This is a genomic window from Methylobacterium sp. GC_Met_3 (assembly GCF_026540775.1).
Lineage (GTDB): Bacteria > Pseudomonadota > Alphaproteobacteria > Rhizobiales > Beijerinckiaceae > Methylobacterium.
Window position 1 is genome coordinate 1 of sequence record NZ_JALNUL010000037.1, and the last position, 42,339, is coordinate 42,339.

The 42,339-nt window shown below is 64.9% G+C and carries 28 protein-coding genes; 14 read left to right on the forward strand and 14 right to left on the reverse strand.

Going from position 1 to position 42,339, the window contains the following annotated elements:
- Nucleotides 1–33: 33 nt before the first annotated feature.
- Together OXS27_RS25445 and OXS27_RS32700 are read right to left on the reverse strand one after the other, a co-directional pair.
- On the reverse strand, nucleotides 34–828 hold the full coding sequence (locus tag OXS27_RS25445) for a hypothetical protein (protein ID WP_267359704.1): 795 nt from the start codon (nucleotides 826–828) through the stop codon (nucleotides 34–36).
- Between the two features lie 411 nt (nucleotides 829–1,239).
- Nucleotides 1,240–2,451, reverse strand: coding sequence for a M23 family metallopeptidase (locus OXS27_RS32700; protein WP_267359706.1), 1,212 nt, complete (start codon nucleotides 2,449–2,451; stop codon nucleotides 1,240–1,242).
- 371 nt (nucleotides 2,452–2,822) lie between these two features.
- Between OXS27_RS32700 and OXS27_RS25455 the strand changes: the two genes are divergently transcribed.
- Entirely contained in the window at nucleotides 2,823–4,142 is a 1,320-nt protein-coding gene (locus OXS27_RS25455; RefSeq protein ID WP_267359708.1) for a tetratricopeptide repeat protein, read from the forward strand.
- Nucleotides 4,143–4,292: 150 nt separating this feature from the next.
- Here OXS27_RS25455 and OXS27_RS25460 read toward each other — a convergent pair whose 3' ends face one another.
- Nucleotides 4,293–4,751, reverse strand: coding sequence for a hypothetical protein (locus OXS27_RS25460; protein ID WP_267359710.1), 459 nt, complete (start codon nucleotides 4,749–4,751; stop codon nucleotides 4,293–4,295).
- Nucleotides 4,752–4,952: 201 nt separating this feature from the next.
- Nucleotides 4,953–5,462 carry a hypothetical protein gene (locus tag OXS27_RS25465; RefSeq protein WP_267359712.1) on the reverse strand — a complete coding sequence of 170 codons (510 nt, stop codon included), beginning with the start codon at nucleotides 5,460–5,462 and terminating at the stop codon, nucleotides 4,953–4,955.
- Between the two features lie 474 nt (nucleotides 5,463–5,936).
- On the opposite strand from OXS27_RS25465, the gene OXS27_RS25470 reads away from it, so the two are divergent.
- A complete protein-coding gene (locus OXS27_RS25470) occupies nucleotides 5,937–6,221 on the forward strand; it encodes a PAAR domain-containing protein (RefSeq protein ID WP_267359714.1) in 285 nt (94 codons plus the stop codon).
- A 42-nt stretch (nucleotides 6,222–6,263) separates the two neighbouring features.
- Here OXS27_RS25470 and OXS27_RS32705 read toward each other — a convergent pair whose 3' ends face one another.
- From OXS27_RS32705 to tssI, 10 genes are all read right to left on the reverse strand, one after another.
- Nucleotides 6,264–7,901 (reverse strand): transglycosylase SLT domain-containing protein, encoded by a 1,638-nt coding sequence (locus tag OXS27_RS32705; RefSeq protein ID WP_346733013.1) that lies wholly within the window; start codon nucleotides 7,899–7,901, stop codon nucleotides 6,264–6,266.
- A 3-nt stretch (nucleotides 7,902–7,904) separates the two neighbouring features.
- Complete coding sequence (locus OXS27_RS25480) at nucleotides 7,905–9,839, reverse strand: serine/threonine protein kinase (RefSeq protein ID WP_267359716.1); 1,935 nt, start codon at nucleotides 9,837–9,839, stop codon at nucleotides 7,905–7,907.
- Nucleotides 9,839–10,657 carry a PP2C family serine/threonine-protein phosphatase gene (locus OXS27_RS25485; protein WP_267359718.1) on the reverse strand — a complete coding sequence of 273 codons (819 nt, stop codon included), beginning with the start codon at nucleotides 10,655–10,657 and terminating at the stop codon, nucleotides 9,839–9,841. Before OXS27_RS25485 ends, OXS27_RS25480 begins: the two co-directional genes overlap by 1 nt.
- A gap of 10 nt (nucleotides 10,658–10,667) precedes the next feature.
- Nucleotides 10,668–11,357: a type VI secretion system-associated protein TagF gene (tagF, locus tag OXS27_RS25490; RefSeq protein WP_267359720.1), complete on the reverse strand. Its 690-nt coding sequence runs from the start codon at nucleotides 11,355–11,357 to the stop codon at nucleotides 10,668–10,670.
- Between the two features lies 1 nt (nucleotide 11,358).
- Entirely contained in the window at nucleotides 11,359–14,982 is a 3,624-nt protein-coding gene (gene tssM / locus OXS27_RS25495) for a type VI secretion system membrane subunit TssM (protein WP_267359722.1), read from the reverse strand.
- Nucleotides 14,983–15,072: 90 nt separating this feature from the next.
- Nucleotides 15,073–16,536: a type VI secretion system protein TssL, long form gene (gene tssL, locus OXS27_RS25500; protein WP_267359724.1), complete on the reverse strand. Its 1,464-nt coding sequence runs from the start codon at nucleotides 16,534–16,536 to the stop codon at nucleotides 15,073–15,075.
- Between the two features lie 118 nt (nucleotides 16,537–16,654).
- A complete protein-coding gene (tssK, locus tag OXS27_RS25505) occupies nucleotides 16,655–17,992 on the reverse strand; it encodes a type VI secretion system baseplate subunit TssK (RefSeq protein WP_267359726.1) in 1,338 nt (445 codons plus the stop codon).
- A gap of 461 nt (nucleotides 17,993–18,453) precedes the next feature.
- Nucleotides 18,454–19,812: a type VI secretion system-associated FHA domain protein TagH gene (gene tagH, locus OXS27_RS25510; protein ID WP_267359728.1), complete on the reverse strand. Its 1,359-nt coding sequence runs from the start codon at nucleotides 19,810–19,812 to the stop codon at nucleotides 18,454–18,456.
- A 190-nt stretch (nucleotides 19,813–20,002) separates the two neighbouring features.
- Nucleotides 20,003–20,557 carry a hypothetical protein gene (locus OXS27_RS25515; RefSeq protein WP_267359730.1) on the reverse strand — a complete coding sequence of 185 codons (555 nt, stop codon included), beginning with the start codon at nucleotides 20,555–20,557 and terminating at the stop codon, nucleotides 20,003–20,005.
- A 27-nt stretch (nucleotides 20,558–20,584) separates the two neighbouring features.
- Complete coding sequence (gene tssI, locus OXS27_RS25520; protein ID WP_267359732.1) at nucleotides 20,585–22,426, reverse strand: type VI secretion system tip protein TssI/VgrG; 1,842 nt, start codon at nucleotides 22,424–22,426, stop codon at nucleotides 20,585–20,587.
- Nucleotides 22,427–22,529: 103 nt separating this feature from the next.
- On the opposite strand from tssI, the gene OXS27_RS25525 reads away from it, so the two are divergent.
- The 12 genes from OXS27_RS25525 to OXS27_RS25580 all read left to right on the forward strand — a co-directional run bounded on the left by OXS27_RS25525 (nucleotide 22,530) and on the right by OXS27_RS25580 (nucleotide 41,837).
- A complete protein-coding gene (locus OXS27_RS25525) occupies nucleotides 22,530–23,081 on the forward strand; it encodes an OmpA family protein (protein ID WP_267359734.1) in 552 nt (183 codons plus the stop codon).
- Nucleotides 23,082–23,094: 13 nt separating this feature from the next.
- Entirely contained in the window at nucleotides 23,095–24,438 is a 1,344-nt protein-coding gene (locus tag OXS27_RS25530; protein ID WP_267359736.1) for a type VI secretion system ImpA family N-terminal domain-containing protein, read from the forward strand.
- A gap of 328 nt (nucleotides 24,439–24,766) precedes the next feature.
- Nucleotides 24,767–25,285, forward strand: coding sequence for a type VI secretion system contractile sheath small subunit (gene tssB / locus OXS27_RS25535; protein ID WP_267359738.1), 519 nt, complete (start codon nucleotides 24,767–24,769; stop codon nucleotides 25,283–25,285).
- Between the two features lie 49 nt (nucleotides 25,286–25,334).
- Nucleotides 25,335–26,846 carry a type VI secretion system contractile sheath large subunit gene (gene tssC, locus OXS27_RS25540; protein WP_267359740.1) on the forward strand — a complete coding sequence of 504 codons (1,512 nt, stop codon included), beginning with the start codon at nucleotides 25,335–25,337 and terminating at the stop codon, nucleotides 26,844–26,846.
- Nucleotides 26,847–27,025: 179 nt separating this feature from the next.
- On the forward strand, nucleotides 27,026–27,508 hold the full coding sequence (locus tag OXS27_RS25545) for a type VI secretion system tube protein Hcp (RefSeq protein ID WP_267359742.1): 483 nt from the start codon (nucleotides 27,026–27,028) through the stop codon (nucleotides 27,506–27,508).
- Nucleotides 27,509–27,675: 167 nt separating this feature from the next.
- Entirely contained in the window at nucleotides 27,676–28,182 is a 507-nt protein-coding gene (gene tssE, locus OXS27_RS25550; RefSeq protein ID WP_267359744.1) for a type VI secretion system baseplate subunit TssE, read from the forward strand.
- Between the two features lie 34 nt (nucleotides 28,183–28,216).
- The gene (tssF, locus tag OXS27_RS25555; protein WP_267359746.1) at nucleotides 28,217–30,163 is read left to right on the forward strand and encodes a type VI secretion system baseplate subunit TssF; all 1,947 of its coding nucleotides are present in this window, start codon (nucleotides 28,217–28,219) and stop codon (nucleotides 30,161–30,163) included.
- Nucleotides 30,160–31,185, forward strand: a complete 1,026-nt coding sequence (tssG, locus tag OXS27_RS25560) for a type VI secretion system baseplate subunit TssG (protein ID WP_267359748.1) — start codon at nucleotides 30,160–30,162, stop codon at nucleotides 31,183–31,185. Before tssF ends, tssG begins: the two co-directional genes overlap by 4 nt.
- Nucleotides 31,182–33,860, forward strand: coding sequence for a type VI secretion system ATPase TssH (gene tssH / locus OXS27_RS25565; RefSeq protein ID WP_267359750.1), 2,679 nt, complete (start codon nucleotides 31,182–31,184; stop codon nucleotides 33,858–33,860). Before tssG ends, tssH begins: the two co-directional genes overlap by 4 nt.
- A 761-nt stretch (nucleotides 33,861–34,621) precedes the next feature.
- Entirely contained in the window at nucleotides 34,622–36,349 is a 1,728-nt protein-coding gene (locus OXS27_RS25570) for a ShlB/FhaC/HecB family hemolysin secretion/activation protein (RefSeq protein WP_267359752.1), read from the forward strand.
- Between the two features lie 42 nt (nucleotides 36,350–36,391).
- Nucleotides 36,392–39,856 (forward strand): filamentous hemagglutinin N-terminal domain-containing protein, encoded by a 3,465-nt coding sequence (locus OXS27_RS25575; RefSeq protein ID WP_267359754.1) that lies wholly within the window; start codon nucleotides 36,392–36,394, stop codon nucleotides 39,854–39,856.
- A 106-nt stretch (nucleotides 39,857–39,962) separates the two neighbouring features.
- Entirely contained in the window at nucleotides 39,963–41,837 is a 1,875-nt protein-coding gene (locus tag OXS27_RS25580) for a caspase family protein (RefSeq protein WP_267359757.1), read from the forward strand.
- Nucleotides 41,838–42,339 lie beyond the last annotated feature (502 nt).

The following is a 42,339-nucleotide window of genomic DNA, read 5'->3' on the forward strand; positions in this document are numbered from 1 at the left end:
GCTAGAGGCGGTCGCCAAAAATCAACCACATCGTCAGATCGAACTAGCAATTGAGCCAAAACCCATGGCCCGCGCGCGCGCGCGCACCAACGCCTTCTGGTCCTCCCGCAATTGATCAAGGAGCGGACGAGCTGCCGAGTAGACTCGCATCCCTGCCCCGATGCCGAAAGCATCCTTTGGGTCTTGGCCTGCACGGACCATCGCGGCTTGCTGCACGCTAATCTCCATCAAAGCCTGCTCAACCGGGTACCAGTAGGGCTCCTGTTCTCGCGTGAGCCGCAAGGATAAACGCATTCGACGGATCTCAACAGCCGTCAACATCCCTTCGACATGCGGTTGCAAAGCGGGCGGCGCGGCCTGGATGGGCAGCGAGACTCGAGGCGCAGGGATCGAAGGACGGGAGGATGGCTTTGGATCAGGCCGGCGCACTTGCAAGGGCTCAGACGTATTGAACTCACCAGTTGAACCATTCACGGATGCGTTCGTCTGATGGCTCGACGAGCCCAACTTCGGCGTGACGTCAGGTCTCGTCTCGGCGGGGGGCGGGGAGTCGGTAAGACCTGGATTCGGTGCAAGCGATAGGGCCAGAGCATTCGGCTGCAAACGATGCCCCACAGTTGCAGTTAGCGGAGCGGCTTCGAATGGCTTGGTCGCGGCCATGCCTTCCATCAGCAAGCCTTGCTGTGCATTCGAGACGGACCTGCGCTCGTCGGGCGACACGCTGACGATCACGAAGGAGCCCACAGCTACGGCCGCCACAAATAGTAACGCGCCACCGATTGCCGCCGGGATCTGTCCTGGAGTCATCCCCATCACCCTGAAGCTCACAGATCGTCCGGGATCCTCTGAGTCGCCAGCTGAGGCTCCGCCGCTGACCTATCATCGTGAAAGATTGTCTTCGTGACTAGTGTATCCAACGTCAACAGACGATAATGGGGCGTGATCGCTGTATCCGCGGCCCGCATGTATGACGTTCGCGTCCGGGACGGATCACGGATTTCCTCGCAAGCACCGCGGCCGCTGACAGTCCTCGCCGCACAGACGAAGCACTCAAATCAAGCAGCGACGCCTTCCATCGCGCAATCGCGTCCGAAATCATCCCTTAGGCTTTGGTCCTGTGATGAGGTTTGACATTCCCAAAAAGTTCCCCGGATTGGGGCGAGGTTGGACACACTTGGATACGGCGATGGCATGGATGTGGGTCGACGTTCCCAGCTTCGGTAGATCGCTGCAAGCGTCTCAATCCGCCGGCTCGGCTGTGTCGACCTCGGGAGGCGAGTTCGTGCGTTCGGGGACTCTGAGCATCGTCTCGCCTGCAGTCAGGAAGCGGAGCGGATCGAGCGGATTGCCGGACAGACGGGTCTCATAGTGGAGGTGGGGACCTGTCGAGCGGCCGGTCGAGCCGACCGACCCAACGATCGCGCCGGCGGCCACATCCTGGCCTACGCTGACGCTGCTGTTTGAAAGGTGAGCGTAACGGGTGACCAGTCCGTGCCCGTGGTCGAGTTCGACCAATGTGCCGTAGCCGCCGGTCACGCCGGCGGTGACGACCCGGCCGCTCGCCGTGGCGTGCACGGCCGTGCCGACCGGACTGCGGAAGTCCATGCCCGCATGCATCCGGCGCTCACCGGTAAACGGGTCCGCGCGCAGGCCGAAATTGCTGGATTTGCTGACGTCTCCGGTGATCGGGGCCCGCAGCGGTACGGTCTCGGAAAGCGCCTGCCAACGTCCGGCTTCCACGAGCGCAGCGTCGGCGCCGCTCAGCGCACGCCCGAACGATGATGCGGGCGGGCTCGGATCAACGCGCGGCCTGGGATTTTCGGGCTCTGCGGCAATGGGCAATTGCAACGCCTCGAACGCCGAGCGCACGCGCTGGATCCGCTCGCGTGCCAGAACGCGAAAGCGCCCCACCGTCTCGAGCTGGTGCGCATCCAGCCGACCGAGGCGGGCCTCGATCGCGTCGAACTGCTCGCGCAGCGTCCCGTCCGCAAACATGCGCTCTGTGGCCGCCCCCTTCCGGAGGGGCTGTGGCGGAACCGGCTCTTCGGTTCGGCCAGGCACGCCGGCCGGGGTGGGCGCCGTGCCGGCGAGCGCCCGGTCCAGTGTGGATGCGAGCGCGGCGTCGCGGTTCTCCAATTCGACCTGACGCGTGATGATGTCCGTCAGACGTTCCGCCAAGCCGTCCTGTTCCAGAGCTTGGCTGCTCGCGGCGCCGACCAACCTGCGTGTCAGGGCCCGGACTTTACTCTCGGTTTCCGCCTGACGCACGACGGCCTCGTCGGTCAGCCGGTTGATCGTGGAGACCTGCATCACCGCATAGCCGGTGCTGGCGAGCCCCCAGATGACGCAGACCGCGAGCAGGGCCCAGGGGCGCGGCTTCCGGGGCCGATCAGCGGGTTGTGCAGCGCGTGCCAGCGGACGCCTCTGGCTTCGGCTCAAGGTCACGCCCACGCCCCCACGTCACGTCTCCTGGCAAAGTAGTCTCGCACACAGCACGGAGCCGGACGCTCTGCGATGACGATCGCCAATTTGTCCATAACAATGCGACTAAACATGGATTGACTGTGCCCCAGCGGCATTGAGCGCGCACTGCGGTGTCCGGTCGGTCGTGGGTGCGCGGATATGGGTTCAGCCACAGCAGACGGGCTACACCGGCATTCCGCAACGGGGGATCGACAGATGTCGCCATCCGGGCAGGGCGCCTCGCCGAACCGGTTCGAGGTATACCATCATCTTGACCTCCGCCTGTAGGCAAATGAAATTCGCGCGCGAGTTTGTCCGCGCCCCGATATTCGCACGGGCGCTTGGATCGGAGGCCGCATATGGACAGCGTCGGATCCGGGGGAGCGGGTGGCGAACTCAGCGTTGAGGAAGCGCTGGAGATCGCGGCCCGCGCCCACCGCGCCGGCGATGCTCCGGTAGCCGAAGCGCTCTATCAGCGCATCCTTCAGATCGCGCCCGATCACGCGGCCGCCCTTCACCTCTACGGGGTGCTCAATCATCAGACGAACCGGCCCCGCGAGGCCATTCGACTGATTCGCCACTCGATCGAGCTCGAGCCGGAAGATCCCAGCGCGCATATCAACCTCGGCAACATCCTCTTCGAACTCGATCGGCCCGACCTCGCGATCAAGGCGTACACCACGGCGATCATGCTCCGGCCGGACGAAATCGATGCGCGCAACAACCTGGGCGTGGCCCTGCGCGTGCTGCGCCGTCCTGAGGAGGCCGAGGCGATCTATCGTGAGGCCCTTGCGATCGGGCAGGACCACCGCGACGTGTGGAACAACCTCGGTCGCCTCCTCGCCAGCCTGGGGCGGATTGACGAGGCGATTGCCGCTCACACGCGGGCGCTGGAACTCGAACCTGCCAATGCGGGGACCCGCCGATTTCTCGTGGCGGCTTACGCGGCGACGCGCGAGCACGACCGAGCTCTGGCCCTCCTGCGGGACTGGCTGCGGGAGGAACCGGATGACCCATCCGCTCAACACCTCTTGGCTGCGATCTCGGGGGAGAAGATCCCCGCCCGTGCCAGCGACCGATACGTGACTGCCTTGTTCGACGGATTCGCGGCGAGTTTCGATCACAAGCTGGCGCTCCTCGACTATCGGGCGCCCGCCCTGGTCGCGGCAGCCGTCGACGCCGTGCATGATCGGCACGCCGATCTCGATGTCCTCGACGCCGGCTGCGGGACCGGCCTGTGCGGGCCGGCGCTCCAGGCGCACGCACGCCACCTGACAGGCGTCGACCTGTCCGGGCGGATGCTCGACAAAGCGCGACAGCGCGGCTGCTACGATCGCCTGGAGGTGGACGAGCTGACGCGCCACCTCGCCGACCGGCCGGACGCCTACGACCTGATCGTCTCGGCCGACACGCTCTGCTATTTCGGCCCCCTCGAACCAGTGCTTTCCGCCGCGGCCGGAGCGCTCCGAGCCGGCGGATGGGTGATCTTCAGCGTCGAGGAAGGCGAGGGCGACGGGTTCGTGCTCAATCCGCACGGGCGCTACAGTCACGCGCGGAATTACGTGGCGCGCTGCCTCGCGGCGGTTGGATTATCAGTCCCGGGCATCCAGCAGGAGAGCTTGCGCATGGAGCGCGGCGAGCCAGTCCGGGGCCTGATCGTTACGGCGCGCAAAGCCTGATCGACGTCTCCCTGAGGCGGGTCGCTCGTCCACGGCGGTCAATGTGAGGCTCGGGCATCACAGGCAGGTTCGCTCCACCCGCCTTCCTTCGCCCCTGCGCTGGTTCGGGCCGTCAGGCCGGTAACGTCTGGTTTGGCAACGAGGGCCACATCACGACGCCACCGTCGCGACTGCCGCTTTCGACTTGCGTGCCAAGTCGGCGAGACCGTGCGCGGCCCTGCCGGTCGGAGGCATCGCTGTGCGAGCGGAGGATTGATAGAACCGATCAGGCTGCTTTTTCGCTTCTGCGAGCGCATAGCGCAGCATGACCGCCGCCGATTGCTGGTTCGGCGCGATCTTCCGTTCGATCATTGCCTCAATCATGCGCGACTGCATGGCGGCATGACTGGCCGTTTCCCTGATCGCCGAGAGAAAATCGAACTTGTCGCCGATCGGCTTGCTGACCACATCGCGCGAGCAGACGAGGAGGCCGATGATGGCGCCGACGGCCGCCCCCGATAGGGGGCCGATCACGGGCACCGGGCTGCCGACCATACCGCCGAGGATCGCGGAGCCGGCCACGCAGGCCTTGTCATGAAGCGGCGATTTGGTCGTCGTGACACCAGCCAAAGCGGATCCTTACATGAGGCCAAGTTCCACGAGCAGCTCGGTCAGAGACTGCGTTCTGCCACGGCAGAGACGCGCTGAGCGATAGGCTGATAGGACGAGGTCCGACGGAGGGACACCCGGAGCTGCACGGTCGGCCAACGTGCGATCTCTGGCCTTTCGGATGTCGAATGGCGCCGGATTTGATTTCGCAGCTTGTTCATCTTAAGCTTGGCTGCGCTCTGCGCCTGTCTTCGTGTCTCGATGATTCAACAATATCACCGTCGCATCCTGTTTCAGGATTTCTTTTGATACGAGCAGATCGATCTTTATGTTTAAGGGAGGTTCGACGTAGATTTGCATTGCAGGTATAGAAAGATCTCGCGGTCCGTGCGCGACAGGGCCGATGTAATATCGAAATCCCTTTTTTAGACTGAAGCTCGTGACAAAACGAACGGCATTGTCCCAATCCACGATGTTGTACCTTAACTCGGCGTCTACGACAGAAACCGGCTTCGTCGCCGAGAAGTAGCCTGTCCCCCATTCGCTACTCGTCCCACCCCAGCAGCGATACATCATGAGGCCGCCCTGCGGTGCTGTTCGTGGCTCAGGATCTTCCCCAAAGCCCTTGGCTTTCCAACCCTCGAGAGCCGTCCTCGTCACTGCCATGGCTTGCGTGACCCGCCGCGCGTGAAGTCCGATGATGTTTCCAGAGCCGAATTCTACATGAAGCAAGACGAATTGATCAAGTCGCTATCTTAAGCAAAGCTGTGTTGTGATCGGTCGCTTTATTTCTTACGGCCTTATCAGGTTCGAAAGCCGTCTTGCGTTTTCTCGCATGCCGCGCTGCGGGCGCAGTTCTCGTTGGATACGGCGATGCGGTGGAAGTGCCCGAGAGGCAGTGGAAGGTGGCCTCGATACGCCCATGCCTGCCCGACGTAACCGGAGGGCTACCGCTTGTGAGGCCATGCACCGGTCGGCGCGCCGCCGATCTAGGCCGACCGCCGTCCGCAGCCACGCCGCCGTATCCGGTTCGATGGCTGCGACCTCACCGCCGCCGCGCTCGTCGGTGGGCGCCAGCAGGCGGTCGTCAGCAGGCGGGCGTCGGGCCGGCCATGGTCACATCCGAGGAGACCTGCGCTTCGCCCGGTGTTCTGATACAGTGCTGTCTGGCTGATCCCCCAAGATCCGGACAGGTGCTGAATGGGAATGCCCGCCGCCCGCATTACGGATATGCACACCTGCCCGATGGTCACTGTGGTGGTTCCCCATGTCGGCGGCCCCATTGCGGCGCCCTGCTGCCCGACGGTCCTCATCGGCAACCTGCTGGCCGCGCGGGTCGGCGATACCGCAGTCTGTACGGGGCCGCCGGACACGATCGTTCAGGGTTCGCCGACCGTGCTGATCGGGGGCCAGATGGCCGCGCGCATCGGGGATATGACCGCGCATGGCGGCGTCATCGTCGCTGGTTTGCCGACGGTGCTGATAGGCTGAAGCGCCCGCCGCGCCGAAGCCGGGACCGCGCGCCAGGCCGGCCTATTGCCCGGCGGAAGCCGGCAGGATCCGCGGCTCCGGCGTGTTCGGAACCCTCACGGCCTTGACGCTGCTGTAGCGGTCGAGGCGCAGGGAGATCATGGTCTCGAACTTGCTGCGGACCTCCGACACCGACAGGCTCTTGCCGCCGCCGCTGCTATAGAAGATCGGCCGGTTGGCCGCCGCGGGCTTCGGCAGAAGCGCCGCCGCCACCGTGTCGGGCTTGTGTGTGACCTCGTCGATCATCCGCTCCGCCCCATCGGGCCCGAGGAAATGGACGAGATAGACTTCGCCGCCGGTGAGATTGCGACCGATCCGGCGCGCAATGCGCAGGCTGTCGCGCTTTAGCATCTCCGCGGCAAGTACGGCCGACAGATACGGGTCGCGCCGCATGTCGAGGATGCGGGTGCGCTGCGCCGCGGTCATATCGCCCGTCGCGAGGACGGCCGCTTCCTGAGCGAGGCCGTAGCGTGGTCCGAACTCGCGCACCACGCCGATCCAAGTCTTCTCGATAAACTGATACAAGCCCGAAGCCGACGACGTCTGCGCCTGGACCTCGGTCTTGAAGCTCGATTCCTTATCGGCGATCGCCATCAGGAGAACGGGGTCGACGCTCGTCGCCCGGGAGGCGCGGACGATCTTCTCCACGAGGTAGCGCCTGATCCGCATTGGGCCGAAGGCCAGGAGTTCGTCCGGATTGCGCGAGTTGTTTCCTTCGAGCTCTTGGGCCAGCGCCGAGTACGCTGCCAGCTCCGGCCGGTTGCCGGCGCTCAGCCGGACGGCGCCGATGTCGCCTTCGACCAGGGATTTGCCGGCGCCCGCCGAAAGCTTCACGGCCGGCGGCGTCAGGGATTGCGCATCGGGGGGGGCCCCCGGACCCTTCTGGCCAGCCCGCGGTGCGACGCGGATCGATGAAGCAAGGGGCGAGGTCGGATCGGCATCGACGTCGGTGACGTCGTAGAGCTGCGCCGCCAGGTCGGCGCTGACGATAATGACCGGCTTGTCCTCGCCCAACGTGAGCGTGGCGGTGGCCTGCTCGATTTCCTCGTCAGGCTCGGGCGCCTGCGGCACGATCAGCCAGCCGACTCCGACCCCGACCATCATCAGCGCGGCGATCGCGACGAGGCCGAGATACGGCCGATGACCAGCCGGAGCATGGGACGCGATCGCACACAGCGATTCCCAAAGGGTCTCGGGACCGGTCTCATCGCGTCGCACCGCAGGGCGCCCGCCCGCCCGGTGGCCGTGGACGAAGGTAGCGATCTCCGGAAACCAGCGTGCGTCCGTGACCGGATCAGCCGCAGCCTTGAGGCGCCCGATCCCCGCCTCGATATCCGCCGCTGTGCGCGGGTCGACCTTCAGGCGGCGACGCAGCACGCCCGCCCCCGCTCCCGTCCGCGCGACGAGGTCGATAGCCTCGAACCACACCACCAGGGAGGGGCGCGGCTTGACGAACGGCGTGCCTTGGCAGGGAAAGATTTTCAGGCCGCAGGACCGGCAGGAATAGGCCCTGTTGCGGCTCTCGCGCAGGAAGCCCTGGCGGTCGCCGCAGGCGGCACAGGGCGCTCCGGCGAAGCGCAGCCGCATGACTTCGTCGAGGCAGGCTTCCTCGGTCAGTGTGGGCTCAGCCGGAGCGCGCATGGCTCAGTTCCCGACCTTGATTTGATGGACCGCGAGGCCGAAGCCAGGGTCAAGATCTATCGCGCGCGCGAGGGTGTCGATCGTCCGCACCGGGCTGTCTGCCGGTCCGGCTCCATCGATCGGTCCGAGTCCCCCGGCCGCGACCACGAGTTGTGTGCGGGCCGCTCCCGAGGCCGGGATGTCAAGCCTGACCGCGAAGGTTGCCCGGCGGCCGGTCCGCTTCAGGTAGCGTGCAAGGTCGTGCACGGTACCATCCCCCTCGACTAGGAGGACGGTGACGTTCTGAGTCTCTCCAAGGTCGACGTTACCACGCAGTTCCTCGCCGCTGCGAAGCCGATCCTTGTCCAGCCGCAGCTTCGGTACGCTCGCGGTCTTGGCGCGCGCCTGTCGGGCGAGCAGATCCACCAGCCCGCATTGACCGGGTTCGATCTGCCGCAACTGGATTTTGGCCTCGAAGCCCAATGCCTTCTTGAACGCCGCGTCGAAGTCAGCAAACGGCCGCGTCGTGGTCCCGTAACCCTCGACGACCGCTTCCTTGGCGCTCACGGAGGTCGGGCTGAGGAAGAAGCACGCGCCGCCGCGATAATTATGGATGTAGGCAGCAACCCGCTCCATAGTCGGGCCCACCGGAGGCTGTTCCGGGGGAGGCGGATCGATCGTTGGCTCCTGTGTCGCGTCGGGATTGGGCAGGGGTATCGGCGTCGGCTCGGGCCCGGTCCGGGGCGAACGCTGCGGCGCAGGCGGAGCCGGGGGAGCGGAAGGCTCCGGCTGCCGCGGCTCCGGATCGGGCCGCGGGGCAGCAGGCGGCATGCGGGTCGTATCCGCTTGGGGGTCAGATGGGGCCGGACCGGGTCCCGGTACGGTTTCTGGTACGCGGCCCGGCACGGGTCTATGTGTGGGTCTTGGCGCGGGTCTGGGCGTCTCCTCAAGGGGCGGCCCTGCATCCGGCATCGACGGCTTCCGCTCGGGCCAGAGCAGGGCCATGGCCGCGAGACCGATCACCAGGGCGGCAGCCGTGCCACCGATCGCGAGACCGAGGCGCCCACGCTTCGATGTCCGCGGATTGTTTGGCCGCGGGTCCCGCGTAGGCGTCTGCGCGATCCATCCCTCGACCTCGGCCATGCTCTGGGGACGCAGGCGCGGGTCAGGCTGCAGCATGCGCTCAAGCAGCGGGACGAGTTGCGGGGCGACGCCGGTGAGGTCCGGGATCGACGTGCGCTTCGCGATGAAGTCGGTCTGACCACCGACCATGTCGAGGGGGCGCCCGCGGCTTGCCTCCGCCAGCACGAGGCCGAGGCTGTAGATGTCGGATCGCGGCGTGATCTCGCCCCCCTGCAGGCCACATTGCTCGGGCGAGACGTAGGCGTACTTGCCGGCGAAGCCGTCGCCGATCACTGTCCGCGTCTCGGCCAGCCGTGCGATTCCGAAATCGATAAGCTTGGCGCGCGCCGGATCGCCGGCCGGGATGATGATGTTGTCGGGCGTCACGTCGCGATGGACGATCCCGGCCTCATGCGCCGCCCCAAGCCCGCCGGCAAGACGCCGCCGGAGTGTATCGACGGCCTCAAAAGCGAGCGGTCCCTGCTTGAGCCGCTCGGCCAGCGACTCGCCAGTGACATACTCCATGGCGAGGAAGGGCAGGCCGAGCCGGCGGTCGATCGCGAACACGAAGTAGCGCACCACCGCGCCGTGGTGGACGTGATGAAGTGCCGACGCCTCCTTGCGGAACAGCGTCAGGGCCGTGTCGTTCTCCTCGAAATCCGCGCGCAGGACCTTGATGGCGACAGTGTCGCCGGTCTCGATCGCATGCCCGCGAAAGACCTCGCCCATGCCGCCGGTCGCGATGGGCGCGTCAATCTCATAGAGGTCGCTCAGCCGCGTCCCGGGGCCGACCCGGGTGGTCCTGCCAGCGTCTATGACGGTGCGCTCTTCGCGCATCAGGCGCCTCCTGTGGCGGGCTGTGCCGTCACCACGACCGTGATGTCGGCGTCGCCGATCGCGGCCGCCGCCGTGTCGGTGCGGGCACCGCACCTTATGACGACGACGGTGACGTTGTCGGATGCGCCCCGCTCAAGCGTAAGTCCGAGCAGAGCATCACAGGCGCCCCGCGGCTCCGCCGTGTCAGCCACCATCAGGATGTCGCGATCCGCGACGTGACCCGTGAGCCCGTCGGAACAGATCACGAAGACATCGCCCGGGAGCACCGAGCCCTGCTCCAGATCCACGGCCGGACGCTCGTGGACGCCGACCGCCCGGGTCAGCACATGCCGCCGGGGCCACGCCGCCAGCTCGGCGGCATTGAGGATACCGCGTTCGAATAGGTCGCGACCCTCGGTGTGATCGCGGGTGAGCTGCTCAATGGCTCCGGCCCGGATGCGGTAGATGCGGCTGTCGCCAGCCCACACACAGGCGAAGTCCCGTCCGAAGAGCAGGAGCACCGCGACGGTGGAACCGATGATGCAGTCCCGGGCCTGCCCCAAGGCTCGTAAGGCAGCGTTGGCACGCAGGACCCGGTCTTCCAGGCGCGCCATCAGATCTGCGGCCGAGACGGCCGCCCCGATCGTCGCGAGGGCCTGCACCACGGTATCGCTTGCGAGCGCTCCATCCGCATGGCCGCCCATCCCATCCGCCACGGCGAAGACGCCGATCTCTGGCGCGACGAGGAAGCGGTCCTCGTTGTCGGACCGCACGCGGCCCGGATGGCTGACGCCGCAGCTCTCGATGCGCAGCAGGTCGACCGGAAGAGGGTCGGACACCGGACCGGAATCAGGCGGCATCGGCATCGAATTGCCCCGTGAGCAGGCCGGTGAACAGGTGAGGATCGAGCAGCCCAGTGCAGGTGAGCGCCAGGGCGGGAAAGTCTGAGCCGCCGACCGTCCACCAGTAGCTCATGCCGGCATGCAGTCCGGCATGGGCCAGCGGTCGCTGACGATCGAAGCTGGCCGCGACATCGTAGTCGTCGATCGGCCGGACCAGGGCCGTGCCACGCAGCCTCCGCGTTCCGGCTGTCGGCGTCGGCAGGCTCGACGGGACGGCCTCCGGCAGGGTGGCGAGCCTGTCCAGGAGGGTCTCGAAGGTGGCGTCGCGCGACAGGGTCGACAGAAGGAAGGTCTCGGCCAGACCGAACCAGCCGTCGAACGGCTCGATCTCCGGCGGCGGCAGAGCGTCGCGATTGCCCGTCCGGCAGAAAAGGGTAAGCGGGAAGTAGCGCCCGATCCCATCGGCCGAGGGCATGATGGCGCCGAGAAGTGGCTCGCCCGCGATGCCCGGGCCGAGCCAGAACCGCCAGATCGGCGCCCGAAGGTAGGCTTCGGTCCAACCGGCGCGCAATCCATGCCGGCTCGCTGAGACGCCCCCCTCGATCCAGGGCTCCCAGACATTGAGCACAACGCGCGGCACCGACACCGCGATGAAATCGCGTTTGGCCGGGAGCTTTCCGAACAGGCCGCAGGGCATGCTACATCCCCGTCGGACAGCGGAACTCGCGCAGGGCAGGCAGCGCGAGGGGATTCTGCACGGTATTGACCTCGAATTTGTATGAGATCTGGCGGCTGCTGGCTGTCAGGGTGGCCACGACGGCGTCGCCCTGCTTGAGCACCGAGCCTGAGTCGAGGAGTCGGAACAGCGACCACGCGCCGGTCTTCTCGATCACGGTGCTGGGCCCGTTCGAGTTTCCGAAGAAGCTTGGCGGTCCCTCGATCTGGAGCGCCGTCCTGCCCGGCACCGCCGGACCCGGCCATTGCACGACGGTGGGTGCCGCGACCCCGCCCTGCATGGCGACCACGCTGCCGTTTACGTCGAGCTTGGTCTGGGCGGCGTCGCCGGCCTGAGTCAGGGGCGTCACCGACATCGTGATGGCCGGCATGGTTCCGCCCGTCGAAAAGAACGCCTCGCGGATTTCGGCGGCCCGCTGGAATTCCTTCAGCGTCGCGGCCGAGAAGCCCCGCGCGACCTGATCGTCGCCCCGCCATGTCCATTGCGGACGCGAGCGGTCCGTGCGGCTGGCGAGGTACTGCGTGAAGAACTTGTCGAATTCGCCGTTCGGACCGAACAGCTTGGCGAAGTCGGCGAGCGGAACCTCCCGATCGCTACCCCGGACGAACGGGTAGCGGTTGGTCGCGATCTGGGCGCAGTCGCGGATGACCTCGTCGGCCAGCGCTCGGCCGATCTGCGACACGGCCGCGCCTGCCGCGCTGCCCTCGAATTCCACCGCGATCTGCCGGATCATGACCTCGAACGGAGCCGGAAAGCGGGCCGAGAGGGCCTTGAGCGAGGCTGCCTGCGTGACGAGCGTGTTGTTCGCCGCCGCCGCTTGGTTCGGGTTCGTTGCCTCGAGCGCGGCGTTCTTGATCTCGTTCAGCACGGCGATGAGCGCGTCGATGGTGCGCCGGCCCGGATCGCCCTCCGTCAGGATCTGAAACGGCCGGAAGGCCGTCTCGATATTCGCGCCTGGCGCCTGATTGGCCGGACCGCCGAAACGGTCGACCGAACCTACGCCGCCCGCGGCAATCGCCGAGCCGACTGCGGCGCGTCCGAGCGCGACGGCGGCGTCGCCCGTGCCCATCGGCATCGCGGAGCCGACGCGCTGCTCGATGGACTTCGCCACGGCGCCGGCTGCCGCTTTGGCGTGGTCCGCGGCCCGTGCCGGCCGCTCGCGCGTCAGTCGGGTCTCGTCGCGGATCGATTCGAGGATCTGCCGGAGCGGCGAGGTCGGCGCCGCGATCGCCTGGAGGGCCACGTAGCGCGGCTTGTCCGCGGCCAGCGGCCGGATCTTCAGCCGGCGTAGGGCGCCGGTCCAGTTCTGCTGAAATTCGCGTGCGTAGATCTTCAGGAGGTCGCCGAAGAGAGACGTATACTGGGAGCGCACCGATTGCTGTTCGCCGGACGCGCCGAGCACCCAGCGGTCGCGCTCGGCGATGTCCTGAGCGTCGCCGAACCGGTCGATGAACGCATCGAGGAAGCCGTCATAGGTGAAGAAGAACGGCACGCGCACGCTGTCGAGATCGGCCCCGCCGGCCGCCTCAAAGACGAGGCTGGCGTCGGATCCCGCAGCCTTCGCCGCCGTCCAGTCCCTGGACGCGGCCGCCCGTGCTTCGGACTTCAGGACCTCGTAGGTGCGCTCTGCGACGCTGAGCCGGGCGAGCGTGCGCTGGCTGTCATCGACGAGCGCCTGATTGACCGTGACCAGGGGCGTGCTGCCGTCGTCGAGGTCCAGCATCGCCTGGAGATGATCCTCGAGAAGCTGCCGGCCGCGTGCGAAGCCGGCACCCGGATAGAGGTTCTCGGCCCAGTCACGCCGGAACCAGCTCACGACGAGGCTTCTGTCGAGCGGCACCTCGGCGCGGCCCCCCAACATCAGGTAGACCTTCAACGCCTCGTAGATGAAGCTGGGATGGGCGCGGTTCGCCTCGAGCTGCTCCTCAAGGCGGAAGATCAGGCGCGGCCGGAACAACCGCTCGAGACCTGCCCGGTAGCTCGTCTCGGCGGCGGATCGCAGCCGCGGGCGCTGACTGAGCCCGAAGGTCGCCAGGATGGGCTCACCCTCGCCCCTGCTCACATAGCCTGTCGGCAGGTACCGCAGCGCGTTGAGCAGCGGGAGAACCTTCGAGAAATTGCGGTCCGCCACGACGGGCTCGCGAAGGATCTCCGCGGCATCGGCGCGGTACTTGCTCGTCAATCCGTTGGTCAGGCTGATGAGCTGGTTGTTGCGCAGGAAGCTCGTCCACCAGAGGCCGACGAGCAGGGCGGCACCGAGTGCCAGTCCGGCATAGGCGCCGAGCCTCGTGAGGTTCGCCCGGCGCGTCGCGGCCCGGTTGGTCGTGACCCAGCCCGCCTCGCCGATCACGACCTTTCGGAGGAGATCGGTGAGGAAGTAGCTCCGCCCCCGGCCGGAATAGGAGACCGCACCGACATCCTGCGAACCGAAGCTGCGCGAGAGCGCGCCGATCAGCTGGTCAATCGGTGTTCCCTCTTGGGTGCCGGACGTGAAGTAGAAACCGCGCAGAGTCGCATTGATATGGTAGCGGCTCGGTTCGAAGACCCGACCGCAGAAGTCGACGACCCGCGCTCGGATCGCCGCCACCTGGCTCGGGAAACCGAACAGGACGACGCGGGCCGTCGGCGCCACCTCGTTTTGAAGGCGGTCGGGCATCCATTCGTTGAGACGCTCGATCAGGGCGTCGAATTCGGTCGGTACGTCGCCGACCATGTTGCGGGTCTTGTCGGCGGTCTGGAAGGTATGACCCCAGACCATCTCCCGCTCGGCTTCGGAGAGCTGGCCGAAGAACTCCGTGAAACCGGCGATCAGGTCCATCTTGGTGAAGATGACGTAGACCGGAAAATCGACCTTCAGCTGTTCGTGCAGCTCGATGAGGCGCGCGCGCACCGCGGCGGCGTGAGCCTCGCTGGCGGCATCGCCGCCGGTGAGCAGATCTTCGATGCTGATTGCGACGAGGACGCCGTTGATCGGCTGGCGCGGACGCGCACGGCGGAGCAGCGCGAGGAAAGCGAACCAACTCGATCGATCCCCCTTCGGGGAGGTGTCCTGCGTGGTGTAGCGGCCGGCCGTATCGATCAGCACGGCGTCCTCGGTGAACCACCAGTCGCAATAGCGCGTCCCGCCGAGGCCGGCCACGGCCTCCGGGGTCCGGCCCTTGGCGAGGGGAAACTTGAGGCCCGATCGCACGAGGGCCGTGGTCTTGCCCGCTCCGGGGGGGCCGATGATGACATACCAGGGCAGGTCGTAGAGGTAGCCGCTCTTGCCGCCGCGCGCCTTCTTCAAGGTCGCGAGCGCGTCGGTCATGCGCTCTTGGAGAACCGTTCCGTCGCTGGCCTCGGCGTCGGCACCGGCGATCTCGGTCTGGAGGACGCGCGTCGCCTTGCGACGCTGATACCAAGTCCAGCCGATCGCGGCGGCTACGCCTCCGAGAACGAGGCAGCAGAGGAGGAGGCGCGGCCAAGCCGCTTCGAGCGGGCGCGCGTCGGCGAACGCGAGAAGGGGCCCGCCCCACCAGATCAGCCCCGACAGGCAGAGGCCTCCGACGATCAGCGCCGCGCGCCATATCCACGCTTGCAACGTCATCGCCCCGCGGCCTCGATGCGATCCGACATGGTCTCACCTCCCTGGGCGGGGAGCCGGGCTTGGTGTGCAGACTCGTCCCTCACGTTGCCCTCAGCGCTCGCGGGGGATGACGATATCGACGCGCCGATTGCGGGCCCGTCCCTCCGGCGTCTTGTTGCTGGCGATCGGTACGTCGGCGCCCTTGCCTTCGATCGCGACCCGGTCGGGTTTCGACAAACCGGTCTTGAGGATGTCGGCGACGGCCTTCGCCCGGGCCTCCGACAGCACGAAGTTCGACGGGAACAGAACCGTCTTGATCGGGATCGCATCCGTATGGCCCACGACCTTGACGGGACCCGTGGTCTTCTCCAGCAGGCTCGCAAGGCGCTTCAGGAGGCTGACGAAGTCCGGCTTGACCCGCGCATCCGCTGGCCGGAACAGCGCCGAGGCCAGACGCAGGACGATCTGGTTGCCGGACTCGATCACCGAGACCGCGCTGTCGTTGATCTCGGCCTTCAGCGCGTCCTGGAATTTGCCGGCTTGGCTCTCGGCCGGCGGGGGCGGGGGCGGAGGCGGAGGCGCGTAGACGCGCCGCTGTATGCTTACCTCAGACAGGGGATGGAGTTGGGCGAGTTCCGTCGCTGTCGCTTCGGCGTTCCCGACGAGGAGCGTGCGAAGGAGCAGGAACAGGCCCAGGAGCAGCGCCCCGATCAGAGAGCCGGCGGCCCAGAGCGGAACGTGCAGGCGCCGCGCTTCGGGCGGGATTGCCTGCCCCTGCCAGCGCGGCGAGACTTCACGGTCCGCGGTACGGGTGCGGCGAAGCAGTTCGTAGAGTTCGCGTTGAATACGCTGGAGATTCGCCGCTCCGCCTCCACCGGTCCGATGCACGCCCTGGAAGCCGATCCCCAGGCAGGCGTGGATCAGTTCGAGCAGGTGGTAATTCCCGATCGGATCGAGCTTAGCCCGGTCGAGTTGCTCGAAAAAACGCACCCCGCCGACGCGTTCGCCGAAGAACCGGCTCAGCATGCTGTACTGGGTCCAGACGTGGCGCTCGTCGGTGGGAATATTTTGGACGATGTCGTCAGCCGTGGCGCAGACGATGTATTTCGCGGCGCGCACCTGTTCCGCATCAACCCCGGCCCCGCGGGTGTCCTTTTCGAGATCCTCGATGCTGGCGGCGACCTGCTCCATCAGGTTCGAGAACGAAGCCGTCGAAAGTTGCACGCGCAGCCGGCCCAGCAGCAGCAGGAGGGGGGCAGCCGCACGCAGGAGCGGATTGGCGTTCGGGGCGACGACGACGTCCCGCTTCATCACGAGCGCGCGGGCGCGCTCGGCGGGTGCCGCGGCCGGTTGGCGTGCCGACAGGTCCGAGGTCGCCCAATCATCGGTCTCGGATGCCGGGCGTTCACGACCCGTGGGCGGATGGAACGGGGCCGGATACGGGGCAGGTTGGTGGGGCGCGGGTTGGTAGGATCGCGCCTCCGCGGGCGCGGGTGACGCATCGGGCATCCGTCCGCGTCCGCCAGGATCCGGCAGGATGATCGTCCGGTCGTTTCGGCCGAAGGGGTCGCTCATGACGACCGAGCTCCCTCCGAGATCCCCTCAGAGTCGTGCATCATCGCGGCACGATCGGGCACGGCCCCGAACCCGTGTTCTGACGCGCTTGGAACTCCGGCAATCCGGCCGAGCGCGATCATCGCCGGACATCCAGCACCGCCCACAGCTCCAGTTCGAGCTGCGGCCAGTCCCCGGAGAAATGCATTCCGATCGAGCTCGCCACCGAGAACTCAGGCCACAGCGGTGATTGCCGATCGAGCAGGAAGTACACGTGATCGGAGATCGCACGGATCTGCGGCGGCGGCGTCGGGAGATGCACGAGTGGCACGCCGGGCAGATTGGCATGCACGATCTCGTTCATCTGCGTGTTCGGTCCGACCTTGAAGAGCTGCGGGAACTCGGACTGGATCTCGGTGAGCGGTCGGCGCGCGGCGACCTCAAGGACGAGGCTCGCATTCCGGAACAGGTTGCGGTCCCGGATGATGGAGACGAAGGCGTTCGCAGCCCGCTCCACGATCGGCATCCGGATGGCGCGGCGGCCGAGCTGCGCTGAGAGGAAGTCCTGGATGTCGCGCAGGATGGGCTTGAAGACGTTCTCGAGATCGTCGTGGTCGTATGCCGGGTAGGTGCGGGCGCGTCGGTCGGCCGTGGTGAAGGTAGCGAGCTCGCCTGCGAGATGCAGGAACTCTTCGTAGAGGCGCTCGGGATGGACGAACCGGGAGGCCGCGAAATGCTGCAGGACCGGGATGTGCCGGTTGAGCAGCTGCAGGATGAAATAGTCCGCGCTCTGCAAGCCGCCGCCCGCCGTCGGGTCGGCCGCGTAGCGGGCAAGTTCCTCCAGCTTGTTCTCGACCCAGCCGATGACGCGCTCGATCCAGCCATGCACCACCGGATGGCTGGAGCTGGTGAGCACGGGCGGCGCGAACGTGTCGTCGAAGACGATGGCGCGGTCACGCACCTCGACGATCCGGGCGATCGCCAGCCCGACATATCCGGGCTTGGCGGTCTTCCGAAGCTCGTAGGCGAGGCGGGGCTGCGCAACCTCGATGTCCTCCTCGATGCGGAGCGCGGAGGTTGTGTCGATCAGACGGATATTGGCGGGGACGAACCGGCTGGCGCTCTCGGCCTCGGCGGACTCGACCTCGCGGGTATTCGGGGCGCCGACGGGTAAGGTCAGCCAAACGATGTACTTGCCGGCGCTCTCCGGCACCTCAATGGGCGGCGGCGGCGGCAGCTCGGCCGGGATATCGAACGGCGTCCCGTCCGGCATGATGCCTGCGGCGCGACGCACGGCGAACTTGCTCTGCTGCGCGAGGTCGCGGTCGATCTCCAGGGACGAGAACCCCCAGGGGTAAGGCGTGACATGGCGGGTCCGGCTTTCGATGAGACCCTCGAAATACCGGTCATTCTGCTGAAGGTGATGCGGCCGAAGGAACAGCCCCTCGGTCCAGACTACCTTGTTGCGCCAGGACATTGCCGCCCACTCTCTCAACGCCGTCCGCTGACCCGCCGCGCGCGAGACCGCTCTGGTTTGTTAATCGCGCCGACCGCCGAGTTTGCCGGCATAATGGCTTTTCTCTCCCCGGCCAATGCTATAATCCCGTGGAGACAATCAATCTTCACCTTGTCCCGGGTGTTCGGCCAGTCTGCAAGCCGGTTGGAACGTGCATCAGCGAGCTGACGAGTTGAGCGCGTCGCAGAATTCCACACATTGGATCTACCATTCAACGGCCGCGTGGCTCGGCAAGCCGAGGGGGTTACGACATCGCAAAACGCCGACGCGCGCAATTCGTGGACGATCGCTGAGGTCGAGACTTGTGCAACTGTCACGCATAACGGGGACATGGCCGGTCCGCCCCTGCGATCGGGCGCAGCTCCAAGCTCTTGTTGTGGGTGCTCGCGCGGCGAACCGGTATTCCTTCGGCGTAGGACGCCCTAACGGCCCTTGTCGTAGCAATCCGCGAAAATCACCATGAATGCGTCCACCATGCCGTCATCGTGGAGCGACGCGAGGGCGTCCCAACGCGTCGTGTAGATGTCCCAAAGACGAGCCTTGCGTGAGCCGAGAAGGCCGCCGAGGCCGCGGTCCTTCTCATCCGAAGCCTCGATCCCCTCGGGACTCAGCTCCTCCGACAGAAGGCGGAGCGCGTTCTGCATGGCGGCGTAGGTCTTGACCTGATGGGTCTTCAGGTCGCGAAAACTCGCCTCCATCGCGCGCCGCGCCTCAAGGTAGCCGCTCGACGGGCGGCCCAGCATGATGCGCAGGGCGTCATCGACGGTCGGGGAGAATTTCAGCGGGTTGTTGTCGAGCGCCTGGATTGTCGTCTGGTTCGCGGCTTTGACGACGCGCTTCGACTCGGTTCTGGCAGCCAGAAGCTGCTTCACGTTCTCGACGCTGAGACGGAGGATGGCGCCGCACTCTTCGGCCAGGTCGCCCGCATCCTGCCAGGCCAGAATCTCCGGCGGGACGCCGAGGCCCGCCGCGAAACGACGGATGAACCTGTCGGCATCTTGGGACGATCTTGCCGGCGCGTCCGGCTCCGCCGGCGCGCCGCCACGCTTGCCTATCTCTGCCCCAGGCGATGCGCTGCCCGCCTCGGTCTTGTGCCACGGATCGATCGCTGGCGGGAGTGCCGGGACCGCGGCGTCGAAGGGTGCGGTGGCGTGCGGGGGGCTGTCCAGCCTGTCGAAGGTCGGGGTCGGAAACGGCAGCTCGGGTCGGCGGCGCGGGTTTGGCAGAGGCGCGGGCCCTGCACCGGGACTCTCGTTGCCCTGTTCTGGCCACCCGGGCCTGGGCGAACCGGCCGGCCCGGGCAGGTCGACCAGCCAGTCCACGAAATCAGGCTGAACCGGACGGCCGGCCAGGGGGGACTTCAGCTGATGGCTCGGGACCGGCGGTGCCTCGAAGGGCGAGTCCCAGCAATCCTGGGTGCCGGCCCGGGGCATGGCCGGGGGCGCCTGCGCAGGAAGCGGCTCTCCGTCGATCCGGGCAAGGATGATGTATTGGCCGATCTGGATACGATCGCCGTCCCTGAGCCGGTAAGCCTCCTGCAACCGCTGCGGGCTGCGATTCACGAACACGCCGTTGCGCGAGACGTCCTGCAGCCAATAGCCATCGTCCCGGTGGCGGACCTCGGCGTGCTTGCCGGAGATCACCCGATCCGGGTCGGGCAGCGTCCAGTCGAGGTACTGATCGCGACCGATATCGATGCCGCGCCGCCCCGACAGGCTGATGCTGAGCGGCCCCCCATCGGGAAGAACGGAGAAATTCTCAATCAAGAGGGTGAGCGTCATCGTTCATTCCCACCGTCGGCCCGAGTCACGATCATGTCTCGTGCCCGCCTCGCTCTACAAGGATGCGGCCAGCATTCTCCCCTCGGCCGTTGGACGAGCCCTCTGGATCTGAGCTGTCTCGAAATGGCATGCCCTGTGCCACCGTCACCCCGTCAGGACCGGGCGGATCGCGACGCACGACGCCATCCCATCATTGCGCTTCGCGGCGCATCAGCGGAAGGCCAAGATCGATGCAGGCCTGAAGGCGGCTCGACCGGTCGCGTGCCGTCACTGTGGCCAGCGCGACGAGGATCGCAGTCCGCACGGCCTTCGGGGTCATTTCCGGGGTCGCCTTGACGATCGCCTGTGCGCTGGGCCCGATATTGCCGCCCGACCATCCTGCAGCGAGCGCCACCCAAGGCGTGGCGAGGCGCTGGTTCCCGGTCATGCCCAGGCGAAGGGCCTCACGGCGCAGCAGGTCGTCCGGGTCGCGGACCCAGGCCTCGGCAGCCTGCAGCGTCGCATCCTCCTGGCCGATCTCGATGCGGCAGAGGAGACGCACGCTCTGCGCACCCCACCAGACCGCCTCCCGGCGCCCGAGGGCGTAGGCCAGGAAGCTGATCGCGTCTTCCGGCGTGCCGCTGCGGCGCAGCCGTTCCAGGAAAGGCAACGGCTGCTCGGTCGTCGGCGCTGCGTTGATGTCGCGCTCCGCACTGGGAAACGCCTCGAACAGATCGCGTGCGGTGTTGAAACGGCTGCCGGCCACTGAGGATCCGTGGGAATGCGAGGGCTGTCAGTTCAGGGTGATGAGCGGCGCCTTCTCCTCGATCAGCGCCGTGCCCTGGACCTTAACCATGCCGGCCTCAATCGTGATCGAGGCCGGATCCATGGTGATCTTGCTCGCGCCGCACTCGAGCACGATCTTCGTTCCTGCCTTGATGTGCACTTCCTGCGCAACGTCATTCTTCCAGTTGCCGCTCTCGACCTTGAGACTGTCATCGCCGTTCTTGATGACCGTTGAGCGGGACGCTTCTCCGCTCGGCGTCTCGAAAGCGATGCCGACCTCCCGCGTCTCGGCATGGCGCACCACGGCGGCCAGATCCTTCTCGGCCCTGAAGTCGATCTTCTCCGAAGACTTCTCGTCGTCGAAAGTGAGTTGATTATAGCCCCCGTGCCCCTTGGTCGAGTCGGATTTCATGCCGGATACGGTCTTCTTGCCCGGCATTTTGAAGGGATAGGGATAGTCTTTGTTGTACACTGTCCCGACCACGAGGGGCTGATCGGGATCCCCCTCCAAGAACTGGACGACGACCTCCTGGCCGACGCGGGGGATGACTTGGAAGCCCCAGGATTTTCCAGACCACATCTGCGCCACGCGAACCGGACGGGAGATGCTGTCCTTATCCCGATTCCAATGGAACTGCAGGAAGATACGCCCCTCCTCGTCGACGTCGATCTCCTCGGCCTCTCTGCCCTTGCGAGTCGTCACGATGGCGGTCTGCGGGCCCTGCACGGTCGGACGCGGCGTGACGAACGGGGCACGGTAGGGCCGATCGACCGGCTGCAACTCATAGGCGCCACTGTACAACTCGTCCGCGCTCGCATGCGGACCGCTGCGATAAGCCTCCGGGCTGATCACGTGGCGAGCCGAAACGACAAGATATTGGCCGTCGTCAGTGGGATGGTCGCGGATCGTCACGAGCCCGCCGGGATAGAGGCTCGCAGCATCACCGACGGCGCTGCGGCGATGGTCGACGGCCTGCTCGGCCTCGAGCCGCACCTTCGCGCGCTTCTTGCCGAGATCGCGTTCCGTATATCGACCCGGGAAATCGTAGGCTTCCAGAGACGACTTCTCGTAGCGTTCCGAGCCGCTGGCATCGGCTTTGAGATTGGCCGTCGGCTTCATGTAGTCGAAGTCGTTGGTCGCGTAGGTACCGGTCCGGAACGTCCGATCGGCCCGCCAGGCCGCGACGTGCTCGCGCTCCCGCCGATCCCGGTCGGTGAGAGGAATGAACGGCACGACGCCGCCGGCAGCCTCGACTGGCCGATGACAGGACCGCGAGTCGGCCAGGATCAGGACATGCTTGCTGTCGCTGTGCTCGTAAAATGTATACAGGCCCCATTCCTGGAGCAGGCGGGAGACAAAATCGAGATCGCTCTCGCGATATTGTACGCAATAATCGATCTTGTCGTAGTCTCCGTGGCTAGCCTTGACTTTAAAATCTCTAAAACCAGCCCGCTTGAAGACGTCTTCCACAATATCAATGACGTTTTTATCTGTAAAAATACGACAGTCCGCCCGGCGACCCAAAAGCCAAAGCCATGGACGAAGCGTCAGTCGATAAGCGTATGAGTCCTCACGCACACCGATCCATTGAGCGCCGGCGATAATGCCGTTGTAGTACCGATCGACGCCGCCATAGGATTTGAACCGAACATGCGCGTTTTTGCCAAGCAATGCGTCGAAATTGAAATTCTGATCCTCGCACAAGGCCTCGATTGTGAATTCGAATAACTGATCCAGGCCTTCGTCGCCTTCGAAATGAATGAGGACAAACTTGTCGCGACCAGCCGGAGTAACAAGCTCTGCAGCCCGATCCTGCTGCGAGGCCTTATTTTTATCTCCGTAATTCAACGTCTGTTCCGTGCTGGCGTTCCGGTCTTGGCTGCGCTATACTGGATTTCGTCAACACCGGCAATCATCGGCCGGCGCCGTTCAGGGTGTCAAGTTGTAAGTCATGAGCCCACTGGCCCGCCGCATCCTCCGTTCGTTCTCCTTCGTGCTCTGCCTCTCGATGGCGGCAGAAGCCCATGCGGATCCTGCTTATAAAGCATCCGATATCGTCAAGCATTTCGCGCCCGCGCGCAGGGCCGACCTCGGAGGTACGCGCGCCATCTGCATTGGCACGGAAAGCGAATGCGCCAATCAGGTTCAGGACCACTCCAAGCCAATCGACGGCTTCGACCTGCGCGTGAATTTCGACTACAACTCGACGCATCTCACGACACCGACCCGTGCCAATCTTGAGGAATTCGTCCGGGCGTTGCGAGATCCGACCCTGAACAGCGCGCATTTCGTGGTTGAGGGCCATACCGATGGAACCGGCAGCGATGCCTTCAATCTCGATCTCTCCATGCGGCGGGCGCGATCGGTCGTGGAGTTTCTGACCGCCCACGGTATACCGCCTGCGCGACTTGAAGCGAAGGGGTATGGCAAGCAGAAACCGTTGGTTGCCGATCCGCTGTCCAGTCAGAATCGACGCGTCGAGACACGGCTGAAGGCAGAATAGGCGCCGAGCTGCCGTGGCGCTTCAAACGGACCTCGTCCGGTTCCTGGAACCGATCACCGCAGATTCGGCCTGCGGCGACGATCTCGATGACACCGGGGATATCGCCTTCCTCAACGGCGTCGCGCAGGTGGAAAGCCGGCTGCCCACCGTCTTCCTGTTCCGGGACGCGGACGGCGAACTCAAGATCTTCGATCGTTCGAAGATAGATTTCGGCAAGGAATCCGAAGTTCTTATCGGCCTCCTGAGTCGGACGCGGGATTTGCGCCTGCTGGTGCTGCTCGGACGGCTGACGATGCTCGACCGCGACCTCCACGGGTTCGGGCAGGTTGTCACCGTGATCGCGGCGTTTCTGGATCAACATTGGGACGCCGTCCATCCGGGCGCCGCTGGCGACTACGATTTCCGTGCCGCCATTCTGCAGAATCTGGAGAACAACCCGACGATCGTCCTGCCGCTCCAATACACGACGCTGTTCCGGAGTCGCCGACACGGGCCCATCAGCTTCCGGCATGTGATGGTGGCCGCCGGCGAGGTGCCGCCCGCCGCAGAGCATCCGGGTGCGGACCGCGCTGCGATCGCGCAAGCTCTGGACGAGGCCGATCCGGCCGAGCTGAGCGGCGTGCGCGACGATCTCACGGCCTTGGCCGACGCCATCGGACGAGTGGAGGCGATCACGGCCGCCCGTGGGGGACATGACGGCGGCGTTCGCCTCGGGCTGTTGGGCGATCTCGTCCGGCGCATGCGGGCTTTCCTGGGCGAGGATGCCGCGGTTCCCGCCGCAAAGGAACCCGAGCCTGGCCTGCAGGAAGTGGCCGAGGCTGACGCATCGGTCGACAGGCGCCCTCCCGTGCCCTCCGTCGGCGCCGTCGCGACGCCGGCCCAGGCTACGGCAGCGCTTGCAGCGGCGGCCGCCTACCTGCGGGTCCGCGAGCCATCGAGCCCTGCGGAGGTGCTGGTTCGCCAAGCGCAGACTCTCGTCGGCAAATCCTTCGTCGATGTCATGCGGATTCTGATGCCCGATCAGGCTCCCGACGTCGCTATCGTGCTCGGAGCCGGTCGCCGGCTCCGTCTGACCTTCGACCAGCTGGCTGCCGTGCCGGATTCCGATGAGTCGGAGCCCACGCCCGAGGAGACCGACAGCGCAGGCGGGGGCGCCGTGATGGCCGAGGCGCTACCGTCCTATCGGGCCACGACGCGAACGGAGGCCATCACTCTGCTGCGGGCGATCAGCGACTATTTTCGCCGATCCGAACCTGCCAGTCCAATCCCGTTGCTTCTCGAAAAGGCCGCCGCCCTGGCTGACCGCGATTTTCTCAGTGTTCTAAAAGATGTTTTGTCCGAAGACAGGCCAGATTGAAGGAGGCTTAATCATCGCGGGACAGAAATTTCTGATCTGAAATCCTCGAATTTGGCCAAGCGAATCTATGGCTTGAAGCTCTAAAGTTGTCGCATTCCCCAACATGACGAGCCATAAAACTTTCCAAAGCGCATCCGAGTCACAAAAAACTGAAAGCGGGATAATTAGTAATCTTTCCCCGACTGGACGAGGATTCGCCGCTTGCATGGAGGTTGAAAACCTGTACAACAGCCAAGAATAGGGTAGGATACGGAATTTAGAGGTTCTGCGCCGGTAATCGGTTGGCCGGTGTGCCGTCCATGTCAGATCTATCGAAAGAACCGCTTCAATGGCAGATTCGAGTCACAAGTTCATCAAGCGCAATCGGCCGCCGCGGGTTCACATTACATATGAGGATCCGTACGACGCGGAGCGCAAGGTCGAACTGCCGTTCGTGATGGGAGTCCTGGCCGATCTGTCGGGTAATGCTTCGACCGTCGACAAGCCCGAGATGGACAAGCGCGAATTCACTGAATTCGACATGGACAACTTCGAGAAGCGAATGGCTTCCATCGATCCAGCCGTCCGTTTCAACGTCGACGATCGATTGTCCGGTACGCAGCAGAAAATGTCAGTCGAGCTCCACTTCCGGAAGATGGATGACTTCGGGCCGGCATCGGTAGCGCGCCAAGTTCCCGCGCTCGCCAAATTGCTGGAAGCGCGCGAGCAGCTCGCCAACCTGCTTCGGTACATGGATGGCAAGGTCGCCGCCACCGATCAGATCAAGGCGCTTCTTCAGGATCCGAGCCTGATGGAAGCCCTGGCACAGCGTTTGACGCCGCCATCGTCCGACGATCCCGCGTCCTAAACCGCCTGAACGTCACCTTCTTCCCGCCAAAACATCGAGAGGCGCTGCGATGGCCGCCGGAAATCCTGAGCTCTCACAAGGCACTGCACCCGCCGGCCAACAGGCTGTCGATACGAACGAGTTCACGGATCTGCTGAAGCAAAGCTTCAAGCCGCGCACCGAGCGCGCTGCGACCGAGGTCGAGAACGCGGTTGGAACGCTGGTGCGTGAAGCGCTCGCGGACACGGCGCTGATCAAGGAGGATGTCCTCGATACGATCGAGGAAATGATCGCTCGGATCGACGAGAAACTGACGGCGCAAGTCAATACGATCATTCATGCGTCCGAATTTAAAAAGATCGAGAGCGCGTGGCGCGGCTTGAGTTATCTGGTCAACAATTCAGAGACCGATTCAACGCTCAAGATCAAGGTCATGAACGCTTCAAAACAGGAAGTGTTCAAAAATCTGCGCCAATATTCGGGAGCAAGGTGGGATCAGAGCCCGCTGTTCAAGAAGGTCTATGAGTTCGAGTTCGGGCAGCTGGGTGGCCAACCCTACGGATGCCTGATCGCCGACTACACGTTCAGCCATCTTCCGCAGGATGTCCAGATGCTGCGGGAGGTCGGAAAGATCGCGAGCGCCGCGCATGCCCCCTTCTTCGCAGCGGCCGATCCGACCCTGCTCGGGATGGATGCCTTCACCGAGCTGGCCAATCCCCGCGATCTCGGAAAGATCTTCGACACGCCCGACTACGCGCAGTGGAAGAGCCTCCGCGAGCTCCCGGATTCCCGTTACGTCGGGCTCTGCATGCCGCGGGTGCTCGCCCGGGTGCCTTACGGCGCCAAGACAGAACCGGTCGAGGAATTCGCGTTCGAGGAGGAGACGGATGGTCATTCCGGCGAGAAATACGCCTGGATGAACGCGGCTTACGCCATGGCGGTCAATATCAATCGGGCCTACAAGGATTGCGGGTGGACGGTCCGGATCCGTGGCGTTCAGTCGGGTGGCGAGGTCATCAACCTGCCATGCCACACCTTTCCGACCGATGATGGCGGTGTAGACCTTAAGTGTCCCACCGAGATCGCGATCAGCGATCGACGCGAGGCGGAGCTTGCTAAATCCGGCCTCATTCCGCTCATTCACCGGAAGAATACGGACAAAGCGGCCTTCATCGGGGCGCAATCGCTCTACAAGCCGGGATCCTATTTTGGCCCGAACGGCGTCGATCAGACGGCATCGGATAATTTGTCGTCGCGCCTGCCTTACATGTTCGCCGTGTCGCGTTTCGCGCACTACCTCAAATGTATGGTTCGCGACAAGATCGGATCGACCAAGGAAAAGGATCAGCTCACACGCTGGCTGCAGGAGTGGATCAACGAATACGTCGACGGGGATCCGACGAATTCGAGCGAACAGACCAAGGCCCGCAAACCCCTCGCCGCTGCCCGTGTAGACATCGTCGCAGATGAGGAAAATCCAGGATACTATTCTGCGAAATTCTACCTGCGGCCGCATTATCAACTTGAGGGGATGGATATCGGCATGAGCCTCGTCTCGCGCCTTCCGCCCCTCCAACAGTGATCCTCGGCCTCTTGTCGCGGCGCGATCCCACGATCCTTGCCGCGCAACGTATTCCCTTGAGCGGGACCGGACGAGCCGACATCGAGTGCGGTTCGGGATGCCGAGCCGGGATGGCGCGTCCAAGACAGATATTTCACAGCCTCCGATCGCCCTAGAAACGACAGGAAGGAAATCGAGCCATGGCCGTTGATATTTTCATCAAGCTTGAAGGCATCAAGGGTGAGTCCCGCGACGACAAGTACAAAGATGAAATCGATGTGCTCGCTTGGTCTTGGGGGGCCGCCCAATCGGGGACCACTCATGTAGGGTCCGGATCCGGTTCTGGAAAGGTAAGCGTTCAAGATTTAAGCATTACGAAGTATATCGACAAGTCGAGCCCGACCCTGTTTCAGCATTGTTGTACAGGCAAGCACATCAAAAAGGGCAAGCTCATCGTTCGGAAAGCGGGCGATAAGCCGCTGGAATACCTCACCGTTGAGTTCGAAGACATTATCGTCACTCACCTGTCGATGGGCGGATCCGGCGGCGAAGACCGACTCACGGAAAACGTGACGTTGAACTTCGGGACCTTCCATGTGAAATACGCCGTCCAGAACAACGACGGCAGTAAAGGCGCTGAGACCGAGCACAAATGGCATATTGCCAAGAATGTTGCCGGTTAAAATACATGTATCCGCGATCGTCTCCGGTCCTTGTGCTGTGAACGCCCCTCAGCGCTTTTCTCCGGAGCGGCGCGGATACATCCCGTTGGGACCCACTCCAAGAACTGTTCACTAGGAGCACGGGTATGAGCGGCTATATAGGGGGAGGCCGCGTTCGAAATTCCTTGATGGAAGTCTTCCGCGCCGCGAATGATGCCAAGGATGCGCGAAAGCGGGTTGAAACCCATGATGCGGTCGGTGGCCGGATCGTCTCCGGGACCGGAACGCATTCACGCGCCGCCGCCAGCACGGCAGACATACAGCGGGGCGTGTCCTTGGATCTTGAGCGCTTGATGAATGCCGTTCATCTTGCCGCAGATATCGATTTGTCTGACTATCCACATGTCTATCGATCGATCATCAATCACGGCTTCATCGATATCGCGAGAATGTCGATTGAGGAGGCCGCGGTAAACGGTGTGGCCGCCGAGATCGAGAGCGCACTGAAGACGTTCGAGCCGCGTCTTGAGCCGGCGACCGTCACCGTGTGGCGCGACGATACGGTCGATCCCACCGAACTGAAGCTACGCTTCATCGTCCGGGCGGAGATCCGCGCCAATCCGCTCAACGTTCCCGTGGAATTCATCGCCGACCTCGAGCGCGACACGGGTCGAATCAAGGTCGCGCGGCGATGACGCTGATTCCTGTCAGACGGCGTTGGCCCGTCGCATGAATCGCGCGTTTCTCGATCTTTACAACCGGGAGCTCGCTTACCTGCGTGAGCATGCGCGCGACTTTGCCGAGGAGTTCCCTGGTATCGCCGAGCGTCTGGGCGGGCTGATCGACAATCAGGGCGACCCGATGATCGCCGGGCTGCTGGAGGGAGCTGCCTTCCTGGCCGCCCGGGTTCAGCTCAAGATCAAAGACGAATTTCCGGAGTTCACGCAGAACCTTCTCGACCAGCTTGTCCCGAACTACTTGGCCCCGACGCCGTCCATGCTGCTGGCGAAGGTGAAGCCAGCGTTCGGCGATCCCGGGCTGCGCGACGGCCCGCGCATTGCACGGGGCGCCTATCTCGACGCGAACTACCGCGAGCGCGAGCGGCAGATCGCCTGCCGCTTCCGGACGACCGACGAATTGCGGATTTGGCCGTTCGATATTGCCGCCGCCGAGTACTTCTCCCATCCGGCACCGCTGCAGGCCCTCGGCATCGGCGGCGACGATGTCGCCGCTGGCATGAGGCTGACCATTGTCCATCGCACGGGTCAAACCGATGACGAGACAGCCCGGGTCTCATCGGATCCACAGACCTGGTTCGCGGGCTGTGCGATCGACACGCTTCCCGTGCATCTCGTCGGCCCGGAGGCGGATGCGGTGGCGATCTATGAGCAGATCTTCGCGGATTGCACTGCGCTTCACGTGCGTTACGCGGATGCGTTCGGTGATCCGGTGCTCATACGGCTTCCGCCCGACGCGATCGAGCCTGTCGGATTCGGTTCCGACGAAGCTCTTCTACCCAAGGACAACCGCGTCTTCGACGGATTCGATCTTCTGCGGGAGTATTTCGCGTTTCCGCGCAAGTTCCTCGGCTTCAAGCTGTCCGGCCTGAGCCGGGTGCTGCGGACCGTGCAGGCGCACACCCTCGATCTCATCTTCAGCTTTGATGAATCGAGTCCGCGGCTCGGCTCCGCCGTGCGTCCCGACGCGTTCGCGCTCTACGCGGTCCCAGCGGTCAATTTGTTCGAGATGAGCCTCGACCGAGTTCCGGTGCGGTCGAGCCAGCACGAATACCATCTGGTGGCAGATCGCAGCCGATTGCTCGATTTCGAACCGCATCGGATCCTTCAGGTCTACGCGCACCAGCCCGGGCGGCCCGGCAAGATTCCGGTCCAGCCCCTGTACGCCCCGGCCGATGCCGCGGGCGCCGCCGGGCTGTTCTACACCTTACGGCGCGTGCCGCGGCGGCGCACGAGCAAGGAACGGCAATACGGTGCGGCCTCCGACTATACCGGGACCGACCTCTTCCTCTCTCTGATCGAGCCCGGCGGGATCGACGCGGATGGTGCCGTGTCCGAACTCAGCCTGCGCGCGCTCTGCTCGAACCGTCACCTGGCGGAATTGCTTCCGATCGGGGAATCCGGTGCGGATTTCAGCTTGGCGGATGCCGGCGCCTTCGACGTCGTTTGCCTCGCCGGCCCGACGCGTCCGCGCGAACCGGTCGTGGCGCAGCTCCGCGGCCGCTCGGAGACGCTCTTCTCCGGCGCCGTGTCGTGGCGACTGATCAGCTTGTTGAGCCTCAACCCCTTGGGCCTAGTCGAAGCGCGTGCAGGCCGGGGGGGCGAGGCATTGCGTGAGATGCTGATGTTGTTTGCGGACCTGACTGACAGTGCTATCGAGCGGCGCATCCGTGGGGTGCGCAGCGTGAACACCCGGCCCGTCGTGCGGCGGCTGCGCCGCCGGACCGGTACCGGTGTCGCTCGGGGGACCGAAGTCACGGTGACCCTGGACGACAAGGCTTTCGAGGGGACTGGCCCCTACCTCCTCGGCGCGATCCTCGATCGGTTTCTCGCCGAATACGCCTCGCTCAATCATTTCACGCAGACGGTGATCCGAACGGCCGAGCGCGGTGAAATCCTGCGGGGTCCCCCGCGGGTGGGCGGACGGAAGCTGCTGTGAGCTTCGCGGATCGCTTGCTCGCTGAGCCCTGGGCTCATGACCTTCTGGCGACGCTGCGACGGGTCGAGCGCAGCTACACGGATTTGCCGCGGATCGGAGACAGCGCGAGCCGCTACGAGGATTGCGTGACCCTCGGCCAGGATCCGTACCTCGCGTTTCCCGCCTCGACGATCGCGGCGGCGGAGCGTGATGCGGGGCAGATACTGCGCCTGCGCGTCCAGTTCCTCGGCCTGCTAGGCCCCCAGGGTGCCCTGCCGCTTGCCGTCACCGACGAAACCTACGGTTGGCTGCTGGATCACGATGAGGCGTTGCCGCGCTTCCTCGACGTGATCAACAATCGCTTTCTACAGCTTTTCTTCCGGGCCTGGGCGGATGCCCGCCCGATCGCGCAGCATGAGAATCCTGCGTCGGATCGTTTCGAGGGCTATGCCGGCGCCGCGGTGGGGCTCGGATCCCCGGCGTTTCGGAGCCTCGATACGGTTCCGGATTCGGGCAAGATCGCATTTGCGGGCCTGCTCGGCCCCGCCGCACGCTCGGGCTCCCGGCTGCGCAACGCCTTAGCGGGGTTGTTCGGCATCAAGTCCGAGGTCGAGGAGTTCGTCGGCACCTTTCTCGAATTCGAGCCCGGCGACCGCTCTCGGCTCGGCCGCGCCAACACGGGACTCGGGTCCGATCTGCTGCTCGGACGCAGCGTGTTCTCGATTGAGGACAGCATCAGCCTGCGGATCTTTGCCGCCGATCTCGCCGATTACCAAAGCCTGCTGCCAGGCGGGACGCGCTGCCGGCAGCTCACCGACTTCATGCTGTTTTACCTCGGCGACGAGTTCGAGTGGAGCGTGGAGCTCGCGCTGCCCGTCGCGGCCGTCGAGCCCGTGCGGCTCGGGGCCTGTGGGCGCCTCGGCTATACCACTTGGATCGGCAGCGGAAGCGACGCTTCGGGCAGCGCTTACAGGCGGGATGCCCGCTTCCACCCCGCCGAGCGGGCCGGTCGCGCGGATTATCGGGCAAGGAGTGCATCGTGAGCGACATCAGCGTCGAGACCGTCACGGGTAAGCTCAACCGCGTTGGCTACGATGCCTTCATCCAAGCCTTGCGGCAGGCTCGGACGGCCGGCCATCGCAATGTCGAACTCGCCCATTGGTTGGCATGCCTGCACGCGCAGAATGCCAGTGATCTTGCGCTGACCGCCGACAAGTACGGGCTCGATCGCGGACGGTTGGCCGCAGACCTCGCCAAGGCGCTCGACGCCCTGCGACGGAACGAGACGGAGATGCCCGGCATCGCCAACCACGTCGTCGATCTGCTCGATCGGGGCTGGCACTACGCCACGCTGCTCTTTGGCGAGACGCAGATCCGGTCGGGACACCTGCTGGTCGGCGCCCTGAAGACGAACGAACTGCGCCGCGCGCTCCTCGGGCTCTCGCCTGAGTTCGGCCGGATCCCCGTCGAGACGCTGATGGATGAGCATCGGACGGTCTGGGCGTCCTCCGATGAGGACAATCTCCGGCCGATGGATGGGGCTGGCCCGATCGCAGCCGGCACACCGGGTGCTGCAACCGTGCCGGGCGGTCAGACCGCCCTCGACCGCTTTTCCCAGGATCTTACCGCCCGGGCGGAGGCGGGTGAAATGGATCCGGTCCGCGGCCGCGATGAGGAGATTCGGCAACTGATCGACGTGCTGATGCGGCGGCGTCAGAACAATCCGATCCTCACCGGCGAGGCGGGCGTCGGCAAGACTGCGGTCGTGGAAGGCTTTGCGCAGGCCATCGCCTCCGGCACGGTACCGCCGGCCTTGCGTGGCGTGCGCCTCCACGCGTTGGACATCGGCCTGATGCAGGCCGGGGCCTCCATGAAGGGCGAGTTCGAGCAGCGCCTGCGCGCGGTCATCGATCAAGTTCAGTCATCACCGAAGCCGATCATCCTGTTCATCGACGAGGCGCATACCCTGATCGGCGCCGGGGGGCAGGCCGGGACCGGCGACGCCGCGAACCTGCTCAAGCCGGCGCTGGCGCGTGGGACGCTCAAGACGATCGCTGCGACCACCTGGGCCGAATATCGCCAGTATTTCGAGAAAGATCCGGCGCTCACGCGCCGCTTCCAGCCCGTTCAGGTCGGCGAGCCCGGAATCAGCCAAGCGAGCGATATGCTCCGCGGCCTGCTCATCCCCATGGAGAAGCATCACGGCGTCCGCATCTCCGATGCCGCGGTGGTCGCGGCGGTCAACCTTTCGCAGCGCTATATCCCGGCCCGCCAGCTTCCCGACAAGGCGGTCAGCCTGCTCGACACGGCGAGCGCGCGTGTCGCGATCAGCCAGACGGCCGCGCCAGCCGCGATCGCGGACGCCCACGCCGCGATCCGTGCCAAGGAAAGCGAGCGGTCCGCGCTTGAGGCGGATCGCGATCTGGGCGTCGAAGACACCGACCGGATCGCGACCCTTTCGGAAGAGATCACCGATCTGCGCGCGCGGCTCGCCGGGCTTGAGGCCACCTGGACCGCGGAGACGACGCTCGTCACCGAAATCCGTGCGCTGCGGGCTGCGCTGCAGGCCGAGACGGCGGAGCCGCATCCGCAGGGCGAAGCACCGCCGGATCTGGCGGCCGCGGGAGAGACAGAAGGCCGCCGCGCTGCGCTTCGCGACAAGGCCGCCGCGCTCAGGGCGATCCCCCCGGAAACGCGGATGATTTACGATCATGTCGACGAGCAGGCGATCGCCTCGGTTGTCTCCGACTGGACCGGCATCCCGGTCGGCCGGATGATGCGCGACGAGATCGAGACCGTGCTCCGCCTGCCGGAGATCCTGAACCGGCGCGTGGTCGGCCAAGCCCACGGCTTGGCGATGATCGCCAAGCGAATCGAGACCAATCGGGCCAAGCTCGACAATCCCGACAAGCCCATCGGCGTGTTCATGCTCTGCGGTCCGTCCGGAGTTGGAAAGACGGAAACGGCCCTTGCGCTGGCCGAAGCCCTCTACGGGGGCGAGCAGAACATGATCACCATCAACATGAGCGAGTTTCAGGAGGCGCATACCGTCTCGACGCTCAAGGGGGCACCGCCCGGTTATGTCGGATACGGTGAAGGCGGACGGTTGACGGAGGCGGTGCGGCGGCGCCCTTACAGCGTCATCCTCCTCGACGAGGTCGAGAAAGCTCACCCCGATGTCCACGAGATCTTCTTCCAGGTCTTCGACAAGGGCGTCATGGAGGATGGCACCGGTCGGCGTATCGACTTCAAGAACACGCTGATCATCCTGACCTCAAACGTCGGCACCGACCAGATCATGCAGATGGCGCAGGATCCGGTCTACGCGGCCGATTCCGAGGCGCTCGCCGCCGCGCTCCGTCCGCAGCTCCTCCAGGTGTTTCCAGCCGCGCTCCTGGGACGGATCGTGACGATCCCCTACCGGCCGCTCTCGCCAGACATGCTCAGCGGTATCGTGCGCCTCCAGCTGAACCGAATCGGCAAACGCGTGCGCGAGAATCACGGCGCGACCTTCGTCTACGATGATGCGGTGGTCGCGCACATCGTTGCTCAGTGCAATGATCCGGATTCGGGCGGGCGTATGATCGACAATATCATCACCAATACGCTTCTGCCCGAGATGTCGCGCGAATTCCTTGGCCGGACGCTGGCCCAGCAACCTGTCGAGGACATGCGGGTCGGCGTCGCGGATGGGCGTTTCACCTATACGTGGGCGTGAGAACTGGCGTATCGGCGCGGTCGGCGAGCGGACGCCTCGTGCGTCGCCACGCTTGGACCTCCGACGCCGTCGAGCAGCTCACGTCGACGGGTGTGACACTGGCCGTGAAACTCGGTCGCTGCGCTCAACCGGCTTGAACCCGATAAGGCAGCGGATTGGAGCGCCGCGGTTTGGCGTGCGCTAGGCCGAAGTGGATATCGATCCGGCGCTCCCGCACGTCACGATAACGATGAGAGCGGCGCGGCTGCCTGCGCTTCGACGAAGCCGCCCAGCACCGCGATCCCCGTCCGGCCGCGTCGGCTGGGAAACACGATGGGCGCATCGCGACATCTGGCGCGTTCAAGCCCCACGATTCGAACAGCCGCGTCCCGTCGGCAGCCATGCTGTGGCGAATTAAACACACATACCTGATTACGGGTCATCCATCTGGCCAAATCGATCGTAGTGTCTGGAATGCAGTAGCTAGACCGTATCGAGCCAATGTATGCCAATAGAGGTTGCAGGGAGCGGCCATGGTTTTGGCGATCGCGCCTGTCATCGCGTGGCCTGCCGTAGCGTTAATATTCATTCGTAATTGGCCTGCAGGTAATGGTCGTGCAGAATTGAATTTAGGGTCGATTGATTGGCGTTATTAAGAAATACTACAGTTTTGGACGCAATCCATCAAAACTCAATCAAGACGAACTAGGCGATTAGGTATGCCCGATTCTCGGCTCTTCTTCAGCCAAGCGTGCGCGCTGCGTGGCTCCTTCGGGTGGTCCATGCTGCTCGGGATCGCTATCGGGTGCGTCGGCGCTGGGCCGGTAGCGGCGCAGACGGCCAGCCAAGTGACGCCCTCGACATTCCGGCCGCCGGCAACGGGACGTGGTGGCGGACTTGTGTTTTCCGGGCAGCCCGGCCTCGGCACGCCCGCCGGCGCCGAACGTCTCAGCGTGCGCCTTTCGGGCGTGGCGGTCGAAAACGCCCCCCCGGGCTTCGATGCCGAGATTCAGGCGCTGGAAGCTAGACTCACCGGGCGGACGATCCCGGCTTCCGAGATCTTCGACGCATCGCGCGAACTCGAAGCTGCGATCATACGCTCCGGCGCCGTACTCACTCGCGTGGTTCTGCCCGCCCAGACGTTGCGCAACGGCCAACGGCTGCGGCTCGTCGTCGTCAATGGCTACGTCGATCAGATCGATTTCCGGAATGTGCCCGACCCGGTTCGGGCGCGCGTGGCCGCCTTGCTCGAACCGCTTATTGGCCGGCGTGATCTGCAGCTCGGCGAGATCGAGCGCCGCCTGCTCCTGGCCGGTGATACGCCCGGCACCGCCCTGCGCTCCACCCTCGCGCCAAGCTCGGCCCAGGGCGCGACCACCCTCGTCGTCGAGGCGCTTTATAAGCCGGTCACCGGCTTCTTTGGCGGCGACAACACCTTCGGCTCGACGCTCGGCGGCATCGCGCTCAACGGAGGCATCGACTTCAATACGGCCTTCGGTCTCGGCGAAACGATCTATTTCCGCAGCTTCGGCTACCCAGGTGGAAACGACGCCCGCGGGACAGGCAGCCCGTTCGGCGAATACCCGCGCCTGCGCACCTTCGCAGGAGGCTTCATCCTACCGCTGGGCACGGACGGCCTCACATTCAACTTCGAGGCGGTGACGAGCCAGACGACGCCCCGCCTCACCAACAACGTCCAGACGGCGAGCGACTTCGAGCGCTACTCGTTTCGCGTGCGTTACCCGTGGCTACGGAGCCGGATCGCCAATTTCTACACGGAAGGAGCTCTCGATGTAACGCGCGACGAGCTCGGGTTGCTCAACCCTCCGGTCAACACGCCGATCAGCCTCGATCGGTTGCGGATCGTCCGGCTGAGCGGACTCGGCGACATGCGCTTCGAAAACGGTGGCTTCCTGGCCGGCAGCGCGACGCTCTCGCTCGGCATAGACGGGCTGGGCGCTCGCAGCGCCGCGGATGCAACGCCCACATTACCCTTGTCCCGGATCGGCGCGAACGCGGATTTCCAGAAGTTCGACGCTCTTCTTGCCTACACCCAACCCCTGTTCGACCCGCTGATCCTCAATCTGTACGCCCGCGGCCAGACCTCGTTCGGGCAGGCGATGCCGCGCAGCGAGCAGATCGGCTTCGCGTCATTCTCCGAACTCTCGACCTTCGACGCCGGCAGCCTGGCCGGCGACAGCGGTGTCGTGTTCCGCAGCGAGGTGGCCGCCCCCTTCGCCTTCCAGCCGGAGGGTATCCCACTCTCGGTCGCCCCCTACGTCTTCGGCGCCGTGGGCGCCCTCTACCTAGAGCGGCCGTCGGCCGTCGAAAAACAGCAGGGCCTGGCTGCGCTCCATGTCGCCTCCGTAGGCGTCGGCGTGCGCTTGGTGAGTCAAGCCACTCCGACGGACACGTTGACCTCCCTCACGCTCGAGTTCGGCCGGCGGTTCCGCGACGACACATTGCCGGACGCCAACCGTTTCACGGTCGTCGGCTCCATTCGCTACTGAGCCGGCCCCGCCGCCACGCAGCCGCATTCCTGAGTCCGCCCAATGAATCGCACCTGCAAAACCCTGATCCAGGCGCTTCTGGCCGGCACGGCGCTCACGCAGCCAAGCCCGATGCGCGCGGGTGAATTGCCCACCGGCGCCACGACCGTCCATGGCAGCGTCGGCATCGCGACACCGTCTGCCAACCAGATGACAATCCAGCAGACGACGCCGAACGCGATCGTAAACTGGCAAAGCTTCTCGGTGGGCGCCGGAAGCCGCGTCGACATCTCTCAGCCTTCAGCCTCGTCGGCGCTGCTGAATCGCGTCAGCGGATCGGCGACCTCGACGATCGCGGGCCAGATCAACGCGAACGGCCAAGTCTATCTCGTCAACCCGAACGGCATCGTGATCACCCCGACCGGAATCGTGCGGGCAGCAGGCTTCGTCGCCTCCACCCTCGATATCGCCAATCAGGACTTCGTGGCGGGCCGGCGGGTGTTCCGCGGCAACGGCCAGTCGGCGGCGGTCACCAACCAGGGGACGATCGAGATCCAGCGGGGCGGCTACGCCGCGCTGCTCGGTGGGCGGGTCGAGAATTCCGGGCTGATCAGCGTTCCGATGGGCCGCGTCGGCTTGGGCGCCGGCGAGCAGGCGACCCTCGACCTGTCCGGTGACGGCTTCCTGCAAGTCGCGCTTCCCTCGAAGGCCGATGGCTCCGATGCGGCACTGATTCAGCACAGCGGCCGGATCGCGGCCGTCGGAGGGCAGGTCGTGATGCAGGCGGCGACCGCGCGCAACGCGGCGCGCAACGCCATCAACCTGTCGGGCATCGTCGAGGCGCACAGCGTCAGCGGACGCAACGGTGCGATCGTGCTCGGCGGCGGCGACGGTGGCAAGGTCATGGTCTCCGGCCGGCTTGATACCTCCGCGCGCACTTCCGCACGGGCGGCAACCCGGCCGCCGGCGCGCGGCGGCACCATCACGGTGACCGGCGATGACATCCAGCTCAAGGGTGCGGCCCTGCTGGCGGATGGGCAGGCTGGCGGCGGCACGATCAGCGTCGGCGGCGGTTTCCAGGGCCAGGGGCCGCTCCAGCGGGCGACCACCACCACTGTGGACTCGGCCACCACGATCAGTGCGAATGCGGGGCAGACGGGCAACGGCGGCAACGTCGTGCTCTGGTCGGATCACCGGACGGACTTCGCCGGCCGGATCAGCGCGATGGGCGGGGCGCAGAGCGGCGACGGCGGTCAGGCCGAAGTGTCCGGCAAGATGCTCCTCGCCTACACGGGCTCGACGGATCTCACCGCCGCCAAGGGCACGTTCGGGACGCTGCTGCTCGATCCCTACAACGTCACGATCTCGAGCGGGGCCTCGACGGGGACGAGCTTCACCGCCACAGGCAACGACTCGGTGATCAGCGCCACGACGCTGCAGACCGCGCTTCGAAGCGCGAACGTCACGGTGACCACGGGCGGCGCTGGCAGTCCCGGCACGCAGGCCGGCGACATCACCGTCGCAGCGCCGTTGACCTGGGGCACCGGCACCGGGGGGACGGCGACGACGCTGACCCTCAACGCCTATCGTTCGATCCTCGTCAACGCGAACCTGACGGTGAACGGCGACGGCGGGCTCTCGCTTAACACGAACCAAGGCGGCACGGGCGGTCTGCTCAGCTTCGGCACCGGGGCGAGCGCGTCGTTCACCGGGGGAACCAATCCGACCCTGAGCATCAACGGCAACCCCTACCTCATCGTGAATAGCGTCGCTCGACTGGGCGCGTTGTTGGCCGACCCGGCTTCCGCCAACCTCAGGCTTGCATTGGCGAACAATGTCGATGCGACCGGCGTAACTTTAGTTCGCCCAGTCAATACCGCGCTGAATGGCACAAGCATCGATTTTTCCGGAGCACTTGAGGGGCTCGGCCATACGGTCAACGGACTGACGATAAACTCCTCGGGCGTGTACGCCGGCCTGTTCGGCCGCACGCAGAACGCGACAATCTCGAACTTGAATCTCACCAATGTAAACATCCGGGGCGCGTACACGGGTACCGATGCAAGCTATGTCGGCGGCCTCGTCGGGTTGGCAAGCAACACGACCATCAGCGGCGTCAACGTCAGCGGAGTGGTCACGAACGTATCGACTGCGGCATCGACTGCCGCCACAGGTGGACTTGTTGGAACTCTGTCGTCCGGCACCGTGGTACAATCTGCCTCAACGGCCAACGTTGTCGGCGGCAACGGTGCTGTCGCGTCGACTGGCGGTCTGATCGGGCAAAATTCTGGTATAGTGTCTCAGAGCTATGCAACTGGCGCCGTTGCTGCAGGTAATGCGACGGCTGGCTTTAGCGATGCGGGTGGTTTGATTGGGACAAATACTGGTCAGGTCAGCCAGTCCTATGCGACCGGCAACGTGACGGGTGGAACATCCACGGTCACCGGCACATCCGGCGAAGTAGGGAGCGGTAGCTTCACGGGTGGCCTTATCGGCTACAGTGGCCCGGGCTCTAGGATTGATCAGTCTTATGCGACGGGGGCAGTACGCGGCGGCGCGGGTCCTTCCAGCAACAGCTATTCGGGTGGATTAATTGGATACAATGAGAGCACCCTCAATCAAACATACGCGACAGGACGGGTAGCAAGCGGAAGCGGTACCTTCATCTTCACGGGCGGCTTGCTTGGTTACAATACAGGCACGACACAGGCTTCGTTCTACGACCGAACTTCAACAGGCCAGACGGCGGCAGCGGGCAACACAGCCAGCCTCACCGGCACAACCGACCTCACAACAGCGGACTTCCAGAACGCAACGACCTTCGTACCGCTCGCTACGCGTCAGGGCTACGATTTCCAGACCGTCTTCAATCCCCCCAGCACAGGGGTATACCCAACGCTGCGCGGCGTGCCGCGCACCACGTCCACTACGAACAGCGCCGCCCAGGCGAACAATCTCAACAGCGCGAGCGTCACGCCGAACATCACCACGATCGTATCAAGTTCCACCACGCCGACGACTGCGCCCAAGGATTCTATCGATCTCGCGGGTGGGAGCTCGTCGAAGCCAGTGGGGGCGGCGCCGGCAGCGTCGGGCGGAAACGGCGCGACACGTGCCGCAGCCCTGAGTACGCTCACCTCGGTCGTCTCGGCGTCAAGAGTTCTTGAATCGCGGTTCGGAGGCTGCAATACTACAGGTGGCGGTGGATTACCGGGTGCCACGAACTGCTTCGGCAACGCCCTCGATGCCTTCGCCGACGAGCTGGAGCTTCAGGTCCAGCAACTGCCTCCCGCCTTCCGCGGCTTGCCGGCGGTGATCCGCCAAGCAGCGAGTCAGGTCAGGGCGGCCCGGACGGTGGGTGAGGCCCGAGCGGCGGTGCGTGTGGCCTTGGTGGCCGTGAGGAAGGCTATCTCGCTCGTCCGGGCGGACGATTCGGACGTGGCGCGCATCCAGGTCAGACAAGGCAATGCGATCTATACTGCCCTTGAAACGGCCGACAATCGTCTCTCGCGGGCGGTCGGGCTCTGATCGCACCGGGGGGTATCCCGGTCTCCATCGAACGGTCAGCGCCATCGCCCTGTTCGGGGCGCTGACCCTTGGCGGGGCTCAAGGGGCGACTGCGGCCGACAAGCGCGTGGCGCTCGTGATAGGCAACGCCGCCTACGCGACGTTCAAGCCTCTGAAGAACCCGTCGAACGACGCAACCGATGTCGCGACTGCGCTAAAACAACTCGGCTTTAAGGTCACCACAGGCCAGAATCTCAAGCGCGATGAGATGCTGGAGTTATTTCAGAGCTTTCAGGCCGAAGCCGCGGACGCCGATGCGGCAATCTTCTATTACGCCGGCCATGGCTTTCAGGTCGATCAGAGGAACTATCTCGTCCCCGTCGACGCCGTCATCACGAAGGCGTCGGACGTGCGAAGCCAGACTATCGATCTGCAGGACGTGACGAAGGGTCTGGAGAATAGAAAATCCAACCGTCTGATCTTCCTGGATGCTTGCCGCGACAACCCGTTGCGGGGCCGCTCCGGCGAGGCCGGGGGACCGGAGACCGCGCAGAACGGGCTCGCGCGCCTCGGCAGTGCGGCTGGTTTCCTGTTCGCCTACGCGACGCAGCCCGACAACACGGCCTTCGATGGCGGTGGTCGCAACAGCCCCTTCGCGAAGGCTTTCCTCAGCCACCTGTCGATGCGGGGGCAGGACGTCAACACGATGATGATTGAGGTCCGGAAGGACGTCATCGCGGCGACCGGCGGATTTCAGGTCCCCTGGGAGAACTCGTCGCTGACGACGCAGTTCTATTTCGCGCCCGGGCAGCCGGCGCAGGCCTCGCCCGAGACGCAACTCTGGCAACTCGCGGCCGCGAGCCGCGACTCGAGCCTTCTGCGCGTTTATCTCACCCGCTATCCGGAGGGAGCGCACGTCGGCGAAGCCCAGCAGATCATCAAGGTCGCCTCCCTGGAACCCGAAGCCATCAGCGCCCCGCGCAGCACGTCGGATATCGCCAGCATCTCCGACGATCGCCTGTGGGACTTGGCCCAGCGCTCGCGGATCCGGGCGCTCGTCGAGTTCTACGTTGATCGTCGACCTGACGGCCGCCACGCCGTCGCCGCCCGCGAACTGCTCCAGACGCTCCCGAGCGCGGAGGATACGGATCTCAGGCCGGAGGTCGTCTGCGACCGCAGCGCGACGCACCCCCGCGACGCGACCGCCGACACGCCCGGCGTGCCGATGTCCGATTTGGCCCAGAACGGCGAGACGGCGATAGCTGCGTGTCAGGCGGCGCATGAAGCGCATCCAGAGATGCCTCACTTCACGGCGCTCCTTGCCCGCGCGCTCGCCGCGACCAAGCAGCGGAGCGCCGCGATCGCGCTGTATCGCACCGCCGCTACGCAGGGTGACCTGCGTGCCATGGTGAGCCTCGGCCTCATCCTTGAGACCGGCGACGGCCTGCCGCGCGATCCGAAGGCGGCCTACGATCTCTATGCGCGAGCCGCCGAGCGCGGTAGCCCGGATGGCGCCATCAACCTCGCGGTCGCGTTAATGGAGGGCACCGGGATTTCGCGCGATCCGGCCCGTGCGGTCGCATTGCTGCAGCGCGCCTCGGCGGACGGATCCGCGATCGCCACCTACAATCTCGGTGTCCTCGCCGATCGTGGCGTCGCGGAGAGCGGCTCGGCGCTGAAATACTTCGTGCGTGCTACCGAACTCGGTGATCCCCGGGGTTTCCTGGCGGCCGCGATCCTGCTCGACGAGGGCCGGAAGGTCGCCAAGAACCCGGCCACGGCATCTGAGATGCTTCTGCGCGGCGCCGCCGCCGATACTGGCGCGGTGATGACACAGATGGTCCAACGCCCCGGAAAATGGTCTCCCGATACCATCCGCAACCTCCAGAGTAAGCTGCGGGAAGCCGGATATTACAGCGGTCCGATTGATGGCCGAAGCGGACCCCAGTTACGCCAGCCTCTGGAAAAATGGCGTCGGACGGGCACGCTTTTCCTGCAGTGACGGATAATCGGCGTTGCATAGGTCCGATCCAACCAAGGCCGCCCATGCACCGTCACGGACTCAGGCTTGGCCGCATAGATGACGTTGGGCCTTGGATAGTCTGCTCTGAGGGCAGCTTTGGCCTCATTGGGCCATCTCTTACAACCCGCTCATAAAGCTGGACAATCTGTCAATTCCAGTGTGATTATAGCGACGCACATTTGTTGTCGTCGATACAATTTCAATTTGTATGCGATCGGCCAAGAAGTAGTATAGCATTGAGATAAAGGATCTATAAATCTGGCTTCATGATATTAACTCATGGCTTTTACTTGAGGATAGTCTATGAACCAAATAGAAGAAGCCGAGCTTCGACGCATCAAGGAAGACCTCCGTGAAAATCACCGTAGAACAAAATACCTGAATGAGCTTTTTGCCAAAGGCGAAGTCAGCGCCAATTGGTCAGCCCCCATTGAAGTGGTCCGCCCTTTGGTATGGCTTTTGAGCCTGGAGGATGGACGAA

Coding starts and splice junctions, on each gene's coding strand:
- OXS27_RS25455 (WP_267359708.1), top strand. CDS start 2,823: ATGGACAGCGTCGGATCCGGGGGAGCGGGTGGCGAACTCAGCGTTGAG.
- OXS27_RS25470 (WP_267359714.1), top strand. CDS start 5,937: ATGCCCGCCGCCCGCATTACGGATATGCACACCTGCCCGATGGTCACT.
- OXS27_RS32705 (WP_346733013.1), bottom strand. CDS start 7,901: ATGCGCGCTCCGGCTGAGCCCACACTGACCGAGGAAGCCTGCCTCGAC.
- OXS27_RS25480 (WP_267359716.1), bottom strand. CDS start 9,839: ATGCGCGAAGAGCGCACCGTCATAGACGCTGGCAGGACCACCCGGGTC.
- tagF (WP_267359720.1), bottom strand. CDS start 11,357: ATGCCCTGCGGCCTGTTCGGAAAGCTCCCGGCCAAACGCGATTTCATC.
- tssM (WP_267359722.1), bottom strand. CDS start 14,982: ATGACGTTGCAAGCGTGGATATGGCGCGCGGCGCTGATCGTCGGAGGC.
- tssL (WP_267359724.1), bottom strand. CDS start 16,536: ATGAGCGACCCCTTCGGCCGAAACGACCGGACGATCATCCTGCCGGAT.
- tssK (WP_267359726.1), bottom strand. CDS start 17,992: ATGTCCTGGCGCAACAAGGTAGTCTGGACCGAGGGGCTGTTCCTTCGG.
- tagH (WP_267359728.1), bottom strand. CDS start 19,812: ATGACGCTCACCCTCTTGATTGAGAATTTCTCCGTTCTTCCCGATGGG.
- OXS27_RS25525 (WP_267359734.1), top strand. CDS start 22,530: ATGAGCCCACTGGCCCGCCGCATCCTCCGTTCGTTCTCCTTCGTGCTC.
- tssB (WP_267359738.1), top strand. CDS start 24,767: ATGGCAGATTCGAGTCACAAGTTCATCAAGCGCAATCGGCCGCCGCGG.
- tssC (WP_267359740.1), top strand. CDS start 25,335: ATGGCCGCCGGAAATCCTGAGCTCTCACAAGGCACTGCACCCGCCGGC.
- OXS27_RS25545 (WP_267359742.1), top strand. CDS start 27,026: ATGGCCGTTGATATTTTCATCAAGCTTGAAGGCATCAAGGGTGAGTCC.
- tssE (WP_267359744.1), top strand. CDS start 27,676: ATGGAAGTCTTCCGCGCCGCGAATGATGCCAAGGATGCGCGAAAGCGG.
- tssF (WP_267359746.1), top strand. CDS start 28,217: ATGAATCGCGCGTTTCTCGATCTTTACAACCGGGAGCTCGCTTACCTG.
- OXS27_RS25570 (WP_267359752.1), top strand. CDS start 34,622: ATGCTGCTCGGGATCGCTATCGGGTGCGTCGGCGCTGGGCCGGTAGCG.
- OXS27_RS25575 (WP_267359754.1), top strand. CDS start 36,392: ATGAATCGCACCTGCAAAACCCTGATCCAGGCGCTTCTGGCCGGCACG.